Source organism: Pseudomonas sp. JUb42, from assembly GCF_024807945.1.
Taxonomy (GTDB): domain Bacteria; phylum Pseudomonadota; class Gammaproteobacteria; order Pseudomonadales; family Pseudomonadaceae; genus Aquipseudomonas.
In genome coordinates, this window is record NZ_JANUFD010000014.1 from 1 (window position 1) to 55080 (window position 55080).

Here is a 55080-nt window from a genome sequence, read left to right on the forward strand (position 1 = left end):
AGTAGGTCATCGTCAAGATTAAATTCCAAAACCCCATTTGCGAAAGCAGATGGGGTTTTGTTTTTGCGCCGAGAAAAGCCGCCGGCCTCGCGATCGTCTGTAGGACCGGCTCAGATCAAACAGCCTTTAACTGGCTGAGCCTGATCATCTGGCCAAACATCAGGTTCGGCGCCACCCGGCTCGCCACTTTCAATACGTTGCTAAGGCCTGGCCGTATTTCCGATTGACCTGCCTCGATTCCCCGAATGGCGCGCTTGACCATCAATTGCACATTCATGCCTTTCTCTTTCTGCATTTCCTTGGCGAACTCTCCCCTGAACAGCGGTGTTTCAGTGCCAGGTGGCGCAAGCTCAATGACCGTCACCGTGCTGTTGGCAAGCTGTGCCCGCAAGCATTGGGTGTAGGCATGCAAGGCTGCCTTGGAGGCGCTGTAGACCGGGGCGGCGGGGAAGGGCACGAATGCCAGCCCGGATGAGACGTTGACGATCAGGGCCTGGGGTTGCTTGAGCAAAAACGCAACGAACTGTTGAGTCATCCGTAGCGGGCCGTTCAGGTTGATGTCGATTTCATCCGTCAGATCTGTCAGCGCACGCTCTTCGGCCAGACGGATATTGCGCATGACCCCTGCGTTGTTTACCAAGGTATCGAGTGCAGGGAACTGCTGGGTTACTTCGAGGAACAGCGCCTGAATGTCCTCTGGATCGCGCACATCGCTTTGCAGCGTATGCAGTGATGGCAGCAGTTGCCTCGCTTTATCCAGGCTGTCCTGATTCCGGCCGGTGACGATAACGGTATTGCCTCTCTCGATAAGCTGGCGCGCCAGTTCAAAGCCTATTCCGCTCGAGCCACCGGTTATCAGCACTGTTCTTCCAATCAATTTCATCACGCACTCCGGATTGTTTTTAACCAGTGGCGAGCTTGAGCGATACACTGTCGATTAGAAAGAAGGCACCTGAAAGTGCGGTACTTACCTGGCGGAGAGTGTACGAAGGTGAAAGGTATTCCCGGCTTTACCGATGAGCAGATTGCGGCGGCAAGGTTCTACGCGAGCCAGACGCCACCGACGAATCTGGATCCGCGAATTGCGTCATTGGTCACCGAGCTGATCGGCCGCGTCGCGGATAAATGGACAATGCTGATTCTTGAAGTGCTGGCTGAGCAAGCCCCGCTGCGCTTCACTCGTCTGAGCGAGCGGGTGCCAGGCATCAGCCAGAAAATGCTGACACAGACGTTGCGCGCCATGGAGCGTGACGGCCTGTTGATTCGTACGGTGTACCCCGTGGTGCCGCCGAAAGTGGAATACAGCCTGACGACCCTGGGCCTGACCTTGGGCGCGGCGTTTTGCGGAGTCTGGGTATGGGCGGCGAATAACCTCGAAGAGGTCGAAAAGGCGCGTAGCGACTACGACCTCAGATAGCCGCCGAAAACCAATCCCGAACCCACAAAAAAGGCCGCATCTGCATGCGGCCTTCTTCGTTACTGCGTCGAATCAAACCTCTTCGACAACCTCTTGCTGCACTTCTTCACGACGACGAATGTACTTCCAGTCCGCCTCATCGATATAGATGCCGGCAGGCCCGCTGCCACCTTCCAGGTCGATGGCCACGTGGGCCGAGACCTGCGGCTTGACGCTGGCCAGAATCGGCACGAAGCCCAGTTGCAGGCTGGTTTCCAGTAGCGCGGCCTGGTTGCGTTCGTCGATGTCAGCGGCTTCGTCCAGGTAGTACGGCAGACGGATACGGCCGGCCTGATCGCGATCCATCAAGTGCAGCAACAAGTACATGTTGGTCAGCGCCTTGATGGTCATGGTCGTACCGTTGGAGGCCGCACCGTCGATGTCGGTGTGGATAACCGGCGTGCCATTGACCTTGGTAATCTCGAACGCCAGCTCGAACAGTTCCTTGAGGCCCAACTGGTTATGGTTGGCGGCTACCAGGCGCGCCAGGTATTCCTTGGCTTCTTCGTTCTTGCTGTCCTGTTCGGCACTCTGCGTCAGGTCGAACACCGACAGCGTCTCGCCTTCTTCGTACTGCCCGGCGCTGTGGATGATCTGGTCGATGTGCTTGAGCGCTTCCTTGTTCGGTGCCAGAACGATGCGGAAGCTGGCCAGGTTGGAGACCTGCCGACGGTTGATCTCGCGGTTGAACAGCGCCAGTTGGTGCTCAAGGCTTTCATAGTCACTGCGGATATTGCGCAGGGTCCGCGCAATGTCGGTGACAGCCGCACGGCGCGCCTTGCCCAACGTCAGGGCTTCGTCGGTGCGGTGGGCATAGGCGTTGATCAGCAGTTGCAGGCGACGCTCCATATCGTCTTCGCTGTCGAACTTGGCCACGCCTTTGAGACGAATCTGCGCATACAGCGCTTCGATCTGGCCGTCACAACGCTGCAGAGCCTGCCAACTGTCCTGATAGTCGTTGAGCAGTGGCAGCAGGTTCTCCAGCGAGTCGTCCACCGGGTCCATGAACGACGTACCGAATGGCAGGTCCGCCGGCAGCAACTGGCGACGACGCAGGGCGTCATCCAGCGTGCGCTGCTTGGATTCCAGGTCGCCGATCTGCCGGGCGATCAGTTGCAGCTTGGCCGACAGTTGCTGGACACGTTCGGTGAAGGCATCGCTGGAACGCTTGAGTTCGTCCTGAGCGGCTTCCATCTGTGCCAGTTGTTCAAGCTTGTCGGACTCTTCCACCGCCAGGGTCTGGCAGCGGCGGAAGTCTTCCAGGGCCTTCTGCGCATCCAGCACCTGCTGATACAGGGCCTCGGTCTGGGACTTGCTCGCCGTGCGGTCAGCCGCGACGGCTTGCTGGGTCTTGAGCTGCTTGAGCTCCTTGTCCAGGCGCTCTTTCTGATCACGCAAGGCGGCACGGTCTGCCAGAGCTTGTAAGGCAGGTGGTTCGATGTGCGACAGATTGATCGACAGGCCCGGTACCTGGAAGTGCTCGCCCTTGAAGCCATCGAGGATGGTTTCCAGTGACTTGACCCAGGCATCGCCGTCATCCAGCTCAATGCCTTGTTCACCCAGGGGCAGGCTGAACAGCGCGCTGTTGAACAGGCGCATCAGGCGCTCGACATCCGGTTGCGAGAACTCTTCGCGCAGGCGAGCATAGCTGTTGTTGTCAGCGTGATCGAGTTGCTGCTTCACCGACTTCAGGCGCTTTTCCAGATCCCGCACGCGTTCGTCGAGGTCTTCAGCGCTGAACTGACGGGATTGCGCCAGGGCACCGGCCAGTTCGTCGTGAGCGTCCTTGGCCGCGAGTAGTTGTTGCTCCAGTACCTTGGCATCCTCGACCAGAGCGAAACGGTTCTTCAGCACGGCCAGTTCGCCGATCCAGCGCTGAACGCCACTGATTTCCCGTTCCAGGCGCATCAGTTCTTGAGTACCGCCGCGCTGTTCGTTCTGCAGGCCGTCCTGTTCGCCGCGATAGTGTTCGGCCTGGATGACCAGCTCTTCTTTGCGCGCCGAGGAGTAGTCCTGCCAGGTCCCCAGCAGGGAATCGAGCAGCGGCGACAGGCGATGCAGCTTGCCGCGCATCAGATCACGTTGCTTGACCCCGGCGGCGAGGGCTTCGACCAGTGGCCCGGCGAGGACCATGGAGTTGTAGTCCTGCTCCATGCGTCGTACGTCGCGGAAGGCTTCTTCGCACGCCGCAATGTAATCGACGCTGCCGGAACGCAGACTGTGCTCGAAGGCATCGAGGAACAATTGTTTGAGCTTGGCCGCCGTGATTTCGCGCATGTGCAGCAGGTTGATGAACAGCGCGCGGAAGGTCTTCAGGCTCTGTTCACTGGTGGAGCGCAGCGGGATCAGGGTTAAATCCAGGGGAATCGAGGTATGACCGCCGACCAGCAGCCGTCGCAGCTCATCGGGCTTGAGCTCGTAGGCTTTGAGGCCCTTGCTTTCCAAGTTGCTGAACAGCTCTTTCTGGCGCAGGCAGGTGTCGTTCTTCTGATAGTGGGCCAGGTCCAGCTCGCCGGCATAGGCGAAGAACTGGTGACCGAAGCCGCCGCCGGGGCCGCGGCCGACCACACCAATTACGTGGGGGCCGTGGGGCAGGGATACTTCGCAGAGGATGTAGCTGGTGTCGGTGGCAAAGTAGAAGCGCCGCGACTGTTCCAGGCTGTACTTGCCGAAGCTCATGTCCGACATGCGCGCCAGGATCGGGAACTGCAACGCGTTGATCGAGGCACTCTTGCCCAGGTTGTTCGCGCCATAGACCGACAGCGGGTGTTCCAGGGGAAACAGCCCGAGGCTGTATCCGGCGGTGTTCAGCAGGGCAAAACGGCGGATGCCATAACGTTCCTGGCTCATGCATCTAGCTCCTGTTGTTCTTCGGCAATGGCCCGGGCCAGCGCCTGCTCTTCGCTGTCCTCGCGGTCCTGGAATTCCTCCAGGTCCAGCGGGTCGTCGGTCTGCAGCAGTTTTTCGTCGCTGTCTTCGTCGATGAGGATCGGCGTCGGCAAAGGCAGGTCGCTGTGCAGGCTGGCCGCCAGGTCGCGGTCCTGCTGCACCGACAGGCAGACGTCGAGGAAGCGGTGCATCGGCGGCAGGAAGCGGTAGATACCGACTTCCTCGTTGGCAAAACCGAGCTGGGTCATGCGGCGCATGATCTTTTCTTCGAGTTCTTCCTGGGTCTGCACTTCGGCCTGAATGAACAGGTCGCGGTATTTTTCCAGCAACGACGGCAGTTCTTCGCGACCCAGGCTGCCGCCGTCAAGCACGGCGACAGGGTCACGGCCTTGATCGGCCAGGTGCTCGACCAGAATGAAGGTGAACAGCGCCAGACGCTGGGCCGTCTTGTTCACCTGAGCGGCGGCCAGATCCGGCACGAAGTAATAGAAGCCGCGGGTATCGCAGACCAGTTCAAAGCCCAGGGCCTTGAACAGGGTGCGGTACTGATCCTGGGAGTTGGACAGTTGCGCATACAGCTCCGGGTCGCGGCGGCTGATGTGGTAACCCTTGAACAGCTCGCGAAAGATCGGAGCGAGCTGGGACATTTCGGACAGATCAAGATGCATTGACAGTGCTCTCGGAGTTCTCGGCAGACGCTGGGTCTTTAACCGAGGAGGCAAGGGCGAAGGAGCGCAGGCTGACCTGATGCTCCTGTGTGAAATAGTCACGGCGTTCCAGGCGATCGCGCGAGAAACGCTTGTCCCGGGACAGGCGCGAGAACCAGTAGAGCAGTTCGTCGGTGGCGCCGGTGGGTTCCTGCTCCAGCAGCCAGACCATCAGGTCCGGCAGCGGCAGGGCGTCTTCGCAGCGTTCGAGCATTTCCTTGACCGTGCGCGGGGCCCGTGGCGCTTCGCCCTTGCGCGCGGCAGTGCCGGCCTTGGGGAAGCGCGCCGGTTTCGGCTCGAAGCGGGCCAGGGCATAGACATAGGCCTCGACCTGGTTGGCACTGCCGAGGAAGGTGCTTTGCGGTCGGGTAAACATCGGCATCGCCGCCTGGGGCACGGCATCCAGACCCTTGCGGCGGATGGCCGACAGGGCCAGGGCCGCGCCACGGGTCACGGCGTTATGGCGGCGGGCTTCTTCGCGCAACGGCAGCAGCAGCTCACGGGCGTGACGCAGGGTCAGCTGGGCGCTGGTCTGCATCTCGAGGATGCGCGCGTGGGTGCGCAGCAGCATATCGTCGTCGACCAGATGACCCAGACGCTGCTGTTCGGTCAGCAGGCGCAGCAGGACGTTCTCGACCTTGCGCACGCCTTGCTCGAAGGCACCGTCGGCATTGACCAGCTGGATCATCGGCTCGACGTATTCATCCCAGGTCGCGAGGACCTCGGCATAACGCTGACGCAAAGGAATCTGCCGGTTGCTGGTCTTGGCGCGATCGGCTACGGCGACCAAGGCCTGTTCGTCGTTGGCGAGCTTTTTCAGCACGTCGCGCACGCGCATGTCGAGCAGGCGCAGTTGCCGGGCCAGGTCATCGGCGTCGCGGATATCAAAGGCGTCCTGGATATATTCGGCCAGGCGCTCCAGATGGCGCAGATAGGCTTCGATTTCCAGGCACAGCCCCAGCCGGTGTTCGCGGCGCAGGTAGGACAGGAAGTCGTGAATCTGCGCGTTAAGCTCGAAACGGTTCGGGCTCTTGGCGACGGGCACCAGGATATCCAGGCGAATCCACACGTCCAGCAGGTTGGTAATGTCCTGTGGTGTGCTGTCCAGTTGCTGCGCTGCCAGTTGCAGGCGCAGTTCGCTCAGGCTCAGGGTGCCCTGGTCGAAGTGCTCGCACAGGGGCTCAAGGAGCGCCCAGTGTTCGGCAAGGGCGCGCAAGACGCGCTTGGGTTCGATCATGGGAAGGCCGACTGTTGGCAAATAAAAGCAGCGATTGTACTGCATCAGCTCCCAGACAATTCACCTCCAATCGGCGAAGGGCGGTAGAATCGCCGCCTTAACTTATCCACAGGTGGCCGACCTTTGCTGAACGAGTCCCGCCGCCGCGCTTATATGACCGCCATGCAGGTGGTCAATTGGCTGCCGCGCACCGAATTGCCCTTCGCCGCTCCTTCGCGGCCGGAACTGCTTGCGCCTTTGCCGGCCCCGGTCGCAGAGCTGATTGTCGAGGCGCCTGCGCCTGCATCAGCGGCGCCGGCAGCGCCCGCCGTGGTCGCGCGAGCCCCGGAGCGGCCGAAGGTCGAAGTGCCACGGCCGTCTCTGGCCAGTACGCGTAATCAGGCGGTGGTCGAAGAGGCCGAGCCCGTAGCGGTCAAGGCGCCCGTGGTGCCGCCGCCGCGCTTTGCCCTGCAACTGCTGCGTTCCGGGCCGTGCCTGTTGCTGGTGGAACTGGCGACCGGCGAAGCCTTTCAAAGCCGCGATCCGTCCTACCTGCTGCTCAAGGACATGCTGCGCGCCGCCGGTCTGCCGGACAGCCCGCAGATCATCGGCGAGCCGGTGCGCTGGCCGCTGTTGCTGCGCGGCCAGCTCGATCAGGGGCCGGAAGCGGCCAGGGACTTCGTCCAGGGCTTTGTCATGGCCCGCCTGGAAGAAGAACCCTGCACCTGCCTGTGGCTGATCGGCCTGCCGTCGGTGCGTTTCGCCGGTGAGGCGGATGCCGAGGCTTTCAATCGTGAACTGCAGGTCGATGGCCTGGGTTCGGCCTGGGCGTTGCCGGGTCTGGAATTACTGATGGACGAGCCTCAACGCAAGGCAGATGTCTGGCAAGCCATGCGTCGGCTGATGACGCGTTGGAAGACTGTGAATGAGTGATGCAATCAGCTTCCGTCCCATGACCGAAGCCGACCTGGATGCGGTCCTGAAGATCGAATATGCGGCGTTCAGCCATCCCTGGACCCGGGGGATTTTCCTCGACGGACTCAAGTCCTACGAAATCTGGCTGATGTTCGAAGGCGCACAACAAGTGGGCCATGGCGTGGTGCAGATCATTCTGGATGAGGCACACCTGCTCAATATCACCGTCAAGCCGGAGAATCAGGGCCGCGGCCTGGGCCTGAGCCTGCTCGATCACCTGATGAAACGCGCCTATGCACTGGATGCCCGTGAGTGTTTCCTCGAGCTGCGCGACAGCAATCGCGCGGCGTACCGTCTGTATGAGCGCTACGGCTTCAACGAAGTCGGCCGCCGTCGCGACTACTATCCGGCAGTGGGTGGGCGTGAAGATGCGATTGTGATGGTCTGCACCCTGCTGGACTAAAGGTGGTGCTTACCTTGTCGGACTAGATATGTGGGAGCGGATTGATCCGCGAAAACGGAATTCCGGGCGATGAAAATTCATTGGATGTACCGGCCTATTCGCGAATGAATTCGCTCCCACGAGGTAATCTGGCGCCCTGATTACCAGGGCTTGCCATCCAACGGCTTGCGATGGGCCAGCTCTTCCTCATCCAGGCCATTGCCGCCGCCAATATCATCCTCATCGACGTCACTGAGCTGGGTATCCATCGGCGTACCCCGGCCTTCCTCCTTGGCAGAACGGGCGCCGTCCTCGCGGATCAGTACCTCCGGGTCCAGTTCGTCGTCAGTGGGGTGATGGTCAGCCGTCGAAGCCCCGGTCATGCCCGCTTCGCGTACACGGCGGTCGGGTAGTTCCTGTTCCAGTTCATCCTCGGGAATAAGGTCACCAATACGCCCGGTGGGTTCATCCCCCTGATCGAAGTCCAACTCTTCCATGGAGCCCATGCGATCTTCGTTATCGTCGATGGGTTCGGGTTGGGTGGCACCGTAGGGGCGGCGTGATTCGGTCATGGCGAGTCCTCCGATTAGCTATGTTTAAGGTGGACCGGGGCTATGTGGGAAGATTCCTTCTGATTGAGTCAATGGCTTAAAGGCAGATTGGCCGTGACCCGAACGGCCGGACGCGAGTCAAAGCTGAGCACCATCTTCGAGGCAGCAAAGCATGAACGAACTACAAGACCTGATCGACAACAACGAACGTTGGGCTGATGCGATCAAGCAGGAGGACCCGGAGTTCTTCGCCAAGCTGGCCCGCCAGCAAACCCCGGAATATCTGTGGATCGGTTGTTCGGACGCCCGCGTGCCGGCCAACGAGATCGTCGGCATGCTCCCGGGTGATCTTTTCGTCCACCGCAACGTGGCCAACGTCGTGCTGCACACCGACCTCAACTGCCTGTCCGTGATCCAGTACGCGGTGGATGTACTCAAGGTCAAACACATTCTGGTCACCGGCCACTACGGCTGCGGCGGCGTGCGTGCGTCCATGCAGAATCGTCAGCTCGGCCTGATCGATGGCTGGCTGCGTTCGATTCGTGATCTGTATTACGAGAACCGCGAAAGTCTGGCCAAGTTGCCGACTGAAGAAGAGCAGGTTGATCGCCTGTGCGAGCTGAACGTGATTCAGCAGGTGGCCAACGTCGGCCATACCAGCATCGTCCAGAACGCTTGGCATCGTGGTCAGAAACTGTCGGTGCATGGCTGCATCTACGGCATCAAGGATGGCCGCTGGAAAAGCCTGAACGCGACCATCAGCGGCTTCGACCAGTTGCCGCCGCAATATCGGTTGCGCCCGCTGGGCGAGTGACACGGTTGCGTGGGAGCGAGGCTTGCCCGCCAAGGACACGATGCGGTGTACCTGACTTACCGCGTCGTTCAATTCGCGGGCAAGCCTCGCTCCCACAGATCACCCTTTGCCAGGGAGACAGCGCCGTGTCAGAGACACAGCGCAATGCCCGGCAAAGCGGTTACAGCGTCGAATTCTGTTTCAATACCGGCGCCGGTTTCTTCAGCTCTTTGAGCGATTGGGCGACAGGGGCTGTGGCGCACTTCGCTGCGGCCTGATCAGGCGTCAGGCTTCGTACCGAGGTGTAGAACAGTTGGCAGGTCTTGACCTTGTTGGTCACTTGCCAGTTCTGCACGCAGGCACTCAACATGGTGCTCGGGTTGCTGCCTGGGGCCTGGCCCATGCCTGCCTGCCAGCAAGCGGCAGTCAAATCCTGTCCCATGACCTTCAAGCCCGCCGCATCGGCCTTGGCCACATCGCCGCCGTATTGCGCCGGATCGGCCGCATACCAGATGTAGCTCGGATGGTTGGAACCCAGCACCGAAACGTTCTTTCCGGGCGTCGGGGTGATGGTTGCCAGGCCCAGTACCGCCACGGTCTGACCATATTGCGACTTGATCCAGTTACGCACCGGCGAGCCGAAAGCCACCATTGGCAACGATACGCCGCTTGCCGGCAGGGTGAACTGCTTGACCATGGTGGTCTGGTAGTCGGTGAAGTAGCTGTAGACGCCTTCCAGGGTGCTACCGGCATCAGACGGTGCGGCAATCGGTGCGATATCGATGATCGCTTGGTAGGCCGGTGTCTGTGCGGTCGGGATGCCGTTGTCGACCAGCAGCTCGGCCCAGCGGTCGGTGGTTTTCGAGTTCAGGTAATCCTGATACTCGGTCAGCGAATAATCCGGCGGGAAGTGCAGCAGCTCGACGCTTTTGCGGTTCTCCAGCGCCATGCCCAGTGGCAGGTACAGGTACCAGCTGAACGCCCATCCCTTGGCGTCATTGAGCTTGTTAGCGCCGTTGTAGGCCAGTTCACCGGTATCGAGCAGTTGAGTCAGGGGTGTGCCATAAGTCGAAGGCACGCCCTTGATATCGGCCTGCAGGGTCTTGCCGTCGCTTCTGACCCTGACCGTGGCGGTGCTATAGCCATCGCGGCGTACGCTCTGGTTGAGGTAGTTCTCGACCGTCTGTTCCAGTGTCCACTTCTTGAAGCAGATCACGTTGCAGTTGTTGGGGTAGGCAAACAGTCGGGTGACACGTTCAGGACTGCCCAGATTGACACTGACATCCGCCTGTACAACGGCGCTCAACGTCAGGGCAGCGAGGGTGGTGCTGGTCCATAGTGCGGTTTTCAACATGCTCATATCCTTGTCAGCCATGCTCACCCCGACCTGTTCGGGGCGGTGGCCAATAATGGAACAAGCTTGATGGCAAAGTAATGGCCTTGGCCGATATTTTTTGAGCGTCCGCTCACAGCACGAAACGCTGCACCATCGAATTCAAATGAGTGGCCAGCATCGACAGGGCATCACTGGCCACAGTGGTCTGCTGTGCCCCCGAAGCCGTCTGTGCTGACAGGTCGCGAATGCTGCTCAGGTTGCGGTCGACTTCGTTGGCGACCTGGGCCTGTTGTTCGGCGGCGCTGGCGATCAACACGTTGCGGTCGTTGATGGTCGAGGTGGAGTTGATGATCACTGCCAGGGTCTCACCGGCTGCTGCGGCCTGTTCCAGGGTCAGATTGGCCTGGGTGGCGGTCATGCGCAGCGAGTCAGCGGTTTCCTGGGTGCTCTTCTGTACGCCATTGATCAGGGTCTCGATCTCGGCGGTTGAAGCCGTGGTGCGCTGGGCCAGAGAGCGGACTTCATCGGCGACCACGGCAAAACCGCGTCCGGCTTCACCGGCACGGGCAGCCTCGATGGCGGCGTTGAGGGCCAGCAGGTTGGTCTGGTTGGCGATGGCGTGAATCACATCGAGGATCTTGCTGATGCTCAGGGTGCGCTCGGCCAGGCCCTCGGCCTGATGCGAGGAGTCGAGGACGTTGCCGGTCAATTCCTTGATCGAACTGATGGTGTCGGTCAGGCGCAGCTTGCCTTGCTCGGCGGCCTTGTTGGAGGCCTCGGATTCGTTGACGGTGTTGGTGGCGTTGTCGGCGACGTTGACCGCTGCCTGGCTCATCTGATTGACCGCTACGGCGGCCTGTTCGATCTCGGTGTTTTGCAGCATCAGGTTATTGGCGCTGGATTCGGCGATGCTGCTCATTTCCTGCACTGACTGCGACAGTTGGGTCGCGGCCGCGTAAATCTCGTCGATCGTGCTGTGCAGGTTACTGCGCATGCGGCCGAGCATAGTCAGCAGTTGCGCGGTTTCGTCATTGCCTTCGGGAATTGGCTGCGGGCTGAGGTCGCCATCGGCAATGGTACTGGCGATATGCAACGCCTGACGCACCGGGCGGATGATGCTCACACTCAGGCGCCAGGCCAGCAACAGGGTCAACAGCAGGGCGATACCGATGGCGCTGAATGCGATCAGACGGGTCTGCTGATAGCTGGCGCTCGCGGCATCCACCGCAGTTGCAGCGCTTTGCTTGTTCAGCTCGCGCAGCAGTTGCACCTGCATGTCCATCAGGTCGCCCTGCAGCGATAGCGTGGTGTTGGCCAGCATGCGGGCGTCGTCGAGCTTGTGCTGCTCGATCAACGTCATCTGCTCGTAGAGCGCGGGAATAAAGGCTTTGTAGGCGTCCTGCAGGGCGACGATTGAATCGTGTTCGGTACCTGCGGCGACCCGGGCAATGTAGTCGCTGAAGTATTTTTCGACTTCGTTCTTCAGTTGTTCAACGTTGATCTTGCTGTTGACCGCTGCGCCCGGATCATCGGCGTTGGCGATCAGTCGGGCCGACTCAGCACGCAGTTTGACCAGATCAATGGCGATGGCATCCGCCATGGCAATACTGGGCAGGGCGCCACTCTCCACGGCCGCGCCTTGATTGCGGATACCTTGCATCTGATACAGGCAGAAGGCGCCCATGGCCACCAGCAGCAGCGCAGTGACGCCGAAGCACAGCACCAGGCGTTGGGTGATCTTGAGTCGGCGCAGCACGGTAATCTGCGAGCGCTGGCGTAAGAAGCGAGGCAGTAATTTTTTCACGATGAGTCAAACCTGCATCTGCGGGGGTTCCGGAGAGTCGGTTATAGGGCTGTAATGTGATGATTTTGTTACAGAAAGGGTAAGTGATGGCGTTTTGACGCCAATTTCTTATGAGTGGTCGTCATAAATGATATCCTGCCCGCCAACGCACCCTCATTGATAACCCGGTGCAAACGGCAAGTCCTTGTCCTGGATCAGGATTTTGCACCGATCTCATCAAGGAAGGCGGCGACGAAGCCTTGCAGGCTTGCCTGGCGCTCCTGGGCCAGGCGCGTGCCGGTGGCCGTCTGGAAACCCTCGGCCAGGTGCAGCACTTTGGTCTGGAAATGATCGAGGGCAAAGCGTTGATCGTCATATTCGCGCTCTGAGGCCAGCGGGTCGGCGCAGTCGTACAGCTGGCTGCCCATCCGCCCCGCTACATAGAACAGCCGGGCCACGCCGATCATGCCGATGGCATCGAGGCGGTCGGCGTCCTGGAGAATGCGCGCCTCCAGCGTATTCGGGGTGATGGCGGCGGAAAAACTATGGGCTTCGATGGCGTGGGATACGGCGTCGATGCGTTCCTCATCCCAACCCATCTCGGTGAGGATATCCCCGGCCTTGGCTGCCGCCAGGCGTGAGGCACTGGCGCGGAAGGGCGAGTTCTTCTCCACCGCCACGCAGTCATGCAGCAACGTGGCGGCCACCAGCAACTCCTGATCCCCGCCTTCGGTATTACGCAGGACGCAGACGTTGTGCCAGACCCGCATCAGGTGCGAACGATCATGCGCACCATCACCCTTGGCGACCAGTGCATGGGGCAGCAACAGGCTGGCGAGGTCTTGGAAGGGCGCGAAGGCTGCGGTCATTGAGGTACCGGCGGATAAGGAAGTCGTTCAGGCAGTCTAGTGGGCAGTTCGGCTTTTTGACGAGAGATTGCGCACGCAAACAATCGTAGGAGTGGCTTTAGCCACGAGGGCGCTCTCCCGGCTAAAGCCGGTCCTACGGGACAGCACCTCTTGCGCGGCGTTATGCTGACGTTTTTCTCCCGGAACAGCCCCTCCATGAGCCTTTCCCATCGTCGTCCCGTACCGCTGTCCAAAGCCTATCGCCTGCTCAACCACGGCCCGACCGTACTGGTCAGTGCCGCCCACGGCGGCCAGCGCAATATCATGGCTGCGGCCTGGTCCATGCCCCTGGATTTCGACCCGCCCAAGGTTGCCGTGGTCCTGGACAAGTCCGTGTGGACCCGGCAACTGCTCGAAGCCTCGGGCACGTTCGTGTTGAACGTACCGGTGGTGACCCAGGCCGATCTCGTCCAGACCGTAGGTTCGACCTCGGGCCAGGAGTTGTCCGGCACACCGGGTCAGGACAAATTCACCACCTACGGCCTGCAGACCTTTGCCGGTGAGCAGGTCGAGGCGCCGTTGCTGGAAGGCTGCGTCGCCTGGCTGGAGTGCCGCTTGCTGCCGGAGCCGCACAATCAGGAGCGTTACGATCTGTTCCTTGGTGAAGTCATCGCCGCCCAGGCCGATGAGCGGGTGTTCCGCGACGGCCATTGGCACTTCGACGACCTGCCCGAGCTGCGTACCCTGCACCATATCGCGGGCGGTAATTTCCTGACCATTGGCGAACCCGTTGTCGGCCAGATGCTCAAGCCCAAGTAGGCAAGTTCCGCGTCGGCATGCAGAACTGCCGACCATTACTCAGTTCGGCAATAAATAGCCGTCAGCCCATTGTTGCTCTCAACGGTGTGGCTGACGGCTTGCCGCGATTGTTCTACTCTGGCGGCCGCGCTGTTTCGGCGTGTCTCTGGATAGATCAAACATGGATTGCCTCCCGCGTCTTCGCGTCGTGCTCGGCCTCGCGCTGTGCCTGCTGCCTTTTGCCTTTGCCCAGGCGGGCGAATGCCTGAAATATCAGCCTGAACCGGCCAGCCTCAGCGGCCAGTTGGTGCGCAAGGCCTTTGCCGGGCCGCCCAACTTTGAAGATGTCGCCACGGGCGATGAGCCGCTGATCGGCTACTACCTCAAGCTTGCCGAGCCGCTGTGCATGACCGGCAACGCGGACGAGGAGGACGTCGATCTCGATGCCGACGTGCGTCTGGTGCAACTGGTGCTGGATCAGAAGGGCTACGACACGCTGCGCCCGTATCTGGGCCAGAAGGTCGAGCTCAAAGGTACGATGTTTGGCGCCGTCTCCGGCTACCACAACACCCCGGTGCTGTTGCAGCAGGTCGAAAAGGTCAGCGGCCAGCCAGCGCCTGCGCCTGATTGTGCGGCGCTTGATAAAACCTTCTCGGCAGTGGTTGATGGCTCTTACGACCCACCTTTGACCGCCAGCATCTCCGGTAAGGAACGCGCCTATTTCTACACCGCGCCAAACTTCGCCTGCACCAACAAGAAAGTCTTCGTGGTGCCGGGTGACAAGATCGAGGTGTCGCAGATTTCCGAAAACGGCTGGACCAAGGCCACCTACACGGGCAAGGACGGTAAGACCTCCAGCGGCTGGATCGATCAGGGCCAGGTGCAACTGGATGCGGTCGAGCCCGAAGGCGGCGAGGGCGAAGAAGCGCTGCCCGATGATGTCGACACCTACACCGTGGTCCGCCACGAGTGCGTCGAACTGGACATCGACAAGAGTTGCGCCGGCCTTAAGAAAAAGTGGGATGCGCTGATGGAAGAGTACAAGGGCACTCAGGAAATCATCGACGTGCTGAACGAAAACAAGCCGCCAGCGACGAAGTGACGCGCTCTGTTTAAGCCATCAGGGCGGGCTAATTGACACAGATCATGGGGGCTTTTACCCGATTTAGGGAAAAGCCCTTTATAATCTGCGGTTTTTAGCCCCCTTCGATGTGAGAAACAGTGTGAGCCTACCCGCCTGCCCGAAATGCAATTCCGAGTACACCTACGAAGACGGCGCCATGCTGATCTGCCCGGAATGCGCCCATGAGTGGTCTGCCGACGGCTCCTCTGACTCTGATGACGAGGTCAAGGTCATCAAGGATGCGTCCGGCAACGTGCTGGAAGATGGCGACACCATCACCGTGATCAAGGACCTCAAGGTCAAGGGCACGTCCCTGGTGGTCAAGGTTGGCACCAAGGTCAAGAACATCCGTCTGGTTGATGGCGATCACGATATCGACTGCAAGATCGACGGTATCGGCGCGATGAAACTGAAGTCCGAGTTCGTCAAGAAAGTCTGATCCCTCTCGCCAGGTCTCAGGGCCTGGCTTCATCATTGCCTGCAACCCCTTACTTGCAGGCAATTTTCTCTATATCGCTGGCCACCGTGTCACTTTCCACCGGTTGTTCGCGCCAGTTGATCTGATCGCCATTGAGCGCCTCCATCGTCAGACCCGAGCCCAGAAAGTGCACGGTGTCTTCCTTGCAGTTGTAGACCCGCCTGGAATAGACAATCCCGCTCATGCTCGAGCGCTTGACCACGATCATCCGTTCCTCGGCGCTGCCGCTTGTATCGATCAGCACGTACTGGGCGAGCTTGTCATTGGGGATGACAATCACATTTTCCTCGGCACTCGCGGCGGATACCATCATCCACAGCGCCATGAACGCCAGACATCCTTTCATTGCCACCTCCTGACCCAAGCCTCCCAGCGTTTGACTCTAGACACTTTTGGGTGGGGTATTGCTGCAATAATCAGAAAAACCCGAGGTGCTGCTCCAGCGTGCATGGCTAATACCAAACTGTGGGAGCGAGGCTTGCCCGCGAAAGGGCCGTATTGCCCGACACCTCTCTGGCGCTTGGCGTATTGCTTTCGCGGGCAAGCCCCGCTCCCACAATTCAGATTATTCTGTGCTGTCTGCCGATAAGGAATTCCCCCATGCCACCGCTCCTTGATCTGCCCGCCTTACTCGCTATCGCCCGACGCTCGTCTGCCGTGAGCCAGCCCTGCAACTGCATCAGCAAACCCCTGGCCGGTTGGGAAGGCTGGCCGGTGACCTTGCGCGAGGCGCAGCTCGAACAGGTCGGCACCCTGGCGGCATTGCCTCGCGAGGAAGCCACCCTGGATGAATATCATCCCGACGGCACCTCCTACTGGTCCATCGAGGCACCCATAGCGCCGGCTTTCTATCCCTACAACCTGTGCGGCGTCTGGGCCTGTCGGGAGTGCGGGCGCGCCTATCTGCGCTACAACGACGACGGCGCCTATCACTCGGAAAGCCGCATCCGCGCCCTCGATCCTGAATTGATAAGCGCCGCCCAATAAAAAGCCGCTTCTGCGAACAGAAGCGGCTTGGCGTAGCGGAGTCAGTGCATCAGTGCACGAACAGCGCAATCAGGATGATGATCGGGATTGGCACACCGAGGAACAGCAGAAGTAATGAGCGCATGGTTTTTCTCCTGGCTTAACGAGCCGTTGTTGTAGTGGTGTAAGGACGTGCTTCAAGGTAGATGTCCGCATCGCGACGACGGCCACCGTAGATAGCGGCGAAGCTGGCGACGAAGGCACCGATCAGCAGCGAGATGAAGGTCCACAGCGAAGTCCAGGCAGCGGCTTTGGCGGCGGTATCAGCGGCGTTCTTGGCTGCGGTCTTGGCGTCTTCCACGGCCTTGGCGGTCTGGCCATAGACCTGATCGACACGACGCTCGGCATCGGCCTGGCTGAGGTTGGTGCGCTGGGCAATCAATTGGGCCAGGTAGGTACGATCCTCGGCGCTCAATTTGCCGTCATTGTTCAGGCTCTTGGCGAAGATGCGGAACACAACGCCTTTGGCTGCGTCATCACTGACGGCGGCAGGGCGGTCGTCACGGAACAGGCTGTCGATGAAGTAGCCATAGTCCTGGCCGTTGCTATTGCTTGCGGCACTGCCTGCAACTTGAGTCACAGCGCTGGCGGCACCCGATGCAGCACTGGCACCGGCCTGAACGCCGCCACCGATAACGCTACTCACGGAGCCGACAATCAGTGCGGCAGCGATCAACGTCGATACTGCCCAAGCCAGGAAACCGTGGGCGGTGTCGCGGAAATACACTTCATCGCCATGCAGATTGGCCCATTTGACCCGCAGGCGGCCGGCGAGATAGCCACCGAGGCCCGACGAGACGATCTGGGTGAATGCCAGCCAGACAATGGTTGAAATCCCCAGGGTCTTGGCGCTGACGCCGCTGTCCGCCCAAGGCGAGACCGCAGAGAAGCCAAAGCCGAAACCGAGCAGGACCAGGATTAAGGAAAGCGCAGCGGCGCCAGCGGCACCGGCAAAGATCGCCCCCCAGGACACGCCTGAGTGGTTGACCGACTCTTGCGCAACGGCAGGGTAAGTATCAGGGGATGTAATCATTATTGTGTTGCTCCGTGCTCGAATAGTTTTGTTACATCTTCCCGAGGGAAGGTGCACTCGCTATGCCAACCGGAGGTGTTGATAAAAGTTGTTTAAATTCAATTAGTTAAATATATGTTTTGATTTTGATTCATGCATTCTGCAAGGTCTGGGTGTTTTTCAGTGGGCGTTCTGCATGACTGCGTTGCCAATGTCAGGCGCCGTGCCGTCTTGCAGCAAACGCACATCCGTTGGAGCGAGGCTTGCCCGCGAATTGAGCAGCGCGTTCAGTCAGGCATACCGCGTCGAGGCCTTCGCGGGCAAGCCTCGCTCCAACGACGCGTGTAAAGTTTGTTGGCAGGAGGCGATGTCATTCCGTTGAGAGATGCCATCACGGCAAACGACGCGACGCGCCCTCTAGGGTTTTCCACAGATTGCGCATGGTCGGGTTCTGATTGGCGATGGCGCAGTACGAGCGGATTTCCAGGCGTGTACTCCATTCCTCGCCGCCTGCGCGCACCAGTTGGCCGCGCTCAAGTTCGTCGATCACCGCGCTTTGGGGCAACCATGCCACGCCGTAACCTTCAATGGCCATGCGCATCAACAGCATGGTCATGTCGGCTTCGTAGCAGGGCTCCAGAGCAATGGCGCCGGGGCCGTTGCGGATGACGATATCCACCACCCGGCCGAGAAAAGTCGTCGCGGTATAAGCCAGGTGCGGCACCGGTTTGCTGGCGCTGCCGGGCAGGCGATACAGCGGCTGGCCACGTTTGTCAGGGGCGCACAGCGGAATGAAAGCGTCATGACCCAGGGCAAGGCTGCCGAAGCGTTCGGAGTCGAGCAGGATCGGCGCCAACGGATGGTGGTAGACAATCATCAGGTCGCAATTGCCTTCCTCCAGGGCGATCACCGCGTCATGGATATTGGCCGCCACGACCCTGGCATTGAACTGCTCGTTATGCTGCTGGAACTGCGAGAGCCACTTGGGCAGGAAGGTCATCGACAGGCTGTGCCCGGCGGTGATCTGGATCGAGCGCCCCGGCATGCGCTCCACTTCGCGCAAGGTCGAGCGCAACCTGAGCAGGCCGCCCAGGGCCTCCTGACTCTCTTCGCAGAACACCTTGCCCGCGGCTGTCAGCTGCACCGGGTAAGTGCTGCGGTCCACCAGTTCGACGCCTACCCATTCTTCAAGAGAGCGAATCCGTCGCGACAGAGCCGACTGCGTCACACAGCGCACTTCGGCTGCGCGGGAGAAATTCTTCCACTCGGCTATCGCCAGAAGATCATCCAGCCACTTGATATGCATACTCGGCCCTCATGCTGTTTGACGGTGAGTTTACTGCGCTGCAGCCTGAAAACAGGGGCTGTTTCACAAACTATTCCAAAAGCGCATAAGCCCATCGTTATTACTCATCATCAAAGCGCTGGCGCATCCTTAGAATCATCCTGGTAGCACCGATGCCAAAGAGCCATCGGGCGATCGATCCCGTCTTCCGCTCCAGCTCCTGCCAAGTAAAAAAGTAAAAAAATCACTTGAGGAACGCGCCATGAACAGTCGCTCTGCGAATACCCGCTCCACGAAAAACCGGCTTCCCCGTCAGATCGCCATCGGCATTGCCCTGGGGGTGCTGGTGGGTTGGGCATGCCATCACTTCGCAAGCCCGCAAGGCGCCAAGGACATCGCCGCTTACTTCTCGATGGTTACCGATATCTTCCTGCGCATGATCAAGATGATCATCGCACCGCTGGTGTTTGCCACCCTGGTCGGCGGTATCGCCAGCATGGGCAATTCCCGCTCGGTAGGGCGCATCGGCCTGCGCGCCATGACCTGGTTCGTCACGGCGTCGGTGATTTCGCTGCTGATCGGCATGGGCCTGGTCAATCTGTTTCAGCCCGGTGCCGGGCTCAATATGGAAGTGGTACAGCACGCGGCAACGCCGCTGGCGGTCAATACCGGCGACTTCAGCCTCAAGGTCTTCATCAGTCATGTGTTCCCGCGCAGCATTGCCGAGGCCATGGCCAACAATGAAATCCTGCAGATCGTGGTGTTCTCATTGTTCTTCGGCTTTGCCCTGGCAGGCGTCAAGCGCGCCGGTTACACCCGCATCACAGACACCATCGAAGAACTGGCCAAGGTGATGTTCAAGATCACCGACTACGTCATGGCCCTGGCACCGATCGGTGTGTTCGCCGCCATCGCCTCGGCAATTACTACCCAGGGCCTGGGTCTGCTGGTGGATTACGGCAAGCTGATCAGTGAGTTCTACCTGGGCATCGTGCTGCTGTGGGGCGTGCTGTTCGGTGCAGGCTATTTCTTCCTTGGCCGCTCGGTATTCACTCTTGGCAAGCTGATCCGCGAACCGATCCTGCTGGCGTTTTCCACGGCCAGCAGCGAGTCGGCCTACCCGAAAACCATCGAAGCTCTGGAAAAGTTCGGTGCGCCAAAGCGGGTGTCCAGTTTCGTCCTGCCGCTGGGTTATTCCTTCAATCTCGACGGCTCAATGATGTATCAGGCCTTCGCCATTCTGTTCATCGCTCAGGCCTACAACATTGATCTGAGTTTCACTCAACAGCTGCTGATTCTTCTGACGCTGATGGTCACCAGCAAAGGCATGGCTGGCGTAGCCCGGGCTTCGGTTGTGGTGGTTGCCGCGACCCTGCCGATGTTCAACCTGCCCGATGCCGGTCTGCTGTTGATCCTGGGTATCGACCAGTTCCTCGACATGGCCCGCACCGCGACCAACGTGGTCGGCAACAGCATTGCCACAGCGGTGGTGGCCAAGTCCGAACCGCAGGAAGAGCCGGAGGAAGAGGCAGAGGTTGTCCAGCCAGTGGGCGCGATTGCCTGAGGTTCCCCGCTTCAGGAGGACCTGTAGGAGAGAGCGGAAGTAAATCGGGTGGGAGCGAATTCATTCGCGAAGAGGCCAGTACATTCGACCCATATCTATCGCCTCGAACACCGCTTTCGCGAATGAATTCGCTCCCACAGGGTTTCAGTCATTCAACAGGTTCTGCGTTGTTCGAGAAGAGAGCAGGTCATGCAAAAAACAAACGAAGCCGCCCTGGCGCGCAAGCTGGGCATTATTGGTGGGCTGGGCTCCCTGGCGGGTGGCGATCTGTTCTACAAACTGGTCAAGTCCCGGGCGGTGCTCGAAGATCAAGGCCGCTATCACTTCCTGTTCGAGCAGCATCCGTTCAAGGACGTATTGCTGCCTCTGGACCGCAACGCCGCCATGACCTCGCGCAAGTTCTATGTCTTCCAGGTGTGCAAATCCTTTGAAGACAACGGAGTCGATGCGGTGATGCTGCCGTGTTTCGCCAGCCATACCTTCCGCGCCGAGATTCAGGAAGAACTCGGCATCCCGGTGCTGGACATGCTCGATGCCTTGCGCCAGCACATCGGCCATGTGGTCGAGGGCGGTACGACCCTGGGTGTGATTGCCTCGGATTACGTTCGTCATTCGGGTCTGTTCGAGCGATATCTGGGGCGCGACTATCGCATCGTCTACCCAGACGCCGCTGCCCAGGCCGCGCTGATGGAAGCCATGTACGGCGTCAACGGGATCAAGGACGGCCATCTGGAAGGCGTGCCGTTCGAAGCGGTGTATCAGGCCTGTCTGTCGTTGCAGGAGCAGGGCGCGGCGATCATCGTGCCCGGCATGACCGAGCTGTCGCTGATCTGTCCTGACCTGCAACGGCGGGGCATCAGCGCGCTGGATATCAACGAGATCTACGCCCACTTCGCCACCCAGGCGGATGGCCAGCCGACGCGCCCGCCGTTCAAGCTCGGCATTGTCGGCGGCGTGGGGCCTGCGGCCACGGTGGATTTCATGGGCAAGGTGGTGGCGCATACCCCGGCGGACAAGGATCAGGAGCACATCAAGATGGTGGTCGAGCAGAACCCGCAGATTCCCGACCGCACCGCCAACCTGCTGCGCGATGAAACCGACCCGACCGTAGCTCTCTACGCCACCTGCAAGCGTCTGGAAAGTGCCGGGGCCAATGCCATTGCCATCCCGTGCAACACCGCCCATGCCTTTGTCGAAAGGATTCAGGCGCACCTGCGCGTGCCCATCGTCAATATGCTCAGTGAGACGGTGGAGTGGATTGCCGGGCACTACGGCTCGGGCAAGACCATCGGCCTGCTGGCGACGTCGGGTACGGTGCAGAGTCAGGTCTACCACGAAGCTGCACGACATGCGGGGCTGCAGATCATCACGCCAGGGCTGGATTATCAGGCCATGGTCATGGAAGCGATCTACGGTGAGCGTGGGATCAAGGCCGGGTACACCGAAGGACTGTGCCGCGAACAATTGCTGCTGGCCGCCGAACACCTGTATGAACTGGGCGCCAACGTGCTGATCCTCGGCTGCACCGAACTGCCCCTGGTGCTGCAACACAGCGCGGGGTTCCACCTTAATGGGCATGTGGTGCCATTGGTGGACCCTACGACCATTCTGGCATTGCGCTGCGTGGCGTTGGCGCAGGATCGATAACCCGAATTTTTGAGTCGAAACGAGATCCCGTAGGAGCCGGCTTGCTGGCGATCGAGTGCGGAGCGCTCGCACAAATGTCGGTGACTGACTCGACGCTATCGCCAGCAAGCCGGCTCCCACAAAATCGCATTCCAGTTCCGGCTTCGGGGTTTACTGGACGTTCGCCCCCTTACACTGCGATGAAGGCGACTGCACCAGCCCGGCCTTGCCATCGGCGACAAAGTCCGCCCGTTTCTGCGCCACTTTGTCGCGCAGGGCAGCGTAGTAGTCCGGTTGTTGTTGCAGGCGATCGGTCAGCGGCAGCGCCTCTGCTCGACCATCCACTATGCCGCCAACGGTATTGATCGTACTCAGGGTGTCGACGGTATCGCTGTTGCTGCCAAACGGGTCGACGGCAAAGCTAACGACTTTGCCGGTGGCGTCGCGCAGGTTGCTGCTGCCGAACAGTGGCAGTTCGACAATCGGGCCGTTGGCGATATTCCATACGCCGAAGGTCTGGCCGAAATCGGCCTTGTGCCGTTCTATGCCCATCTTGCCGGACACATCGATCAGGCCGACCACACCTACCGTGGTGTTGATAACAAAGCGGCCAAAGGTCGTTACCGAGCGCTGGCCGTTACCTTGCAGCAAGTCGTTGATAAAGACTTTCGGCTCACCGAAGTTGGCGACGAAGTTGTGCACGCCGTCCTGAAAGAATTCCGGCAAATGACGATAACCGCGTGCTACCGGCGCAATGGCGTAATCATCGAGTACGCGGTTGAAACCGAATATGCCGCGGTTGACGCTTTCGGCCGGGTCGTGCAGCACATAGGGCACGCTGTCGCATGGCCCCTGACGCGTGTCGCTGACCGGAGTCTGGCTGCAACCACTGGCAAATACGGCGATAAGACTGACAAGGCTGGATCGAGCAAAAAGGCTGGGCATGCGGGATATCTCGGCAAGGACTGGGGGCGATCCTGCCTGCGGTTTTTTGCTCGAGAATGTCCAGTTGATTGCAAAACAGTCGCTTTATTACCGAATTGAAATATATGACGGCACGCGGCAAATGGTTTTAGATGGCCGCTCCTGCCTTCATCGCGACAGTGTGTTCCCGTGAGCCATTTACTGCTGGTGGACGATGACCTTGAAGTCCTCGCCCTGTTGAAAAAGTTTCTCGAACAGCACGGTTATACCGTCGAAGTTGCCATCGACGGCCCCGGTATGTGGCGGGCGCTGGAGCGGCGTTTGCCCGACCTGATCATTCTCGATGTGATGCTGCCCGGCGACAGTGGCCTGGTGCTCTGCCAGCGCTTGCGCGCCGAACATGCGGTGGCGGTGATCATGCTGACGGCCATGGGCGAACTGAGTGACCGCGTGGTTGGCCTGGAACTGGGCGCCGATGATTACCTGACCAAGCCTTTTGACGGTCGTGAGCTGCTGGCCAGGGTGCGCGCGGTATTGCGGCGCACCGGTGATGGTCGGCAGGCAACGGACAGCGGCCCACGACCGATCCTCGAATTCACGCAGTGGCAACTGGACGTGATGCGCCGCGAATTGCGCTCGCCGGACAAGGTCATGATTCCCCTGTCCAACGGCGAGTTCGAGCTGCTGCTGGTGTTTGCCGAGCACCCGCGGCGAATTCTGTCCCGGCAACAATTGCTCGATATGGTCCGGGGCGAATCCCACGAGGCCTTTGATCGCAGCGTCGACGTTCAGGTCAGCAGGCTGCGGCGCAAACTGGAAACCGACACCAGCGGCCCACCGATGATTCGCACTATCCGCAACGGCGGCTACCTGTTCACGCCCCATGTGGTGCGGCGATGAATCTGCTGGAGAAGCTCAAGGCCCGCTACCGTCGACCGCACAACACCGTGGCCCGCTGGATCGCCCTGACTACCGTGATCGCGATGCTCACCGCCCTGGCATTGGGTGGCCTGCTCAGTCTGCTGGCGGGTGTCTGGGCCAAGCCGCCGCTGCTGGAAGCCGGGTTGATGGAGAAGGTCGCCTCCGTTACCCGCATCATCGAGTCTGTGCCGCTCGAGCAACGTCCGGCGATTGCCAGGGCCGCCAGTGATCAGGGCTTCACTGTCGAGTGGCTACGGCAGCACGCCGACGCACAAATGCCTGTGCTGGATGATCCGCAATTCAATCTGGGCTCACAATTGCTGCGCCAGTTACTGGGTAATGCCAATACCCGGATTGAAGCGTACGAGCCCGATGACTGGCCCGAGCAACAGGCGGACCGACGTTATGCGCTGCTGCTGGAGCTGATCGATGGCTCCTGGGTGATGTTCTCCACGCCGACCCGCAGCTGGGGCCTGAAGCAGCTGCCGCGCAACCTGATTTTTATCGTCTTGGCCTTGCTCTCGACCATCGTCGTCGCGTTGATTGCTACTCGCCACCTGGCCAGCCCTCTGGAGCGTTTCGCCCAAGGCGCACGGCGCTTCGGTACTGACTTCAAGGCGCCGCCCATTGCGGTTGAAGGGCCGCAGGAACTGCGCCAGGCCATCCTCGCGTTCAACGCCATGCAGGCGCAGTTGCAACACTTTCTGCATGATCGCACGCAGATGCTCGCCGCCATTTCCCACGACCTGCGCGCGCCCCTCACGCGCATGCGCCTGCGCGGTGAATTTATCGACGATCTGGAGCTGCAATCCCGGCTGTTCCGCGACGTGGATGAGATGCAGGCCATGGTCAACTCCGCCCTGGAGTTTTTCCGCGATGACGCCCGGCTTGAGTCTGCCACGCCCTTCGATCTGGCCGAGTTGCTGCACACGGTCGTGGATGATTTCAAGGATGCAGGCATCGATGTGGCGTTGAGCGCGCCGAATCGTTTTGTCTATGTGGGGCGACCGGTCGGTATCAAGCGCATGCTCACCAACCTGGTGGAGAACGCCAGCAAGTACGGGCGTGAGCCCAGCGTCGAATTGATCGGCGGCACCGACCGGGTGGAAATCCGCGTGCGCGATCGCGGGCCGGGCATTGCCGTGGAGCATCACGAAGCCGTGTTTACGCCGTTCTACCGCCTTGAAGGCTCGCGCAATAAAAACACCGGTGGCGTCGGGCTGGGGTTGTCTGTAGCTCGGGCGACCGTGCTGGAGCATGGCGGCAGCCTGACCCTGCGCAACCGCAAAAGCGGCGGGCTGGAAGTCAGGGTGCAGCTGCCATTTGGCTGATCAGCGTCGGCTCAGGGCCAGGCGCGCGGCGAACAGCAGAAAGATCACCCCAGTGGTGCGATCCATCCAGCGAATCACCTGCTCGCGGCGCAGAATCTCGGCCAGTGGCCGGGTGGCGCCAATCAGCACCGCCGACCAGATCAGGCTGAGCAGCACATGGATGCCCACCAGTCCGAAGGTCCAGGCAATCAGCGGCTGGCCCTCGGGAATGAACTGCGGCAGGAACGACACATAAAAGATCCCGACCTTAGGGTTGAGCACATTGCCCAGCATGCCCTTGAGCAGCCAATTGCCGCCTTGGCCGCGCTCGTCGGTCGTACTGGCCATCCTGCTGCGCGGGCGCACAAGCATGTTTGCACCCAGCCAGCACAGATACGCCGCGCCGCAGTACTTGAGAACGCTGAACGCCAGCTCCGACACCGCCACCAACGCCCCCAGGCCAAACGCTACCGCCGCGCCCCAGATCAGGCAACCGAGGTTAATGCCCAGCACCGCCCGCACTGCCTGCTGCTTGCCTTCCACCGCCGCCGTACGCAGGACCAATGCCGTGTCGAGCCCCGGCGTCAGGGTCAGCAGGGTGGCGGCGAGGGTGAAGGCCAGAAGGTTGTCGGCGATGGACATGGCGGCGGCTCGAAAGGACGGTGGCGGTGAGGCTAGTCGGGTGGGGGAGCCAGAGCAAGGGGGTGAAGAGGGGAGTGACTTGCGGACAAATTATTGGGTGTTATATTTATATATAACTTTTTGAGCTCGATGGAATGGCATCATGCATAAAACCAATCTTCGCAAAGTAGGAGGCTCAATAATGCTGGTTGTCCCACCCGCATTCCTCGATCAACTGCATCTGCAAGCCGGTTCAGCGGTGAACCTGAGCATTGAAGAGGGGCGTCTGGTGCTCACTCCGAACCCCCGACCTCGCTATACGCTGGCAGAGTTGTTGGCTGCTTCAGACTATTCCCAACCGCAATCGGCCGAAGAGCGTGAATGGCTGGATGCTCCCGTTGTCGGTGGTGAGTCGATATGAGGCGAGGTGATATCTACCTGGTCTCTCTGGATCCAACAAAAGGGCACGAGCAGCAAGGCTCCCGCCCCGTCCTGATTGTATCGCCGCAGGCATTCAATCAGGCGACCGGACTGCCCGTGATCTGCCCGATCACCAGTGGTGGCGACTTTGCCCGTCGCACGGGTTTTGCCGTGCCTATAACCGGCATCTCGACAACCGGTGTCATTCGTTGTGATCAGCCCCGTTCACTTGATCTTGGCGCCCGTAATGGGCGCAAGATAGATACTTTGCCAGCAGATATCATGGAAGACGTGCTGGCGAGATTGGCGCCTATTTTTGAGTGACCGAAGCGGCGGAGCCGGGTAGGAGCGAACGTGTTCGCGAGAGCCCTCCCGGCTAAAGCCGGTCCTACGGACCTACATTTACTTTGCGACAGCGAGTTTATGCTCCAGCAGGTTGCAACGACTCCCATAGCGGGCTTGCTACGGCCACCTACACACGAGGAATGACAGCTTGAAACAGAAAATCGCCGTTATAGGCGCCGGTGTTATCGGTTTGTCAGTGGCCCGCAACCTAGCACTGCAGGGCGCTTCAGTTACCTTGCTGGAGGCCGCGACGGTCGGTTCAGGAACCAGTGCCACGAGTTATGCCTGGGTCAATTCCAACGGCAAATCACCGGACGCCTATCACGCGCTCAACGTTGCCGGAATGAACGCACATCGTCTTCTGCAACAGCAAAGTCAGTCCCAGATTCGCTGGCTGGATGAGTGCGGCACCCTCGAATGGGCCGCGGAGCCGAGTGAAGTTGCACGTCTGCAAAAGCGCGTCGAATCCCTGATCGCCAAGGGCTACGCGGCAATCCCGGTTGAACGCAAAGCCCTCGCCCAATCGCTGCCTGAACTCATCCTGCCAGCCGAATCGGTGCCGATCTGGAGCTTCCCCGACGAGTCATTACTGTGCCCGGCGCTGTTCGTGGCCTTTCTGCGCTCCGAGGCGATTCAGAACGGCGTAACCCTCCTAGAACATCAACGGGTCACCGAGATCGACGAACAGGCATCCGGGGTGCGCTTGCAGTTGAGCAATGGCTCCTGCTGGGAAGGCGATATCGCGGTCAGTGCAGTGGGTCGCTGGAGTGCGTCATTGCTGGCCACAGTGGGCGTGGAGCTGGCCATGGTGGATGCCGACCAGCCGGGGCACATCGGCTGCAGTTTCCTCGGCCATACCTCGCCAGCGCAGATCCAGCTGCGCGCCAACCTGATCACGCCGGATATCAACATCAGACCTGACGGCGGCGGTCGCCTGCTGTTGCAGGTGCTCGACATCGATCATCAGGCCGATCCCAAGCATGTGCCCGCTGTCGATGGCCCGGTTGGGCGGGAAATGATGGCGAGGCTGGCGCAGGTAATGCGCAACAGCGCTGGCGTTCAGCTCGAACAGATAGTGGTAGGCCAACGCTCACGCCCAGCCGATGGCTTGCCAGCGGTGGGCTACGTGACCGACCGCAAGCGCGTCTATGTGGTCGCTACCCATAGCGGCATGACCCTTGCGCCGGCGCTGGGGAATCTGGTTGCCGAGGACATACTCACAGGCTCACGGCCGGCCCTGCTGGCGGAGTTCAGCCCTGAGAGACTGATTGGCAGGAAGGCGAGCGAGTTTCAGGAAATTGAGACCCATCATTTTCCGGCGGCGCAGTGAGTGTGCATGCCTGTAGTCTCGGATGCTCGAAGGCCCGCAATATCTTGAAAGGTTACTTGATTGGGTTGGATGAATTATTGTACATACAATAATTCCATGCACATTACCTTCGACACAGCTAGGCGTGACAAAACGTTGGCCGAGCGTGGCGTTGATTTCGCCGAAGCAGACACTGTGTTTATCGGGCATCACTTCACTGTCGAAGACGATCGTCAGGACTATGGGGAATCGCGATTTATCACTGTTGGCTTTTGCGAGGGCGAATGATTGTCATGGTCTGGACACCGCGCGGCGCGGATCGCCGTATCATTTCCATGAGGAAAGCCAATGAGCGTGAACAAAATCTCTATCGGCACCGCCTGGGTTGACCCGGACGATGCGCCAGAACTGACTGATGTTTTTTTCGAGCGTGCGGATGAGTACGTCGGGAATCGTGTCATCAAGCGCGGCAGGCCTAAGGCCGATGCCGTGCGGGAGCGGATCTCAATCCGCCTGGCGCCTGAGGTGTTGGAGCAATTCAGGGCCTCGGGACCAGGCTGGCAGACGCGAATGAACGCTGCGCTGGCCGACTGGCTCAAGACACACACACCCTCGGACGTGCCGATCTAGCTCTGGTGAGTATTTCCACGTGCCCTGAGTGCAACAATCGTGGCTTCAAGCCGAGCAGCACAAGAAGTGATTGCTGGCTGGTGATGCGTACGCCTTGCCTTAATGTAGAACCTTGCGAATCTCTCCAATCCTGATCCGATCAAGTGCCCGATTCAGCGCATCCAAGGCATCGAGAAGGGCTTTGGCTTCGGCTTCCCGGCCATCTCCCCAGAGGCGTTCGGCCATTCTGTTGAGGGCCTGGATGGATCTTTCGATATCAGCAGCGGTTGCTGGCGGGAGGTCTTCCTGTTGCTTCTTGGTCATGGTCAGAACGTCCGCATTGGTTGTGCTGATGCTGAAAAGCCAAACCCCGGAAACAAGAAAACCCGCACTAGGCGGGTTTCTTGTTTGTCTGGACGCTTCGTTGGAAGCGTCTAGACGGTACTTGGTGGCTACACAGTCATTTGAACCCGTCGTATAAGTGACTGTTTTTAAAGAATTCTGTATTTTTAGTTTTCGGCCGGGATACACGTGGGGATACACGGCGCTCTCTGCTGGGGTAAATTTCATGCCCGGCGTCGCCCGCTAGTGGACGTTTTTATCACGTTGACCACTGGTCGTAAAACTTGAGTGATCGGGTCAATATTTCCCGATCATCGGCTCAAAGCATCATCTATTGGGGTTCGGGTCAGCCATCCACTTACTGATTTCTAATTCGCGCCAGGCTACTGAGTAGGGGCCTATCCTTACCTGCTCGGGAGTGTCCCTTCCCTTATCCTGCGATAAATCGTCTTCCGTCCAAGGCCGGTTAATCAGCGAGGTCTTTTATGTGGACGCCACGTGCGGACTTCGGGCTTTCTTCCAACCTGATCAGCGGCTTGCGATGACCCAGGAATGGGCCGTTTATCTCGATTTAGTCGGGGTAGCCTGATCGGCTCGGGCGGCGGCTACTTGCGCTCGGTTCCATGCAATGACCTCGGACTTGACCCAGCCGACAGTCCGACCCCCAAGGTGTACCTGCTTCGGGAATTGACCTTCCTTTATGAGCTCGTACAGTTTTGTCGTGCGAATGCCGGTCAGTTTCATCACTTCCGGCCGACGGATCAGTTCTACGGGCTCTTCTTTCAATGCAGTGTTCATGGTTATTGCTCCGTGCCGCGCAGGGCGGCGAAGGTGTTATTCGGTGGCGGCGGCGATAGTCGCCTCGAACGTCGAGGCAAGCGCCGCGTTGTTTTCCTGCCTTGGCCGAATTATCGTCGCTCATCCCACGCGTCACCCGCTCATTGAGCGCCCACCGCCGGCAGCATGACTCAGGAGTTCATGATCGGCGTGACCTGCCTCAAGGCGTTGCGCCCATTGGACGCAGACGCCCTGGAAATCATGTTCAGCCAGGCTATTGATCGAAAGATGGCGCCGATGACTTGAGTGCGGTTGTCCAGTTCAATATGGCTTCCAACGCCACCCAAGGATTTTGTACTGAATCAGCAGCCCTACTGCAATCTGGCGCATGCTTGAATGGTTCGCCAAAGTACTCTACAGATTGAAACTCTAGGCACTCAGTACAGGCAACAAAACCTCCCATCATCAGCCAGTTCTTGTTCCATTCGACTACCTGACTTACAACGCTCCCGCGCTTTGCATAACTGACCATTTCACACCTCCATGGCGTCTAGGCCGGGGCATCCGGCCCGTACATGTCAGGGTAGACGATGGATCAGCATGCATTCGTGCTCAGCCGACATCGAGCAGCTTCGAGTGTTGTGGGGCTCAGGTAAAAATGTCGGCAGGGAAGAAAGAGCAGCAGGGGCAATAGGGTAGGCTGCCCAGCCCAAAACTGCATAGGGCGTGGGCATTTACTTCAGAGCTCAGGAAGATTGCTCAATATCTTCTTGAGGTCGTACCAAGGGAACTGATCCTCAGAAGCCTTATGAGGACAGCTTTTATAATGCGAAAACGGTTTAATACCGTCGCTCGCGCGTTGCGACTCTCCACATGAAACGCACCTCAAATACACCCCTACTAGGTGCCACTTCATGGAATAGCCAACGACGTCCTTATCTATGCCGCGTATATCAGGGCAAGTCCCGCCTCCATGGGCCGAAGATCCTTCATGCGATTTGCACAGGTTGAACCTTGAATTAGCACTCATACGCTGCATACCACCGCTGCGAGGGCGCTCACCATGATCGCCACGAAATCGTAACGGCTCAGTGAATGTAGCGTGACAATTGAGAACTGCTGTCTTTGGGCCATTACAGAGTGGGTCATGCGACGAATGGCCGCCCGGCACTTCACAGCGACTACTTAGCCAGTTGCACTCTACAGTTCACGTAGGCGTCTGACCCAGGCTTCGCACCGTACGATTGGCATTGCTGATCATCTGCAGCGCCCTTGAATTCATACTCCCGGTGGTCGCTGTTCAGCTGTGCCTGCCGGTTGTTATAGCCATTCGTACCTGGCAGACAGACATCTAATGCCATGCCCATCGCACAATCGCCGGGGCGGTTGGCGCAGCCGGTAAGCAGCAAGGCGGTAAAGACCGCAATCAATCCCTTCATGACGCTCTCCCTTTAGATCAAGGGAGTCTGGCATTCATGCTTGGCATCAATCCGCCATAAGCCCCTGAAAGGCATTTGAACGTAAGCACCAGCGCGACATCTACCGCTCATAGCCTGCGGCCTAGGAGAGCGGCCATGATTTCCCATCTCGAGCTCCGCCAGATAATCGAATCTGGTTTTACCCCCATGAAATGCATCTGCACCATCACCCACGACAATCTGATGACGTTCAGCCTGTTCGAGCCTCACAAAGGCCACCCGGCATTGGAGGTACGCAACCTCAACGCAGCCGAACTCACGACCAGTCGAGCAATCGCCAGCCTGGTGCTGGAGCTTAAAGACGAGTTGGCGCACCAAGGCCGTCAGGGCCATGCCGAATGGCGGAAGCGAGGATGACATGGCTGAGGGCTCAGCGCTTGCGGTCATATACTATCTAGCTGCAAATCAGCAGGTCGACGCTAAAGGTGCAGGTCGATGCCTGCGTGGGTAGGGGCTCGCCGCGATCACCCTGGCGGCAGATCGGTTTGCGGCCAGGATAGGCGGCCGTGGATCGAATGAACAGCTAGGGGCGGGCAGGCAAAAGAAAGCCCGCGATGAGAGCGGGCCGAAACAAGTAGGAGTGATTCTCAATCTACGTTCAGGATTGTGAAAGTATCGTGAAATGGCATGTCACTGGTCGGCAGAGGCTCGCAGCTCTGCCGTTCCAATTGGCAAAACCTCTAATGGCGGGAGTTCGATTTTCTGCTCCGGCCAATGGAGCACTACGGCGTCGGCGGAATGTGATTGTGGACTAACGATCGCGTCATGCAGTACGCCAACCTTATGCAGAACGGCCTGGCCCGCCAGAGTAATCACGCCACAGCCCACCGCAATGCCAGCTATTTTGATCAGCTTTGCTGTCTTGGCTTTCATTGGCATTCCCGGGCAAGTCTGACTGCAATCCTACAGCCGCGGGACGTAAGGGGAAAGCCCGCCAGGTGTGGGGCTGGCGGGCTAGGATGTTTTGGAGGTCTACAACATCCCGAATGAAGCGTAGAACATGCAGAACGAAAAGCCCGGCGCTGGGCCGGGCTTAATTATTTTGTTTTCTTAGGCGCCGGTAGAGATGAGCCGGTAAAAGCGCCAATTGCCTTATTTGCAATCGCGAGGGGGACGCTACCTTTCTTGGTCTGACCTAGAAGGTAGGTTGGGAATTTGCTAGTTATGTAAGTCTGAGCGAGCCATGCGCGGAACTCCCCCAGCGCGGCGTCCGGATAGGCAAAAGAGGGTTGAGGATTGCTTTTTGACTGCGGGTAGTAGAGAGGATATTCGTGATCATACTTTTGTCGCAGTCCGTGGACCTGGTCAAGGTTCAGCGCTTTCCAGTGCTCACTCCATGCCTTTCCTACAGAGATGTCTGGAACCACCTTATCGCTAATCATAATTCCCGTGCGGATCATGGGCACGATCATCGACGCTATTTCGCGGAAGACGCTAAAGTAGCCGAGAGGAACGGAGGTAGTCGTCATATCTACGCGATCATGGAAGTGACGCCAGCTGTCCAGCATCCGCTGCTCCGGAGAGTAGCCAACAGCTGTGTATATGAGCGTCCTGAAGGTCTCTCTTGCTAATCGTCTAAACGCTCTTATAGCCTCTTCCCGCGGGTCTTTGGTGACGAACGCGTAATATTCCAAGACGGCCATGCATACAGGCTCGGTGTAGGCGTTAACCTCCGATCCGTTTAGCTCTGACTTAAGATACAGGCCATCATCATGGTAGTTCGAGGTGATAAGCATTTCATTTATTGAGCTACCTCTCTCCTTGAGCTTTTCCTCGCTCCAGTTTATCGCAAGCCGATTTAGCACCTTGCGGTCGATGCCGCACATGCGCGCCAAACCACTTTCGGTCAGGTAAGGAATGCCGTTTTCGAGAACCCCCATCTCGATGCCGTCGATCTCGATCTGCTTCTCGACATGGAAAAGCTCAATCTGAAATGGGGCTGGGCCTAAACCAGTATCGTTTACGGTTAAATCCTTGTTTTTGCTCATAATATCCTTGGGCCTATGAGTTGTTTTCCATCACGTAAAGCGCAGCCAAATGGCTGCCACCTACAAGCATCCGCCACACCACCTACCTGTCCCGCGCCCGCACAATCCGCCCAGCCTTCACCTCACCTGCTTGAAAGCTGCCAGACAGATCTCTATGGCGCTAGAAGACCAGACCTCTCTAATTGCACCGCCAGGTCGATAACGAGCCACTCAAATGCCGTACTTTTTGTTGCCGCCAGAGGTTATGCAATATCGCCCGCCTCTCGGCCCAATGCACACATTATGGCCCGAGCAAGAGCATGAGTATTCGCGTGCCGCTGGGGCTGAACGGTGTATAGATTCGGATTGACGCACGGCGGCACGCTGATTCGCTGCTGCGTGGCAGCCAAGGCCATTGCAGAGCGACTCGGCACTGACCCACTGCGGGGATGACCCGTCTGCAGATATCCTGGCCCATAATGAATTAGGGTTGCGCTCGTAAATGCTCACCTTGGCGCCGCGCCTGATTTTCGCAACCACCTTTCCATCCGGCCGATCACGAACGTTCAAAGTGTCCGCGTTTACGAACTCCTCGGGTTCAACTGCCTGCACAGGTCGAGGTGCGACGGCTGGGGCCGCGTAAGAGAGAGCTGGCGCCGGCTGAACAGGAGGCGAAGGGGCTGGCGGTCTTTGTTGCCCTGGCTTAGCAGACACCCAAAGAATGACCACCAATATTATGAGCGGTACGAGCCATCCCTGTTTTTTCGTGCTGGCCACGATTCGACATCCCATGTCTAAGCAAGTGGCCACTACACCACGAAAACCCTGGCTAACGGTAGGCCACTTTCTCCTTTTCTAGATCTGACTTGATCGATACAGGCCATATCTACCCAAAATCTGGGTAGTTTCCGTGGCAACCTGCGTGGAAACCTCCGAGTGGAAACCACTGGCAGTCGCCCAGGCTGATCTCTAAGCCGCCATGGTGTTGCTGTCATAGCAACGCCTTGGCCAGCACCGTGGCGTCGGCCTGTTTACGGAATATTCCTGGAGTAACTCACCACTGTTGATCAGCACTTTCATGGCCTGGGCCGTAACCTTGCCCGTAACCATGGCCGCTGTAACCTTGGCCGCGCCACACCTGCAACTGATCGCTTTTCGTGGCGCGCATGAAACACCCTGTTTCGCTGTTACAGCGACTCTTGGGCCTGGCCCGGGGGATCGCGCCCCGCGTAGGGGTGTTAACTCGGGTGTTAACACTGTTAACCAGTTCGTACCGGTGGCTCGTACCATTCGTACCGGTACCTAACCGGTTAACGTCATTTCCGTGTTAACCGGCGTGTTAACCACTGTTCTGGTAGCTCCAGCGACGCCCTGCTGATCAGGTGCAGATTCGTGGATACCCGAGTGGATACCGGCAGATTGGATGCCGGTGAAAGCCTGGTGGTCTCCGGAAGGGTAAGATTTGAAATCGCCCCTTTCGACACGGCTGCCGGCCTTCAGCAAACCCACCGGCCGAACGAACGAAAATCCGTTGAGTGAACGGATATCGGGAGTTTCGCCCACATACAACTGGTTACCACTGCGCGGTGGTCACTTTTCGTGGAAACCAGCCTGGTAACCACTTCTCGTCAATGCCCGATTTCGTTGATACCGGGCATCGCGCACTGAGCCCTATATTGCCGTTATTCGCTGTCGACCTATCTGATCAGGGCCTTGGCGTTCATGCCCAGCCGATGAGACGCATCGATTTGGGGTTGTTTTCCTGCTTCCAGTTGGAACCTTTCCCCGAATTCGCCTCTCCATCTCAGAATGGACGAGTCGTCGATGGGGTAGCATCAAATGACAGCGCAGCAAGATTTGGTCGAGTGGAGTGCTCGTTGGCGCCTTAGTGGAGAGCTCATGTCGTGCAGATCATGTCCAGGCCAACAGTCTGTTACAGACCGACTACATCAATTCTCTCACTCGCCTTATTGCGTCCAAACGCTTCAGAATCGCAGTCCTTGGGACGATCTTGATTCAATCTGCGGTCGGCTCGACGTGACGAGCTGAGATTCTCCCTACTCCCTTCTTAAGATCCTTCCCGATTTCCTCGGTATCCGTACCGATAAATCCTGAGTGGCGTTAACGCCACAGTGTGTCGCTTTCTACACAGCGTGTTGGATTCAACACACTGGCGCCCGTGGGAGCGAGACTACCAATTCTGGTTATTTCGACTGATTTTGATCGACCCGATGACGCGGCACGGCCATGGGGTGGTGAATTACCACGCCACCCCGTCGCAGAGTGGCCAGTGATTTGATCGTCTTTAGATTTGCAGGCCTGTCGCTTTCGCTGCGTACCACTTGCGTACCAGCCGCCTGCGTACCTGGGAACCGCCTCCGGACAGAGACCAAATTGGCTCACTGAGACCGTTTCGTCTCACTCGGCATGAAGATACCGGAAAACTCTCCGGCATCTTTTAGACAACACCAAACCCTTGCGCGTAGGGGGTGCTGTATTTGAATACAGCAGTGTTGTATTGGCTGGATTGACCGTCCATGGACTGCTGGCCAAATACATCGGCGAAGGGTGATTTTAACCGGGCTCCCCCTGACCTATCAGCAGAACAAGTTGTGCCGATCGGGCAGGACTTGTTGTGCTCTTTAGGCAGGCTCAGGGCAACTTCGCGCACCCTGGTGCTGCGTGAAATCCGTGCGTGACGCTAATGCGTGAATCCCCTATTGGCCAAGGCTTCGCGCACTTCTCAATGCCCCTCAGAGCTGCGCGAAGTAGTGCGCGAACTTGCAGCGCCAACCTTGCCTATGGGTGCAATCTCCAGTTAGACATGAAGGTGGTCCGGCGCCGCTCCGGGCTCAGCGCCTGGGCCCAGGTCTCACCGCGCAGACGCCGCATCTTCACGGTGTTCCACTTCAGCTCAAGGCGTGCCGCCCACTGAATGGCCGGCAGGGTAATACCGTCCAGGGTGATTGGCGTCGACCCGGCGCAGGTCGTGTCTCGGTGCGGCGTTCTGGGGACGTAAACAGCGGAAAGGTCGAAGGTAGGGTTGTGCATGGCAGCCATCTCGCGATATCCAGATGGACGCGAAGTTATGTGGCTGGATGCAATTGTGATTATTGGGCTGTTGGTTCGCGGTGCTCAGCGTGGGTCGGACGTGCGAACCGTTTCGCGAACCGGGAGCGCCAGGTAGGCCGAGTTAGAACCCTAACGCCCAGGGTAAACAGTCGTGGTCGAATTAGGTCCGAAGTTATTCGTAACCGATCTTCCACCAGTTGAATCGTTGCAGTACGTTTGGCTTCCTGCGCTATTGCAGTTCACCATCACGGCTCTAGGACGTCTCGGCTCATCCTGAATACCTGCAGCTATTCTCGCGTCCCGCTGAGCTCTTCGCTTGGCTCGCGCCTCATTCTGTTGCTCTTTTATACCCAAACTGCTGGTGTTGTCAGGAATTACAACGACATCGTTGCTTCTCGGGCCGCCTGTTGAGAGGCGAGTCTGCCTAGTGATCTTGGCTGCTCTCAGCTGCCGCTGAACGACGTCAGCACTAACGGCGTTGACGTCTTGGAGATTGGTTGCTGTCGTTGGAGAGTAAAGGGATGAATCGCCCACCCAGGTCGGGCACGGAGCAAAGGAAAAACTGACCTTGCCCTCATGATCCACACATTTGTAGGAGTCGGCCAGGGCGGCCGGGCTGGAAACGAGCAGCGCGATGAGAGCGATCTTCTTGATCATTGCAGTCGTCCGTGTGCGATCTGGCGGCGCCAACAAGGTTTGTTGAATCCATGTAGTGATCACCTTATGGCGCCCTGCTCAATAGAGCAAGACGCCATCATAGTGATTAAGGGGTGACGACAGTAGCAGGCAGCTCCACCGTCTTGGGGCGAACTGCCCACGCACCGGAGCCGGGTACTTTGTAAGCCTCGTACTTGTCCCTGACACCAGCATCAAACAGCGCCGTATTGGCCGCCCCCATGGTTTGGTAATAACCCGACGTAGCCGCCTGAATGGCGTGTTGTTGGCGAGCCGCTATGCGTTGGGCCGGGATAGTGCGTCTCTCCGCTGCGGCTGATCCGTATTGACCGGCGGCCACACCAGCAACTGCTGGCGCACCTCGCCCAACCATCGCCCCGGGTAGGACACCATTCAGCCTATCCAGCCCATCCTTTGAAGTCAGCGCACTGGCCAGTAACCGGTTTGAGCGCTCATTGATCTTGGCGCCAATCTTTCTCGGAATCGCCCTCATCAGCGTATGCATGAGGCCCACTGCAGGGCTTGCCCCGGAGAAACCCGCCGCCACCAAATCCCCTATAACCCCGTTGGCCTCGTCCAGCTCTGCCTGCCTGCGAGCGGTAGCGCTATTCCCTAACGCCCGGCCTGTAAGCTTTGAAACGCCAATTTCGTGGTTAAGGGAGTTTTCCCAAGCCGCCCTGGCAGTGTCGTCTGGGAGGATTGCCGCCACTTTGGCCCGTCCGTTGGGTGAGCGCAGATATTTGGTTATGTCCGGCATGCCCGCTGAGTCATTGCCGATCCTGCCGATGATCGTGGATACGGCCCCAATTCGTGCCGCCTCCTGTTCTGAGGGGTTAAGGCGCGCAAAGTCGGACGCCCAGCGCTCAGGACTGATGTTCATCTTGAAAATGTTAGAGCCATGATCGATAGCGTCTCTGTACTGGCTGTGGCCAGCGAAGACGGCGCGAGCCTTGGCATAGCTCGGCGCGCTGGCGTCCATGATGCCCAGCAGCTCGTTGCGAATACCGATAATGTCCCTGGCTTCAGATTTGGCCCCGGAGCCCAGCAACCCCTCTATCTGTCCATCGAGGTTCTGCTTGATCACGTCCAGGTCGCCCGTTCTTGGAACTGCTCGGGGTGTTACCGACCCGTCGGCCGCAATATCCATAAACTGCCCATCAAATGCGCGCCCCTGGTTCGCGGCCCGGCGCTCGGCATCACGGTAGGCGGCCTGCATTGCCGGACGAGCCATTAAGGCCTGCAGTTGAGGTGTCCATGGCACTTCCTCGGCATGAGCGGCCGCGTACAAAGGCGCGGATTCCTGAGCGCGGCGGGCAATTGTGTCATCGATAGCGGCATCTGCTGATCGGTTAACGCCACTGAGGGACCTCGCGTTATCCGTAACTCTGGCCCCTTGCGCTGATTGGCGAGCCGTCAATGTGTCAGTAATCGTGGTCCTCGCCTGACCTGGGGCAGTGGCAAGCCGCTCGACCAATCCGCGCACGTTCTCGCCCCCGGCATCCGCTGGAATTGCCGACCCTGGCTGTTGTGCTGCAAGATCATCGTATTGGGTGCGGAATTGCTCGGGGGTGAGGTTATCGCGTTCAAGCGCTCGGCCAAGTTGCGCTTGGGCGCGGACTTCCGGCGAGGTAATTGCGTTGGACACAGCCTTGACGCTGCCGATAGCGGCAGGCACCACACCGCCCACAATACCGCCTAGCGCGGCGCCTTGGAGCGCTCCAGGGATTCGGTCGCCTACGCCGCCTTCGGCCGATCCAAATCCGTAGGCGCCCCCATATGCCGCCCCTGTCGCTGCCCCTGTCGCAATGGCGCGCCCGGTGGTTTGGCGTGCTGCCGCAGCCGCAGTCGACGCACCCAGTGATGTGCCTCCGGTGGCCAGCGCAAGGCCAACACCGCCAGCCAGGTCGCCAGCAGTCGAAACGTAGGGGTGCTGATCCTGACCGGTCTTGAGTTGCGCTCGTTGATTGTCCACGTTCTCGTCGAAGCGCTGGCGCCATGTTTCAGCCGACGAGCCATTCTCGGGGATGGGGATAAACGGCTGAACTGCGGCATCCAGACCGGCAAGTATTTCGTCTTGGAAGCCAAGGGTAATACCGTTGCCAACGCCACGAATGGCCGCTGTGCCAGCGCCGACTTCATCCTTGGTGTCGCTGAACGGGTTTGAGTACCAAGACTTGTCCGGCTGCGACGGAGCTGGCGCAGCGACAGTGGATTGCGGGCCTGCGCCTTGGGCGCGCTGTGCTGCGGTCGTGATGATTGGCGAGCTATCCCATGGGTTGGTCTGCGGCGTTGTTTTAGGTGTGCTGGCGGGCGCTGCTGCGCCCCCATCGCCACCAGTCCAGGCGCCGGCCGTTGCCTGTGGTTTGGCCGACGCTGGCGTTATGATCGGTGAGCTGTCCCAAGGATTTGCTGGTACAGGCTCAGCACCTGCTGGTGCTGGTTGAGTAATCGGAGAATCGTCCCAGGCGGCCATTATTCTTTCACCCGATGATTACCTTGTGGGTCAATGAAATGAGCGCCATGAGGCAGGCTAGCGAATTGATCCGGAGTGCTGATGGTGTACACCGGCTGCTGCGTTGCTGGTTGTTTCTGCGCCGTTTGCTCCTGCTGGGGTTGTTGAGCAGATCCTCTCACCTCGCCTTGTTGAGGCTGCTGATTCGTGCTCCGACCCAGTAACCTGTCAACATCCAACGGATTAACACCCTGGCTCGCTCGTCGGTTATTTACGATATTCGCCCGAGATTGGGCGATCAGATCGTTGTAATGCGAGACTTCCCTCATACGCTGCTGAACGACTTTTGGGTCTCTCAGGTTGGTGAACATCTCGTTTAACGCCCGCTCTGCATCCCCCTCTGTCTGCGTACCCTTGTTGAGTCTGAGGCTCTCGTTTCTGAATTTCTCCAAGTTTGCTTTGAAGGACGCGAAGTTGGCGCTGTTCTGATCGCTCGCTCCGGCGGCGTTCATTGTGGAGCTGACAGCATTGCTCCAAGGCCCAAGCTGGAGCGAACCGTCGTCGATCTGTGAGTTGATCTTGGCAAGAGTCTCATTCATCGTTTTGATAGAGCCTATTGCTTCGATATCGGCGTCTTCATCCTTCTGCAGCGGGGATGGCAACCCTTTCACCTTGCGAGTGTTGGCGTCCGCAATCGACTGATCTTTGGCAGCCCGAGCTTGATTTGCTTCAATCTCAGCCGCTCGCTTCGGTGCGTCCAGCTGGGCCTGGTAATACTTGTCCGGCGAAGCAGCTTTGAAGTAAGCGGCCCCAGCTTCAGGTAGTGCGCCTGGCGCCACCGCGGCGTCTCGCAGGTCTTCCAAGCTTGCAGCCTGCCGGTACTGCTGATCCGCGGCGCGTTGCTGCTGGCGGGCTGTGATGAGGCCAGAAGCGGTAGAAATGGCCTGCTGATCGTTTTCCTTCTGCGCCTGATCGAACCGGGCGCGCTTTATGTCGTCTTGCGAGATCGGCCGACTGCTGTCTAGAACTGTTGTAAAACTGTCGTCGATGCTTGCCCGCTGCCGGGCGCGAGCCAAAGCGTCTTCCTCTGCAAAGCCTTTGCGTAAATCTATGGCGCGCTGGAATCGGTCGTGAGCAAGCTTCGCGTCACCAGGGTTTGCTTGGCTGAACGCGCCAACGCCGTCACCAAGATTCTTCGCCGAGCCTAGGCTGGCGAACTGCGGATTGGAGCTTGGCGCTGCGCCGCTTCCATTGAAGTCACCCGGTGCGAGGTTGGACAGAGATAGCGGCTGTGGCAGCTGCTGCGAAGATTGAGGCCCGCCGCGCGATGGTGAGGCGTCCTCAAGCGAGGGCGAGCGCGCCGGCGCCTGCTTGGGCACTGGCGCTTGGTAACCTGGCCCGGCACTGGCAAGGCTTAATTCTTGCGGGGGAGACAGAGGCGCTTGGCGCTGATAGCCAGGCAACGCGCTTTCTAGCCCGGTCGACTGCGGCTGACTGATGGGCGCTGACGGAGCGACCGTCTGCCATGCATCGGACAGGGAGGTGACGCGCTGGCTCTGAGGGATATTTGGAGCACCGAATGTCGTCGTTGTAGTGTTTAGGGACGATGGTGCGTTGCTGAATGAGGGCTCGCCTTGGGCGCCGACACCGGCATAGATTGCTGTACGACCATCGCCGATGCCCAGAGGGTAGGCATCCTCAAGACGCGCGGAAGACGTTGAGGCAGTCACGGGTGCCGACGTTTGGTAATTCAGTCCGTCATTCAGGCTCGGAGCCTGCTGCCGCCCCCCTTTATCAAGGTATTTTGCTGGCGTGTTGGTCTGATCGAAACTTGTTTGCCGAACATCCTGTTGAGGCTGCTGGCCAGCGCTGGCGCCGAGCTGCTGGGTGGCCCTGGCGACGGGGCCGGAGGCATCTGGTGATGCGTTGCTCAGGTCTCCGGTAGGCGGCGGACGTTTACCCCGCAACGCCGCTTGCTGTTCAGTGGTTAGATAAGCGGTTGCAAGGTCGCCGATAATATCGCCGTATGCCATGAGAGGGTCTCCGAATTGGGATGGGCAGGCAGTCACAATTAGAGAATTTGTGGCTGGGGCCCATCACGCAACCGGAGAATCAACGTGTTCACGCGTTTTTGTTGCGGGGTCTCGGGCCACGTCTCAGCTCGCCGAAAGCCTCCGCCCAGCTCAGTCCACGGTAACGGCGCATCTTTAAAGTCTGCCATTTGATGCCGTGAATCGACGCCCACTCGCGAGCAGGCTTAACCTGGCCTGCTACGCAGACAGGCATGCTCGCGGCACAGATGTATGGTTGAGGATGAATGTCGTACATGGTCGGCCCCCGATGTGATTGATGGCCTTAGATATATGTGGCCGGAAGGCATTGGGAATCAGGAGTCGAGATGTGCAAAAGCCCGGCTGTAGTGGCCGGGCTTGAGTTTCGATCTGTGAGCCATCCAGCTCAGTGCCTACCTCATCCGATGATGTTGAGCATGATCGCCTCGCTTTCCGTCATGTCGTCCCGCTGGCTGGCCAACATGTACCGAAACACCGCCAAGGCCTCCTCCTTACTGCGCGGCCTGATCTCGGCCAGCAGGCCGAACACAAACCAATCCCGGGCACTGGCTTCGGCTGGCCCATCGCTGGCGTCTCGGTCCACGGCATTGCGAAGCCGGTAAAGCTCGTTCCAGTAGTCGATCTCTCGGAGGCAGTCAGGCAGCGTGTTCGGCATGAGATCCGGACGATTTTTAAACCGCTCCGCTACCTGGCCCTTGTCGAAGTCGCCAAGCGCCCCGGAGACCTTCAAACCATTCAGCGTATCGATGCAAAACGCTTCCGCTTCAGTGTCGAGCCAGAGGTCGTCGCCGAAGCGGGCCAACGCCTCGTCCCGACTCTGGCGGTCCTGAGTTGAGCGTTCTGCCAGTAGCTCAAGATCGGCAAAGCCGATCGACCCGAACGTCGCAAATGGATTCCCTGGGTTGGTGGCTCTCAGGAAGTTCGTGTACCGGCCCTCAAGCTCCTTGAGCGGTGTCCTGATCTTCTTTGCCGCCTCCATCGCAGTCGATATCGGCCCTGCCTGCCCGGTGGCGATCACGGCGCGCAGCCATAGCAGTGCGTCGACCTCTTTATCTCCTGTCACCCCTTGTTGCGGCGGTAGCTCCTGAACGCTTGGCAACGTTTCGGCACTCGACCGGATCGGTGGCAAGGTGAACATCGCGCGGTGCTTGTCGTTGTCGCGGAAGGCGCCCGACCGGAAGACGATCATTTTGACGGTGCCGATGGCGAGCCCGGTCTTTTCTGCGACTTCGCGATATGAGTGGCGTCTGCGCAACTCAATCACTTGCTGGCGCTGATCACCAGTAACCCCCTGTTTCACTGTCTGCATGTGTAACCCCCCGTTACTCATGGTCAGTGGATCGTTGGGAATGGAAGGACATTCGTCATGTCGAAGCTCTTCTCTACCGGTATAACCGGCTGCTGCCCCATATCCTTCAAACTGCCCTGCAAAATTCCGTCGCAATAGGCAGAGTAAAACGCCTCGCAAAGCGGGCCGCCCGAGCGTTGCTGGTTTTTCACGTCGGCGCTGTCTTCAATGCGGGCCTCGAAGACCAGCCCACGCAGTGTCTTGTGCTTCGCCCGACGGAGCTTGGCGCGGTGTACGGGGTTAACGTTGAGGATGTCGCATAGGCGATCAAACCCCAGGGCACCAGCGACCTTAGTTCCGTCGCCTTCCATGCAATAGCCAAAACGAGCAAGGTTTTTGCGGGACATTTCGAGTTCGGCGCTCCTGTGGTTATCGGCGCACATTTCAAGCAGCTCCACATCAAGGCGAGAGTACGGCAGGCGCTTTCTAAGTGTTTTCGCACACCGCATATATTCGCGCCGCTCCGAGTAAATCTGATCCTGCATTGCCACCCATATGCGGCACGTCCGGCGAGTGACGATCAGAAGAGTTCCAGGGGTGACGCCAGGCTTCGACGCGATAGCCCATAGGTCGTTGACGAGCTTTGGAATCATTGGTTTTTCTCCATAGGTGTTTGGTCATAGGTGGCGCGCAACTCGGCGCCGGCCCGGCAATGGCGGGCGGCGGGCGAGTAGCAGGACCTGCAGGACATGATGTGGTTGACGTAAAGGTCGCGTGCCTGGCGCCATTCAGGCGTGGCAGCGGCGGCGTTCGTGTAGAGGCTTGGCGGCGATCGGGTGGGGCGCTCGACCAACACCAAACGCGGACGATCCGTCGTGCGGCTCGCCGGTGCCGGTTTTTCAGCGCCTGCGACGCTGGGCGGCATGTGATTGAGCAGTTCGGAAAGTAGGCTCATCGCGCCACCTCGGCGAGATGACCTAGATCCAAGTGTTGCTGTGATTTCAAAAAACGTGGCAACAGTGGCAACGGTGGCAACAGCTCCGGAATACGTGGCCTCCAGCTGTCGAATTTGCTGCCAGTTCGTTGCCACCGGTTTATTTGTGGCAACTGATATAACCGGTAGGTCGTTGAAATGGCGTCGCCTATATTCAAAAACGTGTTTGTGTTGCCACCTGTTGCCACTTCTTTTATTAGGTGGCAACGCTGCAAAGCGCCGGATCTAAAGGGCGTTGCCACCGTTGCCACTGTTGCCACCGTTTCTAGGTTCCTATGTACATTGGCTACAGTCATTGAGGGCTTACCTCCGCATCCAGGCACTCAGGGTCGATCACATATAGGCGTGTCTGACCGCCGCCGGGCAGACGGTAATTTTTGGTGCTGCGCTTGCGGTCGGCGTCTCGTTTGGCCAGCACTTCGGCGCCTTCCAGTGCTTTGATGATTCGGGACAAGCCATATCCATGTGCCGCCTCGATCAGCGACGACTTGTTAAACAGGTACAGGCGTTTTCCCGCTGTCAGCTCCCAGTAACCGGCCCGGTTGAATACCTTGGTGTCTGGCGTCTGATCGTCCACGTCCGAGAAACGGCTGCTGCCGTGCTTGTCGATGAAGTCGAGAATGCCGGATAGGATTTGACGGTCTTCGGCGTTGCCGCTGCCGACCCTGCTTAACCACTCGCCATAGAGCAACTGGCAGTCGGCCAGGGCGCTGCCTGGCGCCCAAGGCAGTAGGCCGTAGGCGATGGCCATTTCTCCCGCCAGAGCGATGACGGCGAACCGGTCAGCTACCCGCCCGGCCTGGGCGTTGTCCTCGATGAACTTGGAGCGAATACCTGCGAAGTCCTCCAGCAGGCCGGGGCGGTAGTCGCTGGCCAGCAGTTTCTCCACGAATGCCGGGCCTAAGTGCCCATGGTCCGCTCCCACGGCGACAGTCAGCAGGCGGTGGAAATCTGCACCCTCAAGGCCGTGTAATTCGTCAAAGGCGCGATGGGTACGTGTACCGGCGTTCACGTCCACCATGCGCAACTCGGCGCCAGCATGGGCGGCATTGCCACTGATGGCGGCATGCTCGGACAGTGAGCGTTCGCCGCTGGAAAGCGCCAGGAGCCGCCAGCTCAATTTGCCGCGCGCCTCTCGCTCACGGGTCATGGTGCCCTTGCCTTGGCCGTTGGCCAGCGAATAGGCCATCTCCTGTACCCGCTTAGGGTCTGCACGCTTGATCTCGTCGAGAGGAAGCATGGTGTCGTTGCGGCTTGACGCTTCAATCTCCAAACCGCCCCGAGTCATATCCCAGCTCGCCGCGAATATGCCCGGGTCGCCCCATACCGACGAGCCGATCAGTTGCGCCAGTGACTTACCACTGGAGCTGTCGCCCACCAAGTGAACACCGCCACCCAGCACGCCTACCAGACTCAGCAGTGGGCCGGCCAGCGCGCAGCCGATGGCCAGCGTCAGTACCGGGTTGCCCTCGCATTTGGCGGCGACTTCGGCTTTCCAACCCTCAAGGTCACCGCGCCGGCTGAAAAGGTTCTGCCCTTTGCCACTGGCCTGATAGCGAACCTTATCGCTGCCAATGGTGCGACCTGGGAGAACAAAGGCGCCCGACTCATGCCAGCCCGGTCGACACGTGGTGGCGAACACTTCGGAGGGGCGCTGCTCCAGCAGATATTCCATGAACTGGCCGCGTTTCTTGAGAGCGATGATGACGCCCATGCCGAACAATTGGCGCCTGGCGTCCTCGCCACTACCGCCGAACACCTCCATGGGGATGATCCACTCCTTGGTGCCGCTCTCGGTCAGCAGGCGGAGGAGGCGGCCTTCGCTTCCGTCATCGCTATTGGTGGTGCGAGCGGCGACGGTCACAGGAGTGGCGATCCATTCATCAGTGATCGGGCGGTCTGTCTTATCGTCGTCGCTGTCTTCGTCGGCGGCGGCGCGCTTGAAGCCGTGCCAGTACACGCCGGGGCGCAATCTGCGGCCTTTCTCGTTCGTTACCCAGTGCTCATACACACCCCAGCACGGTCGATCAGGTTCGACCGTGGGAGCTTCGGGGCGCAGATTGATTACATTTTTTTCAGGCGATGCCATGGGCTTTACTCCAAACGGCCAGATCGTTGAAGTCCGTCAACGTGTCAGGCGCATCGGCCGGCCACTCAGGGAACGTCACCAGCGCACCCGAGGCTGCGGCAGCTTCGTTGGCAAAGGTTCGGCCGGGATTTCCCTCGGTAAGGCGGTCATCGTCAGCAGCGATGATGATTTCCACGTTGGGGTATTTCGATCGCAGCGCCTGCGCCACAGACTTGAGGTTGCCCGCATTCATCGCCGCCGCGACGGTGTAGCCGCCGTCCTGATGAAGCGTGGCGCCGGTCGCCCAGCCCTCGCAGATGCAAAGCGGCCGACCGGGCGAAACTACGCCTAAGGGCGAATAGCTGGCCTTGACCTTGCCTTGGTACACAAACCGCTTCGTGCCGTCCGGTCCGATGCGCTGCAGGTTGACCAGCTCCCCGTTGCTGTAGAGAGGGATCAGCAGTTCGTCTCCTCGCTGGCGCAGGCCATGCGGTCGAACCCCTTTGGCGAGAAGGTAGGGATGTGCAGGATCTGCCCGCCGCGCATCACGCCACCAGCGGCGCGCCTTCGCTGCGGCTTGCTGTCGGTGCTTAAGCTGTTGCGCCTCACGCTGGGCCCGCGCCTGGGCGATGCGCTGGCGCACCTGCTCAGCTTCACGAGGGTCTGCAGGCTCGCGGCTACACCACGTCGAAGTGCCGCCTAGCTTCCAAGAGCCGAAGGCACCCGAGGCAATGCCATCTGCAAAGAGGCAGTACCAGCCGTTGGTTGTGCCGGCCTTGTCACCTGGCACAAAAAATCTGCGAATTGTTCCGTCGCCCTCCGGCAGCCAGTCGAGCGGCCCAAACGCTGCTTGGAGCGCGTCTCGAAACAGAATGGTGGCGTCCGTCATGCCGCGCCCTCCGGTTCGTAACGCGCCAGCACGGCGCCGATCTGCTTCACGATGGCGTCAGTCTGCTCACGGCTGTGCTCGTTGGTGGCACTGTCGCGCAGCTTGACCAGATCGCTAAACGCGCCGATCAGCAGGGCATGACCGTAGTTGTCCATGTGTGGCGGCACGTCGTCGCGGATGACGCTTGCGAGCGGGTCGAATTGGATAACGTCACCCATGGGCCGCACCTCTGGCAAAAGCCCGGCAGACGCTTCCGTTGTTAGCGGCGTGCCCGTAGGTAATGTCGTCGATACCGTCAACGAGACTGGTCGTTACTTGCGCATCAGAACTTCGCATAACTACGCGCCCACACTCAGCATCGGCGGCGGTAAGAAACGGTCCCAGCAGCGCTTTGGGCACTTTCGGGTGGGTGACGTACCAGAGTTCTTTGGCTTTCTCCGGGCAAGCCGGTAGCGCTGCCGATAACTCAGCATTTTTGAATTTCATGTCGTTAACCTCTTTCGAGCTAATACTTGGTCAAGGTTTGCTTATCGCTAAAACATCGATGCCTTAAATAAAAGCCTCACTTAGCAGGCGAGCAGCACTTCGCGCCGACGTCGTAATTTCGCGCACAGATTCGGTCTCGAAAAGAATGGTGTTAACGGCAGACTCCTCTTCCCACCACCGTTCAATGTCAGGCCCGTGCCCCACCGATCTCTTTACGGCCCACGCGGGCAACTGACGCCTGACTCGTAACCCATTCAGCATCGTCCACCAGCGAATGGCGAATGTCCGCTCAGCCTCAATAAGGTCGATCTGCGCTTGGCTGTTACCCGAGAGAACAGCCGGATCGTCGCCTGGGAGCAACTGAGAGGTACCAAACAAAACCAGATTGGTATCGCGCTTTGCCATGTCGTACCGCTCGAAGTCAGCGGCGGTGCCGATGTCCTGGCGTTTTAACCATTCGGGCAGTTCGCGGTTCCGCAGCATTTCATTCAGTACGGCCCACCAGAGAGAGTGATGCTTACGCTCTGCGAAAAGCTTTGGGAGCAGCGTAGTGGCGTCTATAGCCGGGACCGCAAGGAGGCTCAGCCCTTTCAGAAGGCTCTCGCCTGGCTTGGGCTCTTGAATGCTCAGGGTTAACTGCTGCTGAACGCGATCAGAGGCCCTGAGGTCTTTGGCGAGGTCGAACTGGTCGGCCTTGTGCTGCTCGATCAGGGTCACTTCGGCATCGGGATAATCAGCTCTGACTAGATCCGCGACCCTGTTGGCCAACGACCTACCGATCACTGACGGCAGATCAAATGCGTATGGACGAAGGCCAGCAATTCGGACACTGCTTTTGATGTAGCCGGGGTCAATGTTTGACGGGCGCGTCATAGATCACCCGCCTGCTCGTCAGGCGCGCCATCGAGAAGGTCAGCCCAGGCCATAGCTGCGTTCTGAATCAACCCGGCGGCAACACGGGCGACGATTACCGGAGTCTTAGGGCTTGCGATAACCGCTGATGCCAGAGCAATCAAGGCGAGTATTTCGCGCAGGTCTGCGAGCAGATCTGAATCGGCTTGCTGGAGAGGGTGAAAGTTCATTGCATCCCCCTTACATCCAGAGCGTTATGCATTTTTCCCAGATGACGATGGTTCCAGCAGAAGTTGCCTGAGAAGGTGCGAATCTGCTCAAGGTGGCGGGCAATATCACAGCCGATGCCCTCTTCGTGGCGACACATGTAGATGTCAAGAAATGGCGCCAGCAACTTCGACAACGTGTCGAACTCTTGGCGGGCGAAATTCATAGACGCCATTTCCGCCGGCGAAATAGTGGCTTCGATCAGGATATCGCCCTCGATTGGTGCTGGCGGAACGATTGCAATTGATCGGCTCACAGGACACCTCCGGAGATTTCCAAGGCGCGTGCGCGGTCCATGTGGGCGTTGTAGCGTTTCAAACGAACGGAAAGGGCTGTGTTTGCGCGGAGGGCGCTCAATGCCATGCGGCGGTGAGCAAGTGCGCGGATTTTGGACGGAATGAGGGCGCGTTTCATTGGTGAGGCTCCTTGTAATGAGGAACCGCCACGGTCTGCCGCCAAGCAGATTAGGGTGGCGGATTGCACAGGATTGGCGGACCGGCGTACAAGGAAACCGGCGCACCCAAGGGTGCTCCTGCGCAACCCGCCATAACACGAAATCGCGGGCAAAAGAAAAGCGCCTGCAATTGTAATGGGGGCGCTGTTGCGCCTTGTACACTTCGGGCCGCCAAGCCCGTTCGCTGAATTTGCAGCGACGAGCGAACCATACCGATGAGAACGACTGCTGGCAACAGAAGATATCGACCGTTTGTCGCCGATCATGAGGGCGGCGATCATGCGGCGCCCCTCAAATGTTTCGCACGGAGGCCATGCACATAGGCATTCAGCGCTGTCTTACGAGACGAATAGTCTTTGCCTTGGCCAATCAGCAGCACATCACGATTTTCGACCAGCATCACCAGCTCAAGCTCAGCCTGGCTAAGTTGATCGCGATCACGGCCAGCAAAGTTGCCGGTGATCACCTCATTGATCAAACGCGCTTCGTTCATGAAATGGTGCGGTTTCGTCGCCTTGCCGGCTGTTTCGTGCGTGATGGCCAAGGCGTCACACAAACTGCGATAGCCAATGGCGGCCTGGCGCCGGGCGATGGACCGGGAGCCAAGTTCACCGCGGATCAGCGCGTCGATCTGCATATCGCACCAAACAGCAAATTTCGCGTTGCACCAGCGAGCAAAGGTGACCGCCAATTTGGGGTGGAGCTTCGTTCCACCGCCTCGATCGAGCCTGGCCTTGCTGGTTTTTACATACCCGGAATTCCGGGTATCTACGATCACCGATTCCTTTCCGGTGAGCATCTCATCCAAGGCTTGGATGTACTCGAGGGTTTCGTTGTTCTCCAGCCAGTGATCGAGGCGTTTGCCATGGCGCTCCGCAATAGCGGTGGCGTGTAACCAGCCGTCGGCGGTGAAGGGAACAGCTTGGCCCTCGTAGTCCAGGTACAGGATCTTGGTAGTCATGCGGCCACCACTTCGGCTGGCTGTGAAATGAGGGTGTAGAGGGCGACGCCCGTGTGCTTACGCCCCCACTCATCCGTGAGCGTGATGCGATCTGTGTGAATCGTGTATCCGCGGTTACGCAGGTCGCAGATCCTCGCACCGGGGCGGCAAATGTTTAGCTCACGCATGGCTGTGAAGGTGTCGGTCTGACCGATCTCCAGACGTGTAATGAGGCGAGCGAGCTGGGCTGTAATGCTGGTATTCTGAACGCGAGATTTTTCTGGGCTGGCCTTTTGGTTGGCCTTTTTTTTGTCCATTAGGCGGCCACCTCGCGCAGATCAATGCGCTTTTGCACCCAGGCATAAACCTCGGCCAGGACAAACCCTATGGGCGCCCCGCGCGAGCTGCTATTGCTCAGCGGGACGGGGCGTGGAAAGGTCGGATCGTGCTTGAGGAGCTTGTAGAAAGTTGCGCGCTTGATCCCGGTAATAGCCTCCATTTCAGGAATGCGGATCAGGGTGGTAGCTGGATCGAACTGGTGAATAGTCGCAGACGATGGCTGCATATGAACTGGGGTGGTGTACATGTCTGTATCCCGTTGTTTATGGCGACGGGAGTACGTTAATGATGGATTCTTATGCGGTCGCGGCAGGTAAATCCTTGAGGGACCTTCCGGAAGGAAAGTCTATGAGAAAGCTTCCGCAATCATTGCTCGTAGCCGACCGCTGCTTTAAGTTTTGAAAGGTCTTGCATCAAAGGAACGGCCCACTTCTTATGAGTCGTTTTCCTGATGTCGTCATGGGTTCGATAGTGTCCGTCGCACAGGGCGTCTGCGTACATTGGCCACGTCACGTCAACGTTGACTTCCATCGCCCAAATAGCCAGATCCAAGTATGGGAGAATCTGGTACTTAGCCCACCTGTCGTATGCAGGTTTCTGGCTGTTGCTCAATGAGTTGGCTACTTGCGCTAGGTCAGCGGGGCTCTCTGGAGTCACGCCATTTCCCTCAGTGCTGGCCCCTCTTGCCTGCGCAAGCCACTGATTGAAAGCGGCTCTCAGGGCAGTGTCTGTTGCTCCTAGATCGACCTGAATAACCGCTCTAGGCGGTTTCCGAATGTCGTAGTAGTCCAGTGTCACTCGCTCCTGGGCAAGGTCAGAATGCTGGTCGAAAGTCGCCTGAGGATTCCGTATTACTCGCCACCGCTGAGGCTTGGAGCGGTCACATAAATCGTACTTCCTGGCCTGTCGATCACGATCAGCCTGCTTCATCAAATCCGAAACGCACACATCATAAATCGGCTGCGACTCGGGAGCCGCAAGACCGCTAACGGGCACCCGCTCCAAAGGGTCAGATCTCATGGAGGCTGCGGCGCGCGCTGTGTGAAGACGCCAGATTTGGTCTTCGTAAGCATCCCCAACCTTTGCCCCGAGGGTGTAGTGCATAAGCAGGGACTGGCGCCGAGTCAACTGTTCATACCATTCCAGTGCACTAAAGCCTTTGGCGGCGCGATACTTCGCAATGTTGAACCAAGGTGGCGGGAAGCTCTGATCAGTGGCCGTTGTCACTATTACGCCCTCCCAGGCGCTCCCATTGAAATAGATTGGCTGGTCCTGCAGGTGGGAAGCCTGCTTTTCACCCCGTCGGGCTAGACCAGCCAAAACCGATTGAATACGTGACGCTATCTATCCTTGCCGTTTCGGGGGATCAAGCTCTCTTGCCGAAAGCGCCCTGAATCACCTGGCCGCCCTCCAGCCCGTCCAAGAAATCGCCGTACCATTGCATCATGGTCGTGCGTTGCTCTAGATATTGAGCCTTGTTGTAGATACCGCGCACGCCCGGAGCCTTATGGCTTAGCTGGGCTTCGATGTGGTCAGCCGAAAAGCCATGCTCGTTCAGTGTCGTGCTAGCGATGTGGCGAAAGCCGTGACCGGTCTGGCGTCCCTCGTAGCCCAGCCGGCGCAGCGCCATCAGAAACACGGTATCGCTGCGTGGTTTGGTTCGGTCGCTTCGCCCCGGGAACAGAAGGGCGTACGCGCCGGTGATGACGCGAAGCTCCGTTAATGCCTCGATTGCCTGACGGCACAGCGGTACAAGATGCTCCCGGCCTTTTTTGCGGCCTTTGCGCTCTACAGGAACGGTCCAGAGCTTTTTATCGAAGTCGAACTCAGACCATTCAGCCTCTCGCAGTTCGCTAGGGCGGACAGATAGCAGGGTTAGCAGGCGCAACCCGAGTTGCACATCTTTGGCATGGGGATAGGACCGAATCGCGCGGAGCAGGGCGGGCAGCTCCTCTGCCGAGACGTGGGCATAGTTTTCTGGTTTTCCGGACGACAGGAACTTGTGCACGCCATCGAGGGGATTGTTAACGGCGCGACCGGTAACGCGGGCCAAGTCGTACACGTCCTTGCAGTAGGCGCGCACCCGGCTCATCTGTTCCAGAATTCCCTGCCTTTCCAAGCCCCGTAACAGTTCCATCCACTCCATCGACAAAATGCCCGTGTACTGGCGCTTACCGAATTCCGGGAAAACGTGGCGCTCAAGTGCGCCCATGACCCGCTTCGCGGTGCCCGCATCCCATGAGGTAACACGGGAGGCGTGCCATTCGCGGGCCAGCACCTCGAACGTGTCGTTCGCGGCTTCAATTGCAACGGCGGTTCTTGCCTTTTTGGTGGCCATTGGATTTTTGCCGGCTGAAGCATCGGCGCGGAGTTCGGCAGCCTTTTGCCTGGCCAGCGATCCGCTGACCTCGGGATAGCCCCCCAAGCCCAGCCATGACCATTTGCCGTCCGGCTTTTTATAGCGGAGTTGCCACGATTTTTGGCCATCCGGCTTAACGCGGAAATACAGGCCGTTTGAGTCGAGTTCGCGGTACTCCTTCGAGTCGGCCTCAAGCCCGCTCAAAGCCGTGTCGGAGAGGGGGCGGCGCTTGATTTCGGATCTTTTCACGGCTTGTATCCCCTCGGTTCAATTATTTCCAAAGGATACACGTGGGGATACACGGGGGATAGGTATAGAGGGAGATAAGGAGATACAGCCAGAAACAAGAAAGCCCGCACTAGGCGGGCTTCTTGAGGTGGTTTAGAGACTGCTGTAGACATCTGTAAACCGGTACTTGGTGGCTACACAGGGACTTGAACCCCGGACCCCAGCATTATGAATGCTATGCTCTAACCAACTGAGCTATGTAGCCAAGTGGCGCGCATTATTCGTGGATAAGGGGGAGGTGTCAAGCGTTGTATTGAAAAATAATTGCTTGTGATCAAACGCTTAGCTCGCGCTGGGTGTTTCGGTTCCTCTCTCGTCTTTTTCCTGCCGCCCTCCTATTCCGGTTGCGCACCATTTTGTTACCTGGCTTTTGCACCTTTTGTGTGCGAGGTGGTGTGTCCGGATGTTTCCTCCAGTGACAGTTATTGCCTTGGCCTGATTCGGTAAACCGGATGGCGCAGCGTACGTTTGCGCCGATAGACAGGCAATACAGAGGTGTCGTCATTGCTTAATGTCATGTTGCTATCTTTTATGCAGGGTCAATCATTTCTGGCAGGCCCTGCCGCCGTTGCTGACTCTTTTCGCAGTCGCAGGGAGGCGTGAAGTCGTATGTCGCAGCCGGTAAGGGTTTTAGCAATGGATGGCGGGACGGCGTAGGGTATATCCCTAGGGAGCAAGGAGGCCCGCCAATAATGCTGTGGGCCTTTTTGGGGCGATAAAAATACAGGGTATGCACTCGACTAAAGTCGTTCGGTTTTCCGACTGAAAGATACGTGGATGTCGTCGTTAGGCACGGTCCAATTCTTGCTATGTGCTACCCGATGCGGCGCTTTCCACAAGAGACGAACGCAAAAATGGGTGGAGCCCACTGTATTCCTCAACGAGGGGGATGTACGGCTATCGCTATTGAATCAGCAACATGGCATTTTGCCTGTAGCCTTTTTTGCCGTCTTGGCAAGGTGTAGAGGGGAGTAAACGAGCATGCAAGGTCTTTTATTACCGGGAATGCGCCTGCTCGGGCGTTTTGGTTTCGCCAGGAAGTTTCAAGTGCTGTTCCTGTTATTCATGCTGCCGCTGCTGGGCAGCATGTGGATGATCGGCAGCGACTATAAGGACAAGCTGGCGGTAATTGCCGGGGAGCAGGCCGGGGTACGCCAGTTGCTGGCCCTCGATGCCCTCGACGGTCAGTTGTCCGCACAGCGTGACCGCGCGGCACGCTGGAAGGCTTCGGACATTCTGCGCGTGCAGAGCGATGCGACCAAAGCGACCATGGCGGCAATGGATGCGGCGGCTCCGCAGTTGACCAAATCCGTCGAGACCCTCGGCAACGTGCTCAAGAGCGAAAAGGCCTCCCCTGAGATCATGGCGCGTTTCCAGGCCCTGCAAACAGCCGTGAGCGGCATGGATACCGCTGCCATGCGCACGGTGGGCTGGTGGCCGGACGGCTATGACCGCTTCACCAATGCCCTGAGTGCCCTGCAGGCGCTGCGCGAGCAGATCGCGATGGACAGTGGCCTGATCCTCGACCCATGGCTGGAAACCTACATGCTGATGCAGATCGCCACGACACAGGCGCCCGAGCTGATCGAGCGTGTCGGGCGCATGGCCAGTATCGGCCAGACCTCCATTGTCAGCGGCCAGTTCAGCATGCAAAGCCGCTTGCAGATGCGTGACCTGCGAAGCCGCATCGGTGACGCCCAAGACCAGTTGCTCAAGATCGGTGGCTCGCTGCAGGCCAAGCTGCCTCCCGAACTCAAACCCTGGAACGACCAATACAAATCCAGTATCGAGCGCCTGAACAAGGAGCTGAAAGTCCTGGATGACGGCGTGTTTGCCGGTTCCATCACCCTCAAACCTGACGATTTTGAACACAGTGTGGACGGCCTGCTGGGTGATCTGGCGGCCCTGCGCAGCACCTCGCTGAACTTTCTCAATGATCGCCTGAGCTATTTCCGTGATGAAGCCAATATGCACTTCATCCCGATCGGGGTGATTTTCGGCGTGCTGGTGCTGGCGGCGATGTACCTGTTTGCCTGCCTGCAAGCTTCGATCCGCCGTAGTGCCAGCGGTATCACCACCCTGGCCGAGTCCCTGCGCGATGGCAATCTGCTGGTCCAGGTACAGGTTGAAGGGCGCGACGAGCTGGCGGCGATCAGCACCGCGCTGAACGTTGCGGTGGTGCAGCTGCGCACCAGTCTGCTGGGCGTCAACCATGAGACCCAGCAACTGGGCAGCGCGGTGCTGACCCTCAATAACCAGTCCAGCAGCACGCTGAACGAGGTCGAGGATCAACAGCAGCAGATCAGCCAGATCGCCGCAGCGGCTACTGAGCTGGCGGCCACTTCCCAGGGCGTAGCCAGGAGTTGCGAAAACGCGTCCGACAGCGCACGCCAGACCCGGCTGATTGCCGAGCAAAGCAGCCTGGACAGTCAGCGCACCACCGACAGTATTCAACAGCTCAATCAGCGTTTGACCGACACGGCCGCCGCGCTGGGCCGGGTCAGCGACCAGGGGCAGCAGATTCAGTCGGTGGTCGATGCCATTCGCGGGATTGCCGAGCAGACCAACCTGCTGGCGCTCAACGCTGCCATTGAAGCGGCGCGTGCCGGTGAGCAGGGCCGTGGCTTTGCCGTGGTGGCCGATGAGGTGCGCAGTCTTTCCCAGCGCACTCAGGCTTCCACCGCGCAGATTGCCGGGACCGTCGACAGCCTGCG

Annotated in this window: 59 protein-coding genes and 1 tRNA gene (1 of these 60 only partly in view); 19 read left to right on the forward strand and 41 right to left on the reverse strand. The window is 59.0% G+C overall.

Features of this window, described 5'->3' with window-relative positions; genetic code table 11:
- Positions 1-115: 115 nt before the first annotated feature.
- Entirely contained in the window at positions 116-883 is a 768-nt protein-coding gene (locus M2401_RS24560; protein ID WP_259107465.1) for an SDR family oxidoreductase, read from the reverse strand.
- 108 nt (positions 884-991) lie between these two features.
- Here M2401_RS24560 and M2401_RS24565 point away from each other — a divergent pair, with 108 nt between their 5' ends.
- Positions 992-1417 (forward strand): helix-turn-helix domain-containing protein, encoded by a 426-nt coding sequence (locus M2401_RS24565; RefSeq protein ID WP_259106833.1) that lies wholly within the window; start codon positions 992-994, stop codon positions 1415-1417.
- A gap of 72 nt (positions 1418-1489) precedes the next feature.
- On the opposite strand, the gene mksF is transcribed toward M2401_RS24565, so the two are convergent.
- From mksF to mksB, 3 genes are read right to left on the reverse strand one after another with little or no spacing between them, the layout of a single operon-like run.
- Complete coding sequence (gene mksF, locus M2401_RS24570; protein WP_259106835.1) at positions 1490-4306, reverse strand: Mks condensin complex protein MksF; 2817 nt, start codon at positions 4304-4306, stop codon at positions 1490-1492.
- Positions 4303-5013, reverse strand: coding sequence for an Mks condensin complex protein MksE (gene mksE, locus M2401_RS24575; protein ID WP_259106838.1), 711 nt, complete (start codon positions 5011-5013; stop codon positions 4303-4305). Before mksE ends, mksF begins: the two co-directional genes overlap by 4 nt.
- A complete protein-coding gene (gene mksB / locus M2401_RS24580; RefSeq protein ID WP_259106840.1) occupies positions 5003-6289 on the reverse strand; it encodes an Mks condensin complex protein MksB in 1287 nt (428 codons plus the stop codon). The genes mksE and mksB overlap by 11 nt, the downstream gene beginning before the upstream one ends.
- A gap of 123 nt (positions 6290-6412) precedes the next feature.
- On the opposite strand from mksB, the gene M2401_RS24585 reads away from it, so the two are divergent.
- Both M2401_RS24585 and rimI read left to right on the forward strand, forming a co-directional pair.
- Positions 6413-7201 carry an energy transducer TonB gene (locus M2401_RS24585; RefSeq protein ID WP_259106842.1) on the forward strand — a complete coding sequence of 263 codons (789 nt, stop codon included), beginning with the start codon at positions 6413-6415 and terminating at the stop codon, positions 7199-7201.
- Positions 7194-7646: a ribosomal protein S18-alanine N-acetyltransferase gene (rimI, locus tag M2401_RS24590; protein WP_259106854.1), complete on the forward strand. Its 453-nt coding sequence runs from the start codon at positions 7194-7196 to the stop codon at positions 7644-7646. The genes M2401_RS24585 and rimI overlap by 8 nt, the downstream gene beginning before the upstream one ends.
- Before the next feature lie 140 nt (positions 7647-7786).
- On the opposite strand, the gene M2401_RS24595 is transcribed toward rimI, so the two are convergent.
- Positions 7787-8197 (reverse strand): serine kinase/phosphatase, encoded by a 411-nt coding sequence (locus M2401_RS24595; protein ID WP_259106855.1) that lies wholly within the window; start codon positions 8195-8197, stop codon positions 7787-7789.
- Positions 8198-8348: 151 nt separating this feature from the next.
- Here M2401_RS24595 and can point away from each other — a divergent pair, with 151 nt between their 5' ends.
- Entirely contained in the window at positions 8349-8990 is a 642-nt protein-coding gene (can, locus tag M2401_RS24600) for a carbonate dehydratase (RefSeq protein ID WP_259106857.1), read from the forward strand.
- 160 nt (positions 8991-9150) lie between these two features.
- On the opposite strand, the gene M2401_RS24605 is transcribed toward can, so the two are convergent.
- From M2401_RS24605 to M2401_RS24615, 3 genes are all read right to left on the reverse strand, one after another.
- Positions 9151-10323, reverse strand: coding sequence for a hypothetical protein (locus tag M2401_RS24605; protein ID WP_259106869.1), 1173 nt, complete (start codon positions 10321-10323; stop codon positions 9151-9153).
- A 112-nt stretch (positions 10324-10435) separates the two neighbouring features.
- Positions 10436-12109, reverse strand: coding sequence for a methyl-accepting chemotaxis protein (locus M2401_RS24610; RefSeq protein ID WP_259106872.1), 1674 nt, complete (start codon positions 12107-12109; stop codon positions 10436-10438).
- A 194-nt stretch (positions 12110-12303) separates the two neighbouring features.
- Positions 12304-12957, reverse strand: coding sequence for an HD domain-containing protein (locus tag M2401_RS24615; RefSeq protein WP_259106874.1), 654 nt, complete (start codon positions 12955-12957; stop codon positions 12304-12306).
- A 195-nt stretch (positions 12958-13152) separates the two neighbouring features.
- Between M2401_RS24615 and M2401_RS24620 the strand changes: the two genes are divergently transcribed.
- From M2401_RS24620 to M2401_RS24630, 3 genes are all read left to right on the forward strand, one after another.
- Complete coding sequence (locus M2401_RS24620; RefSeq protein ID WP_259106876.1) at positions 13153-13755, forward strand: flavin reductase family protein; 603 nt, start codon at positions 13153-13155, stop codon at positions 13753-13755.
- 160 nt (positions 13756-13915) lie between these two features.
- Positions 13916-14836 carry a DUF4431 domain-containing protein gene (locus tag M2401_RS24625; protein WP_259106879.1) on the forward strand — a complete coding sequence of 307 codons (921 nt, stop codon included), beginning with the start codon at positions 13916-13918 and terminating at the stop codon, positions 14834-14836.
- 121 nt (positions 14837-14957) lie between these two features.
- Positions 14958-15296, forward strand: coding sequence for a zinc ribbon domain-containing protein YjdM (locus tag M2401_RS24630; protein ID WP_259106881.1), 339 nt, complete (start codon positions 14958-14960; stop codon positions 15294-15296).
- Between the two features lie 49 nt (positions 15297-15345).
- Here M2401_RS24630 and M2401_RS24635 read toward each other — a convergent pair whose 3' ends face one another.
- The gene (locus tag M2401_RS24635) at positions 15346-15681 is read right to left on the reverse strand and encodes a hypothetical protein (protein WP_259106883.1); all 336 of its coding nucleotides are present in this window, start codon (positions 15679-15681) and stop codon (positions 15346-15348) included.
- Between the two features lie 254 nt (positions 15682-15935).
- Here M2401_RS24635 and M2401_RS24640 point away from each other — a divergent pair, with 254 nt between their 5' ends.
- Positions 15936-16322, forward strand: a complete 387-nt coding sequence (locus tag M2401_RS24640; RefSeq protein ID WP_259106885.1) for a hypothetical protein — start codon at positions 15936-15938, stop codon at positions 16320-16322.
- 139 nt (positions 16323-16461) lie between these two features.
- On the opposite strand, the gene M2401_RS24645 is transcribed toward M2401_RS24640, so the two are convergent.
- A complete protein-coding gene (locus M2401_RS24645; RefSeq protein ID WP_259106887.1) occupies positions 16462-17394 on the reverse strand; it encodes a hypothetical protein in 933 nt (310 codons plus the stop codon).
- Positions 17395-17764: 370 nt separating this feature from the next.
- Entirely contained in the window at positions 17765-18679 is a 915-nt protein-coding gene (locus M2401_RS24650) for a LysR substrate-binding domain-containing protein (protein WP_259106898.1), read from the reverse strand.
- A 241-nt stretch (positions 18680-18920) separates the two neighbouring features.
- On the opposite strand from M2401_RS24650, the gene M2401_RS24655 reads away from it, so the two are divergent.
- Both M2401_RS24655 and M2401_RS24660 read left to right on the forward strand, forming a co-directional pair.
- Positions 18921-20222 carry a dicarboxylate/amino acid:cation symporter gene (locus tag M2401_RS24655; protein WP_259106901.1) on the forward strand — a complete coding sequence of 434 codons (1302 nt, stop codon included), beginning with the start codon at positions 18921-18923 and terminating at the stop codon, positions 20220-20222.
- 189 nt (positions 20223-20411) lie between these two features.
- Positions 20412-21869: an amino acid racemase gene (locus M2401_RS24660; protein ID WP_259106903.1), complete on the forward strand. Its 1458-nt coding sequence runs from the start codon at positions 20412-20414 to the stop codon at positions 21867-21869.
- 150 nt (positions 21870-22019) lie between these two features.
- Here M2401_RS24660 and M2401_RS24665 read toward each other — a convergent pair whose 3' ends face one another.
- Entirely contained in the window at positions 22020-22793 is a 774-nt protein-coding gene (locus M2401_RS24665; RefSeq protein WP_259106906.1) for a VacJ family lipoprotein, read from the reverse strand.
- Between the two features lie 168 nt (positions 22794-22961).
- Between M2401_RS24665 and M2401_RS24670 the strand changes: the two genes are divergently transcribed.
- Both M2401_RS24670 and M2401_RS24675 read left to right on the forward strand, forming a co-directional pair.
- Positions 22962-23672 carry a response regulator gene (locus M2401_RS24670; RefSeq protein WP_259106907.1) on the forward strand — a complete coding sequence of 237 codons (711 nt, stop codon included), beginning with the start codon at positions 22962-22964 and terminating at the stop codon, positions 23670-23672.
- A complete protein-coding gene (locus tag M2401_RS24675) occupies positions 23669-25024 on the forward strand; it encodes an ATP-binding protein (protein WP_259106910.1) in 1356 nt (451 codons plus the stop codon). Before M2401_RS24670 ends, M2401_RS24675 begins: the two co-directional genes overlap by 4 nt.
- Here the strand turns inward: M2401_RS24675 and M2401_RS24680 are convergent, their stop codons facing one another.
- The gene (locus tag M2401_RS24680) at positions 25025-25645 is read right to left on the reverse strand and encodes a LysE family translocator (RefSeq protein WP_259106911.1); all 621 of its coding nucleotides are present in this window, start codon (positions 25643-25645) and stop codon (positions 25025-25027) included. It lies immediately after the preceding gene.
- Between the two features lie 142 nt (positions 25646-25787).
- Here M2401_RS24680 and M2401_RS24685 point away from each other — a divergent pair, with 142 nt between their 5' ends.
- The 5 genes from M2401_RS24685 to M2401_RS24705 all read left to right on the forward strand — a co-directional run bounded on the left by M2401_RS24685 (position 25788) and on the right by M2401_RS24705 (position 28328).
- Positions 25788-26045 carry an AbrB/MazE/SpoVT family DNA-binding domain-containing protein gene (locus tag M2401_RS24685; RefSeq protein ID WP_259106913.1) on the forward strand — a complete coding sequence of 86 codons (258 nt, stop codon included), beginning with the start codon at positions 25788-25790 and terminating at the stop codon, positions 26043-26045.
- Positions 26042-26368: a type II toxin-antitoxin system PemK/MazF family toxin gene (locus tag M2401_RS24690; RefSeq protein WP_259106914.1), complete on the forward strand. Its 327-nt coding sequence runs from the start codon at positions 26042-26044 to the stop codon at positions 26366-26368. Before M2401_RS24685 ends, M2401_RS24690 begins: the two co-directional genes overlap by 4 nt.
- Before the next feature lie 169 nt (positions 26369-26537).
- Positions 26538-27719 carry an FAD-binding oxidoreductase gene (locus tag M2401_RS24695; RefSeq protein WP_259106915.1) on the forward strand — a complete coding sequence of 394 codons (1182 nt, stop codon included), beginning with the start codon at positions 26538-26540 and terminating at the stop codon, positions 27717-27719.
- 96 nt (positions 27720-27815) lie between these two features.
- A complete protein-coding gene (locus tag M2401_RS24700; RefSeq protein WP_259106916.1) occupies positions 27816-27986 on the forward strand; it encodes a BrnT family toxin in 171 nt (56 codons plus the stop codon).
- A gap of 60 nt (positions 27987-28046) precedes the next feature.
- On the forward strand, positions 28047-28328 hold the full coding sequence (locus tag M2401_RS24705; protein WP_259106918.1) for a BrnA antitoxin family protein: 282 nt from the start codon (positions 28047-28049) through the stop codon (positions 28326-28328).
- Positions 28329-28427: 99 nt separating this feature from the next.
- On the opposite strand, the gene M2401_RS24710 is transcribed toward M2401_RS24705, so the two are convergent.
- The 4 genes from M2401_RS24710 to M2401_RS24725 form a co-directional block, all read right to left on the reverse strand.
- A complete protein-coding gene (locus M2401_RS24710; RefSeq protein WP_259107468.1) occupies positions 28428-28631 on the reverse strand; it encodes a hypothetical protein in 204 nt (67 codons plus the stop codon).
- A 345-nt stretch (positions 28632-28976) separates the two neighbouring features.
- Positions 28977-29123, reverse strand: coding sequence for an AlpA family phage regulatory protein (locus M2401_RS34350; protein WP_310504153.1), 147 nt, complete (start codon positions 29121-29123; stop codon positions 28977-28979).
- 87 nt (positions 29124-29210) lie between these two features.
- On the reverse strand, positions 29211-29447 hold the full coding sequence (locus M2401_RS24720) for an AlpA family transcriptional regulator (protein ID WP_259106919.1): 237 nt from the start codon (positions 29445-29447) through the stop codon (positions 29211-29213).
- A gap of 1160 nt (positions 29448-30607) precedes the next feature.
- Positions 30608-30865, reverse strand: coding sequence for a hypothetical protein (locus tag M2401_RS24725; protein WP_259106921.1), 258 nt, complete (start codon positions 30863-30865; stop codon positions 30608-30610).
- A gap of 135 nt (positions 30866-31000) precedes the next feature.
- Between M2401_RS24725 and M2401_RS24730 the strand changes: the two genes are divergently transcribed.
- Entirely contained in the window at positions 31001-31261 is a 261-nt protein-coding gene (locus M2401_RS24730) for a DUF1652 domain-containing protein (protein ID WP_259106924.1), read from the forward strand.
- A gap of 273 nt (positions 31262-31534) precedes the next feature.
- On the opposite strand, the gene M2401_RS24735 is transcribed toward M2401_RS24730, so the two are convergent.
- From M2401_RS24735 to M2401_RS24845, 24 genes are all read right to left on the reverse strand, one after another.
- Positions 31535-31777: a hypothetical protein gene (locus M2401_RS24735; RefSeq protein ID WP_259106926.1), complete on the reverse strand. Its 243-nt coding sequence runs from the start codon at positions 31775-31777 to the stop codon at positions 31535-31537.
- A 164-nt stretch (positions 31778-31941) separates the two neighbouring features.
- A complete protein-coding gene (locus tag M2401_RS24740) occupies positions 31942-32892 on the reverse strand; it encodes a hypothetical protein (protein WP_259106929.1) in 951 nt (316 codons plus the stop codon).
- Between the two features lie 210 nt (positions 32893-33102).
- A complete protein-coding gene (locus tag M2401_RS24745; RefSeq protein ID WP_259106932.1) occupies positions 33103-33663 on the reverse strand; it encodes an SH3 domain-containing protein in 561 nt (186 codons plus the stop codon).
- 2007 nt (positions 33664-35670) lie between these two features.
- Complete coding sequence (locus M2401_RS24750; RefSeq protein ID WP_259106934.1) at positions 35671-35922, reverse strand: hypothetical protein; 252 nt, start codon at positions 35920-35922, stop codon at positions 35671-35673.
- A 150-nt stretch (positions 35923-36072) separates the two neighbouring features.
- Positions 36073-36600, reverse strand: a complete 528-nt coding sequence (locus M2401_RS34740) for a DUF4124 domain-containing protein (RefSeq protein WP_409033979.1) — start codon at positions 36598-36600, stop codon at positions 36073-36075.
- Positions 36601-36706: 106 nt separating this feature from the next.
- Positions 36707-39091 carry a hypothetical protein gene (locus tag M2401_RS24755; protein WP_259106938.1) on the reverse strand — a complete coding sequence of 795 codons (2385 nt, stop codon included), beginning with the start codon at positions 39089-39091 and terminating at the stop codon, positions 36707-36709.
- Positions 39091-41103, reverse strand: coding sequence for a hypothetical protein (locus M2401_RS24760; protein ID WP_259106940.1), 2013 nt, complete (start codon positions 41101-41103; stop codon positions 39091-39093). The genes M2401_RS24755 and M2401_RS24760 overlap by 1 nt, the downstream gene beginning before the upstream one ends.
- Before the next feature lie 436 nt (positions 41104-41539).
- Entirely contained in the window at positions 41540-42451 is a 912-nt protein-coding gene (locus tag M2401_RS24765) for a hypothetical protein (protein ID WP_259106943.1), read from the reverse strand.
- A 23-nt stretch (positions 42452-42474) separates the two neighbouring features.
- Complete coding sequence (locus tag M2401_RS24770; protein WP_259106946.1) at positions 42475-43083, reverse strand: hypothetical protein; 609 nt, start codon at positions 43081-43083, stop codon at positions 42475-42477.
- The gene (locus M2401_RS24775) at positions 43080-43385 is read right to left on the reverse strand and encodes a hypothetical protein (protein ID WP_259106949.1); all 306 of its coding nucleotides are present in this window, start codon (positions 43383-43385) and stop codon (positions 43080-43082) included. The genes M2401_RS24770 and M2401_RS24775 overlap by 4 nt, the downstream gene beginning before the upstream one ends.
- A gap of 331 nt (positions 43386-43716) precedes the next feature.
- The gene (locus M2401_RS24780) at positions 43717-45513 is read right to left on the reverse strand and encodes a DUF927 domain-containing protein (RefSeq protein WP_259106952.1); all 1797 of its coding nucleotides are present in this window, start codon (positions 45511-45513) and stop codon (positions 43717-43719) included.
- Entirely contained in the window at positions 45500-46381 is an 882-nt protein-coding gene (locus tag M2401_RS24785; RefSeq protein ID WP_259106956.1) for a toprim domain-containing protein, read from the reverse strand. The genes M2401_RS24780 and M2401_RS24785 overlap by 14 nt, the downstream gene beginning before the upstream one ends.
- Positions 46378-46599, reverse strand: a complete 222-nt coding sequence (locus M2401_RS24790; RefSeq protein WP_259106958.1) for a hypothetical protein — start codon at positions 46597-46599, stop codon at positions 46378-46380. Before M2401_RS24790 ends, M2401_RS24785 begins: the two co-directional genes overlap by 4 nt.
- Positions 46592-46867: a hypothetical protein gene (locus M2401_RS24795; RefSeq protein WP_259106960.1), complete on the reverse strand. Its 276-nt coding sequence runs from the start codon at positions 46865-46867 to the stop codon at positions 46592-46594. Before M2401_RS24795 ends, M2401_RS24790 begins: the two co-directional genes overlap by 8 nt.
- Positions 46868-46930: 63 nt before the next feature.
- Positions 46931-47740, reverse strand: coding sequence for a hypothetical protein (locus M2401_RS24800; RefSeq protein ID WP_259106963.1), 810 nt, complete (start codon positions 47738-47740; stop codon positions 46931-46933).
- Positions 47737-47949 (reverse strand): hypothetical protein, encoded by a 213-nt coding sequence (locus M2401_RS24805; protein ID WP_259106965.1) that lies wholly within the window; start codon positions 47947-47949, stop codon positions 47737-47739. The genes M2401_RS24800 and M2401_RS24805 overlap by 4 nt, the downstream gene beginning before the upstream one ends.
- Positions 47946-48242 (reverse strand): hypothetical protein, encoded by a 297-nt coding sequence (locus M2401_RS24810; protein ID WP_259106968.1) that lies wholly within the window; start codon positions 48240-48242, stop codon positions 47946-47948. The genes M2401_RS24805 and M2401_RS24810 overlap by 4 nt, the downstream gene beginning before the upstream one ends.
- Positions 48239-48400 carry a hypothetical protein gene (locus tag M2401_RS24815; RefSeq protein WP_259106971.1) on the reverse strand — a complete coding sequence of 54 codons (162 nt, stop codon included), beginning with the start codon at positions 48398-48400 and terminating at the stop codon, positions 48239-48241. The genes M2401_RS24810 and M2401_RS24815 overlap by 4 nt, the downstream gene beginning before the upstream one ends.
- A gap of 317 nt (positions 48401-48717) precedes the next feature.
- Positions 48718-49401, reverse strand: a complete 684-nt coding sequence (locus tag M2401_RS24820) for a KilA-N domain-containing protein (RefSeq protein ID WP_259106973.1) — start codon at positions 49399-49401, stop codon at positions 48718-48720.
- Entirely contained in the window at positions 49398-49697 is a 300-nt protein-coding gene (locus M2401_RS24825) for a helix-turn-helix domain-containing protein (protein WP_259106976.1), read from the reverse strand. Before M2401_RS24825 ends, M2401_RS24820 begins: the two co-directional genes overlap by 4 nt.
- A complete protein-coding gene (locus M2401_RS24830) occupies positions 49697-49966 on the reverse strand; it encodes an AlpA family transcriptional regulator (RefSeq protein WP_259106979.1) in 270 nt (89 codons plus the stop codon). Before M2401_RS24830 ends, M2401_RS24825 begins: the two co-directional genes overlap by 1 nt.
- Before the next feature lie 119 nt (positions 49967-50085).
- A complete protein-coding gene (locus M2401_RS24835) occupies positions 50086-50946 on the reverse strand; it encodes a DUF6387 family protein (protein WP_259106980.1) in 861 nt (286 codons plus the stop codon).
- A gap of 139 nt (positions 50947-51085) precedes the next feature.
- Positions 51086-52327 (reverse strand): tyrosine-type recombinase/integrase, encoded by a 1242-nt coding sequence (locus M2401_RS24840; RefSeq protein ID WP_259106982.1) that lies wholly within the window; start codon positions 52325-52327, stop codon positions 51086-51088.
- A gap of 167 nt (positions 52328-52494) precedes the next feature.
- Positions 52495-52571, reverse strand: a tRNA-Met gene (locus tag M2401_RS24845).
- 1814 nt (positions 52572-54385) lie between these two features.
- Here M2401_RS24845 and M2401_RS34745 point away from each other — a divergent pair.
- Positions 54386-55080: the 5' portion of a methyl-accepting chemotaxis protein gene (locus M2401_RS34745; RefSeq protein WP_409033982.1), read on the forward strand. The gene runs 325 nt beyond the window's last position; only the first 695 of its 1020 coding nucleotides appear in the window; its start codon is at positions 54386-54388; its stop codon lies beyond the right edge, outside the window.

Excerpts from the sequence above, each read along its gene's own strand:
- M2401_RS24720 (WP_259106919.1), bottom strand. The coding sequence starts at position 29,447 with ATGAACACTGCATTGAAAGAAGAGCCCGTAGAACTGATCCGTCGGCCG.
- M2401_RS24745 (WP_259106932.1), bottom strand. The coding sequence starts at position 33,663 with ATGGGATGTCGAATCGTGGCCAGCACGAAAAAACAGGGATGGCTCGTA.
- M2401_RS24635 (WP_259106883.1), bottom strand. The coding sequence starts at position 15,681 with ATGAAAGGATGTCTGGCGTTCATGGCGCTGTGGATGATGGTATCCGCC.
- M2401_RS24805 (WP_259106965.1), bottom strand. The coding sequence starts at position 47,949 with ATGAACTTTCACCCTCTCCAGCAAGCCGATTCAGATCTGCTCGCAGAC.
- mksE (WP_259106838.1), bottom strand. The coding sequence starts at position 5,013 with ATGCATCTTGATCTGTCCGAAATGTCCCAGCTCGCTCCGATCTTTCGC.
- M2401_RS24740 (WP_259106929.1), bottom strand. The coding sequence starts at position 32,892 with ATGAGCAAAAACAAGGATTTAACCGTAAACGATACTGGTTTAGGCCCA.
- M2401_RS24770 (WP_259106946.1), bottom strand. The coding sequence starts at position 43,083 with ATGATTCCAAAGCTCGTCAACGACCTATGGGCTATCGCGTCGAAGCCT.
- rimI (WP_259106854.1), top strand. The coding sequence starts at position 7,194 with ATGAGTGATGCAATCAGCTTCCGTCCCATGACCGAAGCCGACCTGGAT.
- mksF (WP_259106835.1), bottom strand. The coding sequence starts at position 4,306 with ATGAGCCAGGAACGTTATGGCATCCGCCGTTTTGCCCTGCTGAACACC.
- M2401_RS24825 (WP_259106976.1), bottom strand. The coding sequence starts at position 49,697 with ATGGACAAAAAAAAGGCCAACCAAAAGGCCAGCCCAGAAAAATCTCGC.
- M2401_RS24775 (WP_259106949.1), bottom strand. The coding sequence starts at position 43,385 with ATGAGCCTACTTTCCGAACTGCTCAATCACATGCCGCCCAGCGTCGCA.
- M2401_RS24615 (WP_259106874.1), bottom strand. The coding sequence starts at position 12,957 with ATGACCGCAGCCTTCGCGCCCTTCCAAGACCTCGCCAGCCTGTTGCTG.
- M2401_RS24710 (WP_259107468.1), bottom strand. The coding sequence starts at position 28,631 with ATGACCAAGAAGCAACAGGAAGACCTCCCGCCAGCAACCGCTGCTGAT.
- M2401_RS24665 (WP_259106906.1), bottom strand. The coding sequence starts at position 22,793 with ATGCCCAGCCTTTTTGCTCGATCCAGCCTTGTCAGTCTTATCGCCGTA.
- M2401_RS24730 (WP_259106924.1), top strand. The coding sequence starts at position 31,001 with ATGATTTCCCATCTCGAGCTCCGCCAGATAATCGAATCTGGTTTTACC.
- M2401_RS24640 (WP_259106885.1), top strand. The coding sequence starts at position 15,936 with ATGCCACCGCTCCTTGATCTGCCCGCCTTACTCGCTATCGCCCGACGC.
- M2401_RS24750 (WP_259106934.1), bottom strand. The coding sequence starts at position 35,922 with ATGCACAACCCTACCTTCGACCTTTCCGCTGTTTACGTCCCCAGAACG.
- M2401_RS24800 (WP_259106963.1), bottom strand. The coding sequence starts at position 47,740 with ATGACGCGCCCGTCAAACATTGACCCCGGCTACATCAAAAGCAGTGTC.
- M2401_RS24655 (WP_259106901.1), top strand. The coding sequence starts at position 18,921 with ATGAACAGTCGCTCTGCGAATACCCGCTCCACGAAAAACCGGCTTCCC.
- M2401_RS24830 (WP_259106979.1), bottom strand. The coding sequence starts at position 49,966 with ATGTACACCACCCCAGTTCATATGCAGCCATCGTCTGCGACTATTCAC.
- M2401_RS34740 (WP_409033979.1), bottom strand. The coding sequence starts at position 36,600 with ATGATCAAGAAGATCGCTCTCATCGCGCTGCTCGTTTCCAGCCCGGCC.
- M2401_RS24660 (WP_259106903.1), top strand. The coding sequence starts at position 20,412 with ATGCAAAAAACAAACGAAGCCGCCCTGGCGCGCAAGCTGGGCATTATT.
- M2401_RS24755 (WP_259106938.1), bottom strand. The coding sequence starts at position 39,091 with ATGGCCGCCTGGGACGATTCTCCGATTACTCAACCAGCACCAGCAGGT.
- M2401_RS24735 (WP_259106926.1), bottom strand. The coding sequence starts at position 31,777 with ATGAAAGCCAAGACAGCAAAGCTGATCAAAATAGCTGGCATTGCGGTG.
- M2401_RS24785 (WP_259106956.1), bottom strand. The coding sequence starts at position 46,381 with ATGACGGACGCCACCATTCTGTTTCGAGACGCGCTCCAAGCAGCGTTT.
- M2401_RS24645 (WP_259106887.1), bottom strand. The coding sequence starts at position 17,394 with ATGATTACATCCCCTGATACTTACCCTGCCGTTGCGCAAGAGTCGGTC.
- M2401_RS24815 (WP_259106971.1), bottom strand. The coding sequence starts at position 48,400 with ATGAAACGCGCCCTCATTCCGTCCAAAATCCGCGCACTTGCTCACCGC.
- M2401_RS24765 (WP_259106943.1), bottom strand. The coding sequence starts at position 42,451 with ATGCAGACAGTGAAACAGGGGGTTACTGGTGATCAGCGCCAGCAAGTG.
- M2401_RS24760 (WP_259106940.1), bottom strand. The coding sequence starts at position 41,103 with ATGGCATACGGCGATATTATCGGCGACCTTGCAACCGCTTATCTAACC.
- M2401_RS24700 (WP_259106916.1), top strand. The coding sequence starts at position 27,816 with ATGCACATTACCTTCGACACAGCTAGGCGTGACAAAACGTTGGCCGAG.
- M2401_RS24605 (WP_259106869.1), bottom strand. The coding sequence starts at position 10,323 with ATGTTGAAAACCGCACTATGGACCAGCACCACCCTCGCTGCCCTGACG.
- M2401_RS24625 (WP_259106879.1), top strand. The coding sequence starts at position 13,916 with ATGGATTGCCTCCCGCGTCTTCGCGTCGTGCTCGGCCTCGCGCTGTGC.
- M2401_RS24690 (WP_259106914.1), top strand. The coding sequence starts at position 26,042 with ATGAGGCGAGGTGATATCTACCTGGTCTCTCTGGATCCAACAAAAGGG.
- M2401_RS24560 (WP_259107465.1), bottom strand. The coding sequence starts at position 883 with ATGAAATTGATTGGAAGAACAGTGCTGATAACCGGTGGCTCGAGCGGA.
- M2401_RS24820 (WP_259106973.1), bottom strand. The coding sequence starts at position 49,401 with ATGACTACCAAGATCCTGTACCTGGACTACGAGGGCCAAGCTGTTCCC.
- mksB (WP_259106840.1), bottom strand. The coding sequence starts at position 6,289 with ATGATCGAACCCAAGCGCGTCTTGCGCGCCCTTGCCGAACACTGGGCG.
- M2401_RS24650 (WP_259106898.1), bottom strand. The coding sequence starts at position 18,679 with ATGCATATCAAGTGGCTGGATGATCTTCTGGCGATAGCCGAGTGGAAG.
- M2401_RS24725 (WP_259106921.1), bottom strand. The coding sequence starts at position 30,865 with ATGAAGGGATTGATTGCGGTCTTTACCGCCTTGCTGCTTACCGGCTGC.
- M2401_RS24595 (WP_259106855.1), bottom strand. The coding sequence starts at position 8,197 with ATGACCGAATCACGCCGCCCCTACGGTGCCACCCAACCCGAACCCATC.
- M2401_RS24685 (WP_259106913.1), top strand. The coding sequence starts at position 25,788 with ATGCATAAAACCAATCTTCGCAAAGTAGGAGGCTCAATAATGCTGGTT.
- M2401_RS24795 (WP_259106960.1), bottom strand. The coding sequence starts at position 46,867 with ATGAAATTCAAAAATGCTGAGTTATCGGCAGCGCTACCGGCTTGCCCG.
- M2401_RS24705 (WP_259106918.1), top strand. The coding sequence starts at position 28,047 with ATGAGCGTGAACAAAATCTCTATCGGCACCGCCTGGGTTGACCCGGAC.
- M2401_RS24780 (WP_259106952.1), bottom strand. The coding sequence starts at position 45,513 with ATGGCATCGCCTGAAAAAAATGTAATCAATCTGCGCCCCGAAGCTCCC.
- M2401_RS24680 (WP_259106911.1), bottom strand. The coding sequence starts at position 25,645 with ATGTCCATCGCCGACAACCTTCTGGCCTTCACCCTCGCCGCCACCCTG.
- M2401_RS24790 (WP_259106958.1), bottom strand. The coding sequence starts at position 46,599 with ATGGGTGACGTTATCCAATTCGACCCGCTCGCAAGCGTCATCCGCGAC.
- can (WP_259106857.1), top strand. The coding sequence starts at position 8,349 with ATGAACGAACTACAAGACCTGATCGACAACAACGAACGTTGGGCTGAT.
- M2401_RS24620 (WP_259106876.1), top strand. The coding sequence starts at position 13,153 with ATGAGCCTTTCCCATCGTCGTCCCGTACCGCTGTCCAAAGCCTATCGC.
- M2401_RS24675 (WP_259106910.1), top strand. The coding sequence starts at position 23,669 with ATGAATCTGCTGGAGAAGCTCAAGGCCCGCTACCGTCGACCGCACAAC.